Annotated in this window: 31 protein-coding genes, 2 tRNA genes, 5 pseudogenes and 1 riboswitch; of the genes and pseudogenes, 21 read left to right on the top strand and 17 right to left on the bottom strand. The window is 37.9% G+C overall.

Annotation, left to right across the window (positions count from 1 at the left end; translation table 11 throughout):
* Positions 1–81 precede the first annotated feature (81 nt).
* The 3 genes from gcvP to gcvT are packed head-to-tail and all read right to left on the bottom strand — an operon-like array spanning position 82 to position 4,370.
* Positions 82–2,877 carry an aminomethyl-transferring glycine dehydrogenase gene (gene gcvP, locus ACFINZ_RS06295; protein ID WP_375634792.1) on the bottom strand — a complete coding sequence of 932 codons (2,796 nt, stop codon included), beginning with the start codon at positions 2,875–2,877 and terminating at the stop codon, positions 82–84.
* Between the two features lie 5 nt (positions 2,878–2,882).
* On the bottom strand, positions 2,883–3,251 hold the full coding sequence (gcvH, locus tag ACFINZ_RS06290; RefSeq protein ID WP_375633818.1) for a glycine cleavage system protein GcvH: 369 nt from the start codon (positions 3,249–3,251) through the stop codon (positions 2,883–2,885).
* A gap of 6 nt (positions 3,252–3,257) precedes the next feature.
* Positions 3,258–4,370 (bottom strand): glycine cleavage system aminomethyltransferase GcvT, encoded by a 1,113-nt coding sequence (gcvT, locus tag ACFINZ_RS06285; RefSeq protein WP_375633819.1) that lies wholly within the window; start codon positions 4,368–4,370, stop codon positions 3,258–3,260.
* A 136-nt stretch (positions 4,371–4,506) separates the two neighbouring features.
* A riboswitch (glycine riboswitch) is annotated at positions 4,507–4,604 on the bottom strand.
* Between the two features lie 446 nt (positions 4,605–5,050).
* On the opposite strand from gcvT, the gene ACFINZ_RS06280 reads away from it, so the two are divergent.
* The 4 genes from ACFINZ_RS06280 (at position 5,051) to ACFINZ_RS06265 (ending at position 9,806) form a co-directional block, all read left to right on the top strand.
* Positions 5,051–5,713: an LON peptidase substrate-binding domain-containing protein gene (locus ACFINZ_RS06280; RefSeq protein ID WP_375610818.1), complete on the top strand. Its 663-nt coding sequence runs from the start codon at positions 5,051–5,053 to the stop codon at positions 5,711–5,713.
* 13 nt (positions 5,714–5,726) lie between these two features.
* Positions 5,727–5,933 carry a Trm112 family protein gene (locus tag ACFINZ_RS06275; protein ID WP_273791466.1) on the top strand — a complete coding sequence of 69 codons (207 nt, stop codon included), beginning with the start codon at positions 5,727–5,729 and terminating at the stop codon, positions 5,931–5,933.
* 1,197 nt (positions 5,934–7,130) lie between these two features.
* Positions 7,131–7,511 (top strand): helix-turn-helix domain-containing protein, encoded by a 381-nt coding sequence (locus ACFINZ_RS06270; protein WP_375633820.1) that lies wholly within the window; start codon positions 7,131–7,133, stop codon positions 7,509–7,511.
* Positions 7,512–8,774: 1,263 nt separating this feature from the next.
* Positions 8,775–9,806: an aspartate-semialdehyde dehydrogenase gene (locus ACFINZ_RS06265; protein ID WP_375684145.1), complete on the top strand. Its 1,032-nt coding sequence runs from the start codon at positions 8,775–8,777 to the stop codon at positions 9,804–9,806.
* A gap of 284 nt (positions 9,807–10,090) precedes the next feature.
* Here the strand turns inward: ACFINZ_RS06265 and ACFINZ_RS06260 are convergent, their stop codons facing one another.
* Positions 10,091–10,729 (bottom strand): SH3 domain-containing protein, encoded by a 639-nt coding sequence (locus ACFINZ_RS06260; protein WP_375636988.1) that lies wholly within the window; start codon positions 10,727–10,729, stop codon positions 10,091–10,093.
* 506 nt (positions 10,730–11,235) lie between these two features.
* Between ACFINZ_RS06260 and ACFINZ_RS06255 the strand changes: the two genes are divergently transcribed.
* From ACFINZ_RS06255 to ACFINZ_RS06240, 4 genes and pseudogenes are all read left to right on the top strand, one after another.
* Positions 11,236–12,054, top strand: a complete 819-nt coding sequence (locus ACFINZ_RS06255; RefSeq protein WP_375618539.1) for a MetQ/NlpA family ABC transporter substrate-binding protein — start codon at positions 11,236–11,238, stop codon at positions 12,052–12,054.
* Positions 12,055–12,081: 27 nt separating this feature from the next.
* On the top strand, positions 12,082–13,116 hold the full coding sequence (locus ACFINZ_RS06250; protein WP_375612288.1) for a methionine ABC transporter ATP-binding protein: 1,035 nt from the start codon (positions 12,082–12,084) through the stop codon (positions 13,114–13,116).
* Complete coding sequence (locus tag ACFINZ_RS06245; protein WP_375609233.1) at positions 13,109–13,768, top strand: methionine ABC transporter permease; 660 nt, start codon at positions 13,109–13,111, stop codon at positions 13,766–13,768. The genes ACFINZ_RS06250 and ACFINZ_RS06245 overlap by 8 nt, the downstream gene beginning before the upstream one ends.
* Before the next feature lie 441 nt (positions 13,769–14,209).
* Positions 14,210–14,508, top strand: a pseudogene (locus ACFINZ_RS06240) (integrase); the annotation flags it as partial.
* 171 nt (positions 14,509–14,679) lie between these two features.
* On the opposite strand, the gene ACFINZ_RS06235 reads toward ACFINZ_RS06240, so the two are convergent.
* Positions 14,680–15,159: a MaoC family dehydratase gene (locus tag ACFINZ_RS06235; RefSeq protein ID WP_375621600.1), complete on the bottom strand. Its 480-nt coding sequence runs from the start codon at positions 15,157–15,159 to the stop codon at positions 14,680–14,682.
* A 163-nt stretch (positions 15,160–15,322) separates the two neighbouring features.
* Between ACFINZ_RS06235 and ACFINZ_RS06230 the strand changes: the two genes are divergently transcribed.
* Positions 15,323–16,657: an NAD(P)H-dependent oxidoreductase gene (locus ACFINZ_RS06230; protein ID WP_375621599.1), complete on the top strand. Its 1,335-nt coding sequence runs from the start codon at positions 15,323–15,325 to the stop codon at positions 16,655–16,657.
* An 809-nt stretch (positions 16,658–17,466) separates the two neighbouring features.
* Here ACFINZ_RS06230 and ACFINZ_RS06225 read toward each other — a convergent pair.
* Positions 17,467–17,823, bottom strand: coding sequence for a hypothetical protein (locus tag ACFINZ_RS06225; protein WP_375633822.1), 357 nt, complete (start codon positions 17,821–17,823; stop codon positions 17,467–17,469).
* A gap of 1,465 nt (positions 17,824–19,288) precedes the next feature.
* Here ACFINZ_RS06225 and ACFINZ_RS06220 point away from each other — a divergent pair.
* The 5 genes and pseudogenes from ACFINZ_RS06220 (at position 19,289) to ACFINZ_RS06200 (ending at position 23,719) form a co-directional block, all read left to right on the top strand.
* A complete protein-coding gene (locus tag ACFINZ_RS06220; protein ID WP_375633823.1) occupies positions 19,289–20,032 on the top strand; it encodes a creatininase family protein in 744 nt (247 codons plus the stop codon).
* Positions 20,033–20,053: 21 nt separating this feature from the next.
* The gene (locus tag ACFINZ_RS06215; RefSeq protein WP_375633824.1) at positions 20,054–21,082 is read left to right on the top strand and encodes a CobW family GTP-binding protein; all 1,029 of its coding nucleotides are present in this window, start codon (positions 20,054–20,056) and stop codon (positions 21,080–21,082) included.
* Between the two features lie 10 nt (positions 21,083–21,092).
* Complete coding sequence (locus ACFINZ_RS06210; RefSeq protein ID WP_375633825.1) at positions 21,093–22,064, top strand: WD40 repeat domain-containing protein; 972 nt, start codon at positions 21,093–21,095, stop codon at positions 22,062–22,064.
* A gap of 533 nt (positions 22,065–22,597) precedes the next feature.
* Positions 22,598–23,392, top strand: a pseudogene (locus ACFINZ_RS06205) (autotransporter domain-containing protein); the annotation flags it as partial.
* A gap of 144 nt (positions 23,393–23,536) precedes the next feature.
* Positions 23,537–23,719, top strand: a complete 183-nt coding sequence (locus ACFINZ_RS06200) for a hypothetical protein (RefSeq protein ID WP_375701240.1) — start codon at positions 23,537–23,539, stop codon at positions 23,717–23,719.
* Positions 23,720–24,203: 484 nt separating this feature from the next.
* Here the strand turns inward: ACFINZ_RS06200 and ACFINZ_RS06195 are convergent, their stop codons facing one another.
* From ACFINZ_RS06195 to ACFINZ_RS06175, 5 genes and pseudogenes are all read right to left on the bottom strand, one after another.
* The gene (locus tag ACFINZ_RS06195; RefSeq protein WP_375701239.1) at positions 24,204–27,659 is read right to left on the bottom strand and encodes an autotransporter outer membrane beta-barrel domain-containing protein; all 3,456 of its coding nucleotides are present in this window, start codon (positions 27,657–27,659) and stop codon (positions 24,204–24,206) included.
* A 167-nt stretch (positions 27,660–27,826) separates the two neighbouring features.
* On the bottom strand, positions 27,827–31,165 hold the full coding sequence (locus tag ACFINZ_RS06190) for an autotransporter outer membrane beta-barrel domain-containing protein (RefSeq protein ID WP_375701238.1): 3,339 nt from the start codon (positions 31,163–31,165) through the stop codon (positions 27,827–27,829).
* A gap of 173 nt (positions 31,166–31,338) precedes the next feature.
* Positions 31,339–32,064, bottom strand: a pseudogene (locus tag ACFINZ_RS06185) (autotransporter outer membrane beta-barrel domain-containing protein); the annotation flags it as partial.
* A 28-nt stretch (positions 32,065–32,092) separates the two neighbouring features.
* Positions 32,093–32,221, bottom strand: a complete 129-nt coding sequence (locus ACFINZ_RS06180; RefSeq protein ID WP_375634810.1) for a hypothetical protein — start codon at positions 32,219–32,221, stop codon at positions 32,093–32,095.
* A 542-nt stretch (positions 32,222–32,763) separates the two neighbouring features.
* Positions 32,764–36,114, bottom strand: coding sequence for an autotransporter outer membrane beta-barrel domain-containing protein (locus ACFINZ_RS06175; RefSeq protein ID WP_375701237.1), 3,351 nt, complete (start codon positions 36,112–36,114; stop codon positions 32,764–32,766).
* Between the two features lie 220 nt (positions 36,115–36,334).
* Here ACFINZ_RS06175 and ACFINZ_RS06170 point away from each other — a divergent pair, with 220 nt between their 5' ends.
* Positions 36,335–36,535 carry a hypothetical protein gene (locus tag ACFINZ_RS06170; RefSeq protein WP_375701236.1) on the top strand — a complete coding sequence of 67 codons (201 nt, stop codon included), beginning with the start codon at positions 36,335–36,337 and terminating at the stop codon, positions 36,533–36,535.
* 24 nt (positions 36,536–36,559) lie between these two features.
* Here the strand turns inward: ACFINZ_RS06170 and ACFINZ_RS06165 are convergent, their stop codons facing one another.
* From ACFINZ_RS06165 to ACFINZ_RS06155, 3 genes are all read right to left on the bottom strand, one after another.
* Entirely contained in the window at positions 36,560–39,409 is a 2,850-nt protein-coding gene (locus tag ACFINZ_RS06165) for an autotransporter outer membrane beta-barrel domain-containing protein (RefSeq protein ID WP_375701235.1), read from the bottom strand.
* Between the two features lie 1,178 nt (positions 39,410–40,587).
* On the bottom strand, positions 40,588–43,713 hold the full coding sequence (locus tag ACFINZ_RS06160) for an autotransporter outer membrane beta-barrel domain-containing protein (RefSeq protein WP_375701234.1): 3,126 nt from the start codon (positions 43,711–43,713) through the stop codon (positions 40,588–40,590).
* Between the two features lie 676 nt (positions 43,714–44,389).
* Positions 44,390–50,782 carry an autotransporter outer membrane beta-barrel domain-containing protein gene (locus tag ACFINZ_RS06155; RefSeq protein WP_375701233.1) on the bottom strand — a complete coding sequence of 2,131 codons (6,393 nt, stop codon included), beginning with the start codon at positions 50,780–50,782 and terminating at the stop codon, positions 44,390–44,392.
* Between the two features lie 198 nt (positions 50,783–50,980).
* Here ACFINZ_RS06155 and ACFINZ_RS06150 point away from each other — a divergent pair, with 198 nt between their 5' ends.
* From ACFINZ_RS06150 to ACFINZ_RS06130, 5 genes are all read left to right on the top strand, one after another.
* Positions 50,981–51,931 carry a siderophore ABC transporter substrate-binding protein gene (locus ACFINZ_RS06150; protein WP_375636991.1) on the top strand — a complete coding sequence of 317 codons (951 nt, stop codon included), beginning with the start codon at positions 50,981–50,983 and terminating at the stop codon, positions 51,929–51,931.
* Positions 51,932–52,036: 105 nt separating this feature from the next.
* On the top strand, positions 52,037–52,993 hold the full coding sequence (locus ACFINZ_RS06145; RefSeq protein ID WP_375634191.1) for an ABC transporter permease: 957 nt from the start codon (positions 52,037–52,039) through the stop codon (positions 52,991–52,993).
* Complete coding sequence (locus ACFINZ_RS06140) at positions 52,986–53,936, top strand: iron chelate uptake ABC transporter family permease subunit (RefSeq protein ID WP_375634195.1); 951 nt, start codon at positions 52,986–52,988, stop codon at positions 53,934–53,936. Before ACFINZ_RS06145 ends, ACFINZ_RS06140 begins: the two co-directional genes overlap by 8 nt.
* Complete coding sequence (locus ACFINZ_RS06135) at positions 53,933–54,691, top strand: ABC transporter ATP-binding protein (RefSeq protein ID WP_375634197.1); 759 nt, start codon at positions 53,933–53,935, stop codon at positions 54,689–54,691. Before ACFINZ_RS06140 ends, ACFINZ_RS06135 begins: the two co-directional genes overlap by 4 nt.
* Before the next feature lie 64 nt (positions 54,692–54,755).
* A tRNA-Gln gene (locus tag ACFINZ_RS06130) sits at positions 54,756–54,829 on the top strand.
* A gap of 138 nt (positions 54,830–54,967) precedes the next feature.
* Here the strand turns inward: ACFINZ_RS06130 and ACFINZ_RS06125 are convergent.
* From ACFINZ_RS06125 to ACFINZ_RS06115, 3 genes and pseudogenes are all read right to left on the bottom strand, one after another.
* Positions 54,968–55,171: pseudogene (locus ACFINZ_RS06125) on the bottom strand (DNA adenine methylase); the annotation flags it as partial.
* A 1,231-nt stretch (positions 55,172–56,402) separates the two neighbouring features.
* Positions 56,403–56,492: pseudogene (locus tag ACFINZ_RS06120) on the bottom strand (DNA adenine methylase); the annotation flags it as partial.
* 232 nt (positions 56,493–56,724) lie between these two features.
* Complete coding sequence (locus ACFINZ_RS06115; RefSeq protein WP_375612407.1) at positions 56,725–57,114, bottom strand: VOC family protein; 390 nt, start codon at positions 57,112–57,114, stop codon at positions 56,725–56,727.
* A gap of 260 nt (positions 57,115–57,374) precedes the next feature.
* Between ACFINZ_RS06115 and ACFINZ_RS06110 the strand changes: the two genes are divergently transcribed.
* A tRNA-Gln gene (locus ACFINZ_RS06110) sits at positions 57,375–57,448 on the top strand.
* The last annotated feature ends 223 nt before the right edge of the window (positions 57,449–57,671 follow it).

The following is a 57,671-nucleotide window of genomic DNA, read 5'->3' as shown; positions in this document are numbered from 1 at the left end:
GATTAACAAGCATAAAACCCACACAAAATGTGTGGGCTTTTTTGTTTATGCAAATAAACAAATTAAATACATATTTGTTATTTAATAGGTATTTCCCAATGGCGGGCACGAACAAATGAGCATTCTGTCTCCCGCAACATTATCAATACGCGATACAGGAGGCCAATATTTATTGGCTGGATCAAGAAAACTGTTGGGAAAAGCAGCTTCTTGTCGCGAATAGGGTCGTGCCCAAGCATCATCTAAAGTATCTGCCACTGTATGAGGGGCATTCACCAATGGATTATTGTCTTTTGGCCAAACCCCGCTACCAACTTTCTTAGCTTCTTCAGCAATAGAGAGTAAAGCATCACAAAAACGATCAATCTCTGCTTTTGGTTCCGATTCCGTTGGCTCAATCATCAAAGTTCCCGGAACAGGAAACGACATCGTGGGCGCATGGAATCCATAATCAATGAGACGTTTTGCAATATCATCAACACTCACCCCATACTGCTCTTTCAACACGCGTGTATCCACAATACATTCGTGCGCAACACGTCCATGCTTGCCCCGATAAAGAATGGAATAAGCAGCTGAAAGACGTGCAGCAATATAATTGGCATTTAAAATGGCTATTTGTGTTGCATATTTTAAGCCATCAGCCCCCATCATTCGAATATACATCCATGTAATCGCAAGAATAGACGCACTTCCATAAGGAGCAGCCGAAACCGCATGTGTTGTCCCATCTTGTTCATGACCTGGTAAGAATGGTTTGAGATGCGCTGCAACTCCAATTGGTCCCATACCAGGACCACCACCACCATGAGGAATAGCAAATGTTTTATGAAGATTCATATGACAAACATCAGCGCCAATATCCGCAGGACGAGCAAGACCAACAAGGGCATTGAGATTAGCACCATCAAAATAAACTTGTCCGCCATTTTCATGAATAATAGAACAAATTTCCTTAATACTTTCTTCATAAACACCATGGGTTGAAGGATAAGTAATCATGAGAGCGGCCAATTTATCTTTATGCAATTGCGCTTTCATCTTGAGATCGTCTACATCAACATCACCATCGCTTAAACATTTTACCACAACGACTTCCATCCCTGCCATATGGGCCGAGGCTGGATTGGTACCATGCGCAGATGCAGGAATAAGACAAACTGTACGTTGATGTTCTCTCCGTGATTGGTAATATCGTCGGATAGCCAAAAGCCCAGCATATTCACCTTGAGCACCAGAATTTGGCTGAAAAGAAACTTGCGCAAATCCTGTAATTTCGCACAACCACGCATTTAACTGGTTTATCATCTCCAAATAACCCGCTGCATCCTCTTGTGAAACAAAGGGGTGTATATTGGCCATGCTAGCCCAACTTACAGGCATTAATTCAGCCGCGGCATTAAGCTTCATTGTACAAGAACCAAGAGGGATCATAGCGCGATCCAGCGCCAAATCCTTATCCGCCAAACGACGCAAAAAGCGCATCATATCTGTCTCTGAATGAACCGCATGAAAAAAAGGCTGAGAAAGAAAAGCAGCATCCCGTTTTTTTCCAAAGAGTCGTGGAGAAACCTGATCGCCTAATTTTGCCCCAAAAAGCTGCGCTAAAGCACCAGCATCTTCTTCTGTCGATAATTCATCAAAATTGATTGCAATAGTGTCATCATCGAGAACACGAATAAGGCGCCCACCTATTTTGGCTTGATGCGCAATTTCTCGCGCTTTTCCCTTAACAGAAATACTCACACAATCAAAAAAGCTTTTCCCTTCAACATGAACCCCTGCTGCTTCTAAACCAGCAACAAAACGACATGTTAAATGATGAATTCGCTGCGCAATTTCTTGTAAGCCTTTTGGCCCATGCCAAACAGCATAAGCGGTTGCCATATTAGCCAACAAAGCCTGCGCTGTACAAATATTTGACGTCGCTTTATCGCGCCGAATATGTTGTTCACGTGTTTGCAAAGCTAAACGAAAACCAACGCGTCCTTTGGTATCCACGGATTGACCAACAATACGCCCTGGAATAAGACGCGTTAACGCATCACTCACGGCAAGGTAACCAGCATGTGGACCACCAAATCCCATCGGAACGCCATAACGCTGCATAGAGCCAACAACGATATCTGCCCCCCATTGAGAAGGTGGCTCCTGAAGGGTAAGCGCTAAAGGATCAGCTACAACGATAACTAAAGCTCCCTTTTCCTTTGCTTCTTTTATGATCTCACTGTAATCATGAAAAGAACCTTTTGTATCTGGCCAAGATAAAACAATTGCCGCTGTATCAGAATCAATTTCGCCATTTTGGCTAATCTGAATCCCTTGTGTTTCAGCACGCGTTTGCGCAACACTCAAAGTCTGAGGGTGTAAAAGACTCTGAAGAGAAATTTTTGTTTTTTTCTCACGGAAAAAGCGAAAAGCAAGGGCATTGGCTTCAGCTAAAGCAGTTGCTTCATCAAGAAGGGAAGCAGCAGAAACAGGCAAACCTGTTAGTTCACTAACCAATGTCTGAAAATAAAATAAAAGCTCTAAACGACCCTGGCTAATTTCTGCTTGATAAGGCGTATAAGCAGTATACCAAGCAGGATTTTCAAACAGATTTCGTAAAATAACCGGAGGCACATAAGTTCCATGATATCCTTGCCCAATAAAACTTTTGTGCACATGGTTACGCTCCATCATCTTGGAGAGTTCTTCCAAGGCTTGTCCTTCACTAGCAGCCTCTGGAAGATTCAATGAACGTCCCAAATGGATAGAGTGTGGAACAGCTTGAGAAATGAGTGTATCAACACAATCAAGCTCTAAAACATCAAGCATTTTTTGTGTTTCATCAGGACGCAGCCCAATATGTCGAGAAGAAAAAGAACGCTCGATCATAGTACTCATCCAATCAAAGCCTTATAAGCATCTTTATCTAACAACCCCTCCAGTTGTGTCTCATCCTGCAATGTCATTTTCCATAACCAGCCTTCTGTTTCGGCTTTCTGATTTACCAATTCAGGATTATCAGCCAAGGCTTCATTTATTTCGACCACTTCACCATCAAGAGGAGCATAAACATCTGAAGCCGCCTTCACTGATTCTACAACAGCCGCCGCCTCTCCTTTGGAAAGTTTTGTTCCACTTTGTGGTAAATCAACAAAAACCAAATCCCCTAATTGCTCTTGCGCATAATGCGTAACCCCAACAATCACCACTTGCCCTTCAACGCTAAGCCATTCATGGTCATGTGTAAAATAAGTTTTAGACATAAAAAATCATCCTTTAAAATAACGTTGTTCAACAAAGGGAAGAGAATGAACTGATAATACAATCTTTTTGCCTCGCAGTTCTGTAAAGACTTGTGTCCCTTCAACTTTAAAATCAACAGGAACGTAACCCATCGCGACAGGACCATCAAAAGAAGGACCAAAACCACCTGATGTTACAATGCCAATCTCATTACCTTGATCATCAAGAAGCAGCGCACCGGCACGAATAGGTTGGCGCGTTTGCGGTTTTAATCCAACACGACAACGAGCCGGTCCTTTTTGCAGTGCTTCAAGAAAAGCCTTTGCACCATAAAATTGTGCTTTTTCTCGAACATTTTTAGGAACAGCCCATGTTAGAGCCGCATCAATAGGTGTCGTATCAGGGGTAATATCATTTCCATGCAAACACAGCCCCGCTTCCAACCGCAAGCTATCGCGTGCTGCAAGTCCAATCCACTCAACACGAGAATCACTCAGCAATTTTTCAGCCAACATATGCGCATGCCCTATAGGCAAAGCAATTTCAAAACCATCCTCTCCCGTATAACCAGAACGCGTTATAAACCAATCCTGTTGTGGTTCGAATCCTTGCATAAAGAACAATTCATTCCCTGGTAAATCGGCATCAGCAAGAACGGCTGCCGCTTCAGGACCTTGAAGCGCAAGCAATACCCTTTCAAGGGCAATCACTTGACATTCAAAATCAACCGCACGCTTTTCCAATTCTAAAAAATCAGCCTGTGCATTCCCAGCATTGGCGACCAACATAAAACGACCCTCTTCCAAACGGGTAATAATAAGATCATCAAGAATACCAGCCTGCTCATTAAGCAAATAATTATACCGTGAATGCCCAATCTTTAAAGCTGCTGCATCAATGGGAAAAGCATAGGACAAAAATTCCACAGCTTGTGCCCCTTCAACCGCAATCAATTTCATATGAGAAATATCAAAAAGTCCTGCATGTGCACGCGTATGAAGATGCTCTTTTAAAACGCCAAGAGGATAAGTTAAAGGCATGTTCCAACCCGCAAAAGAACCAAATTTTGCTCCTGCTTTTTCATGCAAATCATATAAAGGAAGTGTTTTTAAAAAAGATGTTTCTTGTGCTGTGCCCATAATAACTCCAAAGCTGCGCTAACGCCCATAGAATATGGTCGTCTCTGCCCCCTCTGTCATCAACCTGAGAGACTCGCGAAAAGATCTTTCGCTTACACCTTCGGCGCGGGTTTTCCCGACTTTCCAGATCTGCCTTCTTCCTTTTACGGTCCTTAAAGCCTGAGAGATTATGGGCTATTTCCCCTTCGGCGGCAATGCGAAAATTTGCAATCTGCACTCTCCCGCAAAAGAATGAAAGAAACGATAACGCTCTTTCCAGCATATTTAAACCTATAGCCTATCTTTATCACACTGTCATTAGTAAAGTGATGAAAATGTTCTCATTTTAAAACTTGCATAAGCTGCTTCAAAAGATTTATAATATTATCCTTTTGAACCTTACAAAAATTGCAAGGAACACATTTTAGGAAATTTAAGACAAAAATCAAAAGCTATAAACAAAAATACCTCTTGAAAATCATACAAAACGTCACACACTAAAAAGATCGCAAAGCAATATTCTTTCGCGCGCAGTTCAACCTTAAAAATAGGGTTTCATATTCTTTTTGAGAATAAGGACTTCAAATATTTTATAAGTATGATTTTAATGCACAAGAAGTAGGTTTTCTGCTTTCTCAATAGTGTCATAAATAGCGACTATTTACAGACTAAAACTACCGAACAAAGGTGACAAAATACTCATGAAAGCTGGTAATATCTCTTACAATTGCGAAAATGATCTTCCAAAACAAATTGCTCTTTTTCCTTTAGAAGGTGCACTCTTACTACCCGGTGGTTTTTTATCACTCAATATTTTTGAACCAGAATCACTTGAAATGATTGAAAATGTTATGGTAACTGATCGTCTATTGGGCATTATTCAACCACTTTCATCGGATACAGATCGCTTCTCTACACAACTTTATAAAACAGGCTGTATAGGGCGCATTACAAACTACAGTGAAACAGGAAATGGACAACTGTTCATTATCTTACAAGGTGTTTGCCGCTTCACTTTAGAACAAGAATTGAAAAACACAAAATCCTATCGAACAGCTCTCATCCAATCAAACATAAAAGACTTGCAAGAATTTGATATTGAAGAAAGCATTAACCGAGAGAACTTACTCGACGTTGTAGAAAAATATCTAACCATACATGAAATGGAATATAATTGGAGCAGCATCATAGAAGCCCCTACACCTATATTGGTTAATGCTTTTTCAGCTCTTATCCCCTTTACACCAGCAGAAAAACAAGCTCTCCTTGAAGCTCCAGATATCGAAAGCCGTGCCCAAACTCTTCTTGCATTAACAGAACGCTCGCTCATGAAACAAACAGGAACAGATTACCGCTTAAACTAATGAATGTCCAAACATGAAAAAAATGACCACAGATCCCAAAATGCTCGAATTGCTCGTCTGCCCAATGACGAAAGGCACGCTCTCTTTCAACCGAAAAACACAAGAGCTCATTTCTCTCAAAGCCAAACTTGCCTATCCTATTCGTGATGGCGTTCCCATTATGCTTGCCTCAGAAGCGCGCCCTTTGCAAAACAATGAAGAAATAACGCATAAAAAATAAAAAATCCTCATGCAATTTCCTTCTACAAGCCCACTGTTATCAAACCTCTATATCCATATGGTCTCTCAATATTCACGTATTCTGAGAAAAGGCATTTTACAATAGAGAAATACACTGATTTAAAAGATATTTATATCGCTTTACCCCTTGCAATCAAAGCCCCAAATAGCACAGCTTTTCTCGTTTCAGTCTATTCATTCTGAAGCAATAAAAAACATTCGCTTGCACAACACAAATATCTGAATAAAAATAACTGAAAAAAGGATTCAAACAGCCCTTGTTTTTACCCACACGGCCCACCCGCTTATGATGTACAAGCAAGCGATTTTAATTAATCCAACATGAAAAGATTTGTGATGAGAGGTTTTAAGATATTCCGCTTTGTATTTTTAGTTAAAAAGAATGATTTATCATAACAAATCAATTTGTTGATCTATCGCGAAAGTACAATATAAAAGCACTTACACTAAATCAGGAGGGGAACATAAGTACAACTGGACATTTATGTTTTTATGACATTCCTATAAGCTTTATAGGCTAAAAAATACGCTTTATTTGCTTGGAATAAGCAATTTGAATTTCAATTGACGATTGAAAATAATTTCCTTATGAATGAAACTTGTGTTTTGGTTATATACGCAACGATCAATAGGTCCTAGATGCCCGAAAAACTCAAACACGAAAAATGAACCCGCTTTGCAGACATCTCTGAGTTCCGGAGATTCTTGTTATGTCCAAGTACTTTAAGCACTAAAAGCAAGAGGCTGACTCGGTTTCAGCACTTCCAGCCCCCGGAATGCCAATGCGAGGGCGCTTGCGACCGGTGGGAGTAGCGGTGGGAGTAGTAAGTACAGACTGGATATCCACACTTTAAAGATATTTCTATAAACTCTATAGACTAAAAAATGCACTTTATTTGCTTGCAATAAGCAAATTGAATTTCGATTGACGATTGAAAATAATTCCCTTATGAATGAAACTTGCGTTTTTGGTCGTATACGCGACGATCAATAGGGTCTGGAAGCCCGAAAAACTCAAACTAGAAATAAAACCGCTTTTTGCGGATATCCCGGATTTTCCGGGGGCTCTTGTTATGTCCAAGTGCTCTCAGCACTAAAAGCAAGAGGCTGTTTTGAGTCAGCACTTCCAGACCCCGGATACTAATGCGAGGGCGCTCGCAACCGGAGGGGAAACAAAGTGCAAACTAAAAATCTACATTTTTACGATATTTCTTTAGGCAAAAAAATTCGCTTCAGAAGAAACGTCATGGGGTTTTCTCAAAAACAATTAGGAAGTCATTTAGGCGTAACATTCCAACAAATCCAAAAGTATGAAAAAGGCTTAAATCGCGTAAGTGCAAGACGTTTACAGGAAATTGCTCATATATTAGATGTTCCCGTTTCCTTCTTTTATGTTGATGGCGCAAAAAAAGAAGAGAACCTCTATCATTGTGATGACAGAATAGCAAGCAAAGCAGAATATTTACTTTTAAAAAATTTCAGAATACTGACCCGCAAAAAACAAAGAGCAATTTTGCAGTTGATTTCTGATGAAAAAAATAACCCCTTATTTTCATAAGTTCATTGCAAAGATAATCAAAGTCCTTAATAATCTTGACAAGAATTGTGACTGTCTCCCCACACTTCATGAGAATGAAAATGCTTAATCTAATCTGATTTGTAAATAATCCGAATTCTAACGAGTTTAACTTAGAAATAGTGCATTGATTTATAATGATAATCTAACGTTATTGATATTGAATAAGTGTTTCGAATATCGTAAAATTCTTTCATTTCAAATTTGTTCTATATTGAATCAATCAAAATCTCTTGTTTGCACATTACAAGCAAAGTTGGCGTGTGAGTAAAAATGTACAAAAAGGCATACCTCTTATTGAATCGTCTCACAAACCAAGAGCTGTAACGACATTGGGTGCTAAAAAATGTATGAGGTGCTAACTTGCTCTTTTATTAAACATAAATATGTGAGTGTTCAACGACTTTCCACTCATATGAGTCACTTAAACAAAAGGCTCTCCAAACAAGCCTAAGAATATTCCAACGCACTAAAAAAACACTTAAATATATCGAGAAAAATCAAAGATCTTATACTACCATACTCCAAATAATGATATTTTATAGCATAACAAGATTAAAGTAAAAATAAGAAATATAAAGTAAAAAATAGACACGAAAAAAAATATATATAACTTTCATAGGAATTTATCTATATATGGATACTTAAGTTTATCCTGTTGTGCCATAAATTCTATCATTTAAGATATGAGGATATGAAGCACGCATACCTCCTTGAAACATTCAAATGTTTTTTAGATGCCCAATATCTTTTTAAATATTTTTAGGCCTGCTTGTTGAGCCTTTAGTTTAAGTGAAAAATGGGAAGCCGCTAGAATCTAGCTGTTTACAGACTGTAATAGGAAGCTTCGCTTTTAAAGGTATAGGGAGAAAATTAAATAATTCAACAATTAACAGATAAAGTATTAAAAGATTCCACCAACGCGATACGTAATACCATCCTTAAAAAATTCAAAAGTGAGAAGGTAAACAATTGACAGAAGATAAGAAATTCACTTAATTAAAGTGTTTTCTAAAGAGATAATAGCTTAGCGTAAAATATTCAATTTTTTCAATTCTGAAAGATTAAAAGAGACGTATTATTTGAAATAAAACAATTTATTGTGCTAACAATGATGATTGGTGTGCACAAAATTGAGTTGTTGAAAATCAAAAATATAATTTAATGATGTTCCTTGACCAACTCACTCTCTCCTGAGTATAGCACGGGGAATAAACGTGGAGAGACATGAGGAGTATATAGAAAATGAGTTATAAAGTTGCAATTGTCGGCGCAACCGGAAATGTTGGTCGTGAAATGCTTACAATTTTAGAAGAACGTGGTTTTCCTGCGCATGAAATTGTCCCTCTAGCATCACGACGCTCATTAGGACAAGAAGTTTCTTATGGAGATAAAACTTTAAAAGTAAAAGCACTGGATACTTACGATTTTTCTGACACAGATTTTTGTCTTATGTCTGCGGGAGGGAGCATTTCCAAAGAATACGCCCCTAAAATTGCTGCTGCCGGCTGTGTCGTCATCGATAATTCCTCCACGTGGCGCTATGATGTCAATGTTCCGTTGATAGTCCCTGAAGTCAATGGCGAAGCTATAAATGCCTTTTCTAAGCGTAATATTATAGCAAATCCTAATTGTTCAACAATTCAACTGGTCTTAGCTTTAAAACCTCTCCATGATGCTGCAATCATTAAACGTGTTATTGTCTCTACATATCAGTCTGTTTCTGGAGCTGGTAAAGAAGGAATGGACGAACTTTTTGAACAATCACGCGCAGTTTTTGTTGCAGACCCAATTACATCAAAAAAATTCACTAAACGCATTGCCTTTAATGTCATTCCTCATATCGATGTTTTCATGGAAGATGGTTATACAAAAGAAGAATGGAAAATGACGGTTGAGACGAAGAAAATTCTCGATCCGAAAATTAAATTAACAGCCACTGCTGTTCGGGTCCCTGTCTTTATCGGTCACGCCGAAGCCGTCCATGTTGAATTTGAAAAACCACTAAGCGCATCTGAAGCACAAGCGCTCTTCCGCGATGCACCAGGCTGTCAGCTTATCGATAAACACGAAGATGGTGGTTATACCACACCTTATGAAGGTACCGGAGAAGATGATACCTTTATTAGCCGTGTTCGTGAAGATATCACCGTTGAAAATGGTTTAGCTTTCTGGGTTGTCGCCGATAATTTAAGAAAAGGAGCAGCATTGAATGCCGTTCAAATTGCTGAATTGCTCATTTCTCGTAATTTGATAAAGCCTAAGTCCGCAAATTAACGCCCTGTCCGAAGGACAAAGAGCCCCTAGCCGGTCCTGTCAAAAGTCCGGCTTCTCTTCAGTATAACCTTCCCCAGCTGAAGGTTCATATCACCATCCTAAAGAACTGTAATCCAAGGTATTGTCAAATTTGACTCTGAATATCCTTGAATGCCTCGCCACCTTAAGTTAAGCATTGCCGCCTTAATGACATTTTACGGTACAATAGGATCAGCAGCATAAGCATTGTTTGCTTCATGCTGCTGATCCTTTTTGTCATTCCGGTTATGAAATTAACTTTACCCTTATCGAGCAGGATAGGTCACGACACGGTAACGCGTTTCATTACGTTCAAAATTTTTGTAATTGACATTATCAGGAAAGGAGGGATTATAAGCACTCACGTGCTTTACAGAAACGCCTTGTGCTTTTTGCGACGGATTTAAAATTGTTCGTTCATCCCTTTTTTTAACACCTGTAGAATCGATAATCATATCTGTTCTGTATAGTTTTTGCATATTTTTCCGTGTTTTTTGAATCGCCGGAAGAGCTTTAAAGTCGGAAACAGCCTGTTTTACTTTTTCTTTTGGCGATTTTACCATGGATTTTGATTTTGCTGGCATCTTTTTAAAAGCAATGGTAGGAACATCGTTAACATTGACGTAACGTGCAGATGCCCAACCAACTTTTCCATGATAACTAAGAGAACACCAAGTTTTATTGGATAGGCAGCCATAAATTTGCACTTTTGCTCCCATTGGAACCATTGCGATAACTTTATAAGCTGTCGCAGGACCTGTGCGTAAAGATACCTGACCTGATGCAACACGAGCAACTGTTCCTGTAATGGTTCCAGCTTCCGCGTGAAAAGCAGTCACAGCCACCCCTGACGCTCCTAAAGCCCATAAAGTCATCATTGTTGATAAAAATTTCTTTCTTAACATTATTTTTCTTCCTCTCTTAAAACATATGAAGGACAAAAATTCGCCTTTGCAAAAATTTGCCGCATTTAAATCCAATGATCAGCAACCTTTATTCCCCCCCAAAAACCCCACAACATTGCAACAAAATCTCTCTTTATCGCCTACACGAACACGGCCTTTTGATCTTGATTGCGCAGTATGTTCTTCATGAATTTACGGCTAAAGCATCATCTGATTGTCTGGTTCTTCAACCAATTGTCCCTTACAAAAGTTTTTAAAGGGGCATTGGTTCCCTCAACAAATGATTGCAATAAAAGAATTAATTATTTGAATTTCAGAGAATTTCTATGAACAAATGATGATCAGCCCCCCAAACAACTAAAATAGAAGGAAAAATAATACTCTTAAAAAAATAAAAGTGATTGAATATTCTCTAAAGCTTGTATAACTTTAAATCTGCCTAAAAAGATACAGAGTATATTGAAACTTCCCTCAAAAAATTTCTCGAAAAAGAAAGTTAAAAGCATATGACATTAAAAAATTTTTCTCGTAGTCGGATTATAGGATTATTCCTCTCTCTCTTTGCACTTTTTTTGTCTACTGCTTTTTCCATGGCCGCAGACAAAACAAAAATCAAACTTGGTATTATGGAAGGGCGGGATGCGATTATTTGGAAAACTGCTGCTGAACAGGCTAAACAAGCCGGTTTAGATATTGAACTCGTTTATTTTTCTGATTACGCTTTGCCTAATGATGCTGTTAACGCAGGAGAGATCGATGCGAATGCTTTTCAGCACGCCCCTTATCTTAATGAACAAATGAAACAACGTGGCTATAAACTTTCAATTGTCGGCTATACATTTATTGCTCCAATCGGTGTTTATTCACACAAAATAAAAGACTTAAAAGATCTTCGTGATGGTGCACATGTTGGTATTCCGAACGACCCATCTAATGGTGGAAGAGCCTTACTTCTTCTCAATTCTTTAGGTCTCATTAAGTTAAAAGATCCTCATAATATTCTTGCATCTCCACTTGATATTATCGAAAATCCTAAAAACCTGCAAATTCGTGAGCTCGATGCTGGTATGTTAGGACGAGCTATTGACGATTTTGACCTTGCAATTATAAACACAAACTGGGCTATTGTTTCCGGATTAAACTTCGAAAAAGATGTAGTCGCATGGGAGAGCGCAAAAAATAATCCTTATGATAATATCATCGTTGTACGCACGAGCGAAAAAGATGAGCCATGGGTTAAAAAATTAGTTGCCGCTTACAACAACGATCTTATCCGTGCAAAAATCAAAGAGATTTTTGGCAATACCGCCCAAACATCTTGGTAATTGTGCCAAATATCCGAGTAATTGTGAATGGAAAAACCTACTCTTATCTCCTTAAAAAACATCAGCCGTTGTTTTAACAAAACGGCTGGTGTTCCGGTAATTAATAATCTCTCTTTAAATATCCATGCTGGTGAAATCCTTGGCATTATTGGGCGCAGTGGAGCAGGAAAATCAACACTTATTCGCTGTTTAAATGGGTTAGAGAAGATTGATGCAGGGTCCATTTTTTTTGAAGGTGTTGATATTTCCAATCTATCAGAGATAGAATGGGCGCCTTACCGTCAACGAATTGGGATGATTTTTCAACATTTCAATCTTCTCTCATCGCAGAATATTCTTGATAACATTGCATTGCCGCTTAAATTAAGTGGTGTAAGTAAAAAACAACGCCACAAACGTGCCCTTGAACTGATTGAATTGGTTGGGTTATCTGGGAAAGAATATTGCTATCCGGCACAATTGTCAGGAGGGCAAAAACAACGCGTTGGCATTGCACGCGCTCTTGCTGCTAATCCTAAAATATTGTTATCAGATGAAGCCACCTCTGCTCTTGACCCTGAAACAACACAATCTATTCTAGAGCTCCTTGCTGATATTAATAAACACCTCAATCTCACGATTGTGCTCATCACCCATGAAATGGAAGTTGTGCGCACCATAGCGCATCGCGTTGTTGTTCTTAATCAGGGAAACATTGTAGAGGAAGGACGTGTGAAAGACATCTTTACATCACCGCAAGACGATACAACCATAGCCATGCTCAAGCTTGTAACCCCGCAACTTCCTGAAAAATTTGCGAAAAATCTCAAACCAATCGGACGAGAAGCTGTCATTGAAATTAATATTGCCGGTGAAATTGCCCAGCAGCCTTTTCTTCATCTTCTAGAAAATGAGAGTGGTTTAAAAGCACGTATTTTGCATGGTGGCATTGATACAGTTCAAGATGAAACCATCGGGCGACTCTTCTTGGCTCTTCCTGGAGAAGATAAAGAAGCTTTAGAAAAAGCTGTTCAATGGTTAACGAAAAAAGGACGATATTGTGAGGTCTTAGGCTATGTTTAATGTTCTGTCTCATGAACTTCCCCAAGCTGTTATTGATACAATATTGATGACACTTAGTGCTTCTGTTATGGCATTTATTATAGGGCTTCCCCTTGGTCTTCTTCTTCACACAACAGCACGCGGAGGGATTTTTTCCTCATCTCTCATCAATCGCCCTTTAAGCATGATCATTGACAGTATTCGTGCCATTCCCTTTATTATTCTTGCATTTTATCTTCTTCCCGTTACGCGTATCGTTGTAGGAAGAGGGATAGGAATGCCTGCTGTAATTTTTATACTGACCATTTCAGCTATCCCTTTTTATGCTCGCATGGCGGAACTCTCTTTTAAAACCGTTGAAAACGGTCTCATTGAAGCGATCCGCTCTATGGGTGCAAGTCGTCTTCAAATTATCAGACATGTTCTTATTCCTGAAGCTCTCCCTAGCCTGATTACAGGTTTTACAGTCATGGTCATTTCTCTTATAGGAGCCACCTCACTTGCTGGATATCTTGGTGGAGGCGGTTTAGGGGATATGGCAATCCGCTATGGCTACCAACGCTACAATACCTTCATCATGACCATCGTCATCATCCTTTTGATCGTGCTCAATATTACAACCCAATGGACTTCTGATAAAATCGTACAAAAACTTGATAAAACAAAACATTAAAAGACTTAGAATTTCACATGCCAATACCATCATCCTCTTTGCCACTTTCCAAGTGCACCAACCCTTGCCTATCGAAAACACTCATAAGAGATTAGAAACTTTTTTCTTAAACAGTTTTTATCTCTCCCCATCCGTTTGTAACATGAAAGAAAATAGTTTTAATGGCTTTAATATAAAAGGGGATAAAATAAGAGATCTCACAGTATGTGAAACTCTCTTTAAATTAAGACATTGGTCACGACCTTTCCCAACCTTAGATAACACATTGAATTTATAATGATAATATGGCGTTATTCATATTGAATGAGAACTCTGAATACCGTAAGATCCTCTCATTCCCAATTTGTTCCATATAGAATCAACCAAAACCTCTTGCTTGCACGTTAAAAGCGGAAAGAGCCGTGTGAGTAAAACTATACAAGAAAGAAAGGCATGCCTCTTATGAATTATCTCAAGCGCCAAGACCTGTCTTAACATTGGCGGCTAGCATATAATATGATGGTGCCGATTTTCTTCTTCACAAGCATAAAGATAGGGGTGCTCAATGGCTTTATCGTTATACTATTCACAGGCGCCATTGCGAAATGGGTGTGACGAGCGTTGAGAGATGTTGCTTTAAAATAAACCCGTGAATTGGCAACGCAAGTATATTCCATTTGAAGCGTTCTGTTTTACGTGATGGGTATGATCCCATTAAAGAACGCTATAAACAAAAGCGTGAAGCAATGCACTATCTTCATTAGGAAACTCCTCTTCAAAACGATCTAGGAAAGATAGCAACCCGCTATGGCTATCAACGCTATGATAGCTCCACCATATCTATCATCCTATAGATTATTCTCAATATCATCATTGAAGAAACTTCTAATAGAATTGTATAAAAATTTTATAAAATAAAGCACTCAAATAATCTAGATATTGGAAGGTTTTTCTTCCACAACAGCAACAATAAGCCATTGAGCTGTAAGAGCTGGTTTTTTTAACTTTTCAATTTCCACCGTAACCCCATAATGGAAAACCACTCGACCAGAAGGACGAATTTCTGCGTCGTCTAACACAAAACGCGCACGTATCCGTACCCCTGTTTTCACAGGACTCATGAAGCGTACTTTATCGAAACCATAATTAATCCCCATTGTGCTCCCTTCTAACTCTGGAAGAGCTTCATAAGCGAGCCTAGACAAAAGCGATAATGTTAAAAAACCATGAGCAATCGTGCCGCCAAAAGGTGTTTTTTTAGCCTTTTCCTCATCAACGTGTATCCATTGATGATCATCTGTAGCACATGCAAACTGATTAATCATATCCTGTGTAACAAGACGCCACTCCGATAATCCCACTTCTTTCCCAATAAAACTGGTGACATCTTGTACTGTTATTTTTTGCTGCATAACGCTATTCCTATTTTATTTGATAAAAGAAACCACCCCTCTTGCTTTTATAAAATCCATTGATTAGAGCATCAAGAATAAAAGATTAATTGTCTTAAAAACAAATGCACCTTATGAATGAGAAAAGTTCTTTAGCAGAATAGTTTTCAAATAGGAAAAAAGAATGGCAAGCAATGTGAACCTAACAGGTTTAGCACATGATTTGAAACAACGTGCAGAAAACCATCCCCCCATCCGTATTGGACTGATTGGTTGTGGTGAAATGGGCACAGATTTATTATCAAGTATTGCGCATATGGATGGTATAACAGTCGCTGCTGTAGCCACGAGGACACCGTCACGTATTTTTGATGCCGCTACACTAGCCTATGGCGAAGATGGACATGTCTGTGAAGTTGAAAATACTTATGCTCTCACCCAAAGCATTGAAAAGGGTTTGATTGCAGCAACAGATGATATTAACCTTGTTTTGCGCCATGAACAAATTGATATTATCGTTGATGCAACAGGCTATCCCGAAGCAGGAGCAGAGATTGGTATCAAAGCGCTTGAGAATAACAAACATCTTGTCATGATGAATGTTGAAGCAGATGTTACAATTGGCGCTTATCTCAAACATGAAGCAGAAAAACGAGGGCTCATTTATACACTTGGTGCCGGCGATGAACCTACTTCTTGTATGGAACTCATAGAATTTGTTTCAGCCCTTGGACATAAGATTGTTGTAGCGGGTAAAGGAAAAAATAATCCTCTGCGCTTTGATGCTACACCTGACGCTTACGAAGAAGAAGCATTCCGGCGTAATATGAATGTGCGCATGTTGGTTGAATTTATTGATGGTTCCAAAACGATGGTTGAAATGGCAGCCATTGCCAATGCCACCGGACTTCTCCCCGATTGCCCAGGAATGCATGGACCACGAGCAGCGCTACAAGATTTAAACAAAGTGCTTATTCCAAAGCAAGATGGGGGCATTTTACAGCAATATGGTGTTGTAGATTATTCAATAGGTCAAGGTGTTTCACCTGGTGTCTTTGTCATTGCCGAAATAGCACACCCACGTTTACGCGAACGTATGGAAGATTTAAAAATTGGCCAGGGACCTTACTTCACCTTTCATCGCCCCTATCATTTAACAGCAATGGAAGTTCCCCTCACCTGCGCACGTATTATGCTTTATGGCAAAAAAGATATGGTCCCTCTTAGCCATCCCGTAGTAGAAGTCTGTGCTGTTGCTAAAAAAGATTTACATCCAGGTGATCAGCTAGACTTTATCGGTCTTTATACTTATCGTGCTTGGATAATGAACATCGCAGAAGCACGCGCTCACCACGCCATTCCTTGTGGCCTTTTAGAAAAAGCAACAGTAACAGCTGCAATTAAAAAAAACGAACTCATTACAGTACATAATACTGCTATTCGTGAAGATCAATGGATTGCACGTCTTCGTGCTAAACAAGACCTTTTACTTCATTGCCCTTCTTCCGCTAAGCTATAAATACTCCTGAATTACCTTACTTAACAGTATCCTTCCCTTAGGCAACAGAATAACCCAGAATACACTTCTATCGCAAATACAGGTTTATGTTTTAATAAAAGCATTTTCCAACGATGCACATCACCACTTCCCTCTCACAATATGTCCCGTAAATGCGACAGTATAAACCACCCTATGAGATGGCATAAGATTCATTGTGTATCACTATCTTTACTCTATGAAGATACAAACCAGCACCATCATTTATTTTCCAATACTACAACAGTCCTTGAACCTTAGAGATGATTCATGAGAAGAATTTTTACTCTTTTTTTTTAATAATTTTATCCATACACGAACGCAACTTGTTATACGTAAAAAATACTTCTGATGGATTTAACATAAACAAATTTAAAATGATAAATAATAATTTCTCATTTTTCTTATTGCATGAGAGCCATGGATATAGGGATATTCTTTATTTTATCCCCTTATGAAAGATAAAAAAATTTAAAAAGGATAAAATATACCTTTGATGAATAATCTTCATATGAGAAAAGGTAGACAATATTAAAAGACTGATAAAGATAGTAAGTATACTATCCTTATTACTAGAAAATAACCATAAACTGTAAAAAAATCAGGTTACACTAATTTGTAAAAAAAAACATAAATGTAGGATCTTGAACTTTAATAATGTTAATAAAAGCTACATTTAATATTAAGAGTAGTGATTTTATTATCTAGTATAGTATAAATAATAAAATATTTATTTTTTAAAAATAATGAAGTGAACAAAAAAATCCTCGACTCTGTCGATGAGCTTCCTACTAAAGTGTACTAAATATTCCCCAAAGAGATACAACAGCACCTAATACATCCCCAACACATAAAGAAGCAAGAAGTGATAAAATACCTATTCCCCCCCAAAAGGCTGCACCTGAAAAAGCAGCAGCTTTTTCAACTTTCCCCAAAGCAATGCCATCTTGTTCCTCAACGCCTTGAATAACAGCTCTATCCACAGCTTTAATAGCTACATTTTTTTCTAGTGTAGAAATAGTAACTGCCACTCTCTCTTGAAATTGATTTTTTACAAAACTTGCATTTCCCTCTATAGTTTGTACAAAAAAGAGAATAAATAGTGTAAAAGTAAATGAACATACACGATTTTTAAATATTTTAAACATAGCTTTCTTTGCTCCTCTTTTCTTCACTGAAAAAATGAAAGAATATTCACATATATAAAAACCAAAAATTATATTTAATCATTTATATAATTGCACATAATAAAATATTATATGTAATTTTGTTATTATAATATAACACATTATGTATTACATGTAAATATAAAAAACAATAAATGATAAAAATAATTTATTCCTTTTACGCAATAATAACTTAAGATACCAACAGTAATATTTTTTTATTTTTATTGCTATAATTAAAAATAATAATAATTTGTTAAATTTATTATTATAAGAAATATTACGAAACAAATTCATTTAAAAAATTATATAATAGAGCTTTTATAAATAATTTGAAATGTAATTAATTTTAAAGAACTATAAAATTTAAAACTTCCAATATAATGATATATGATTGTCTATTATTTCAATAAATATAAAAATGAAATAGTACTTAATGGATTTTTATTATATCACTCATCATTAATATTGAAAAATAAAATTAGTATCGAATAAAAACTTGATCTAAAACAAATCTATCCTAATAAAACAACTTTAAATAGTGTACTATTTTTCTATAAAACAGTTATAAAATGTAAAAAGAAATTAAGATCTCTATTTTCAAATAGAAAAGACATTAATAAAATGATTCTCAACTTTTACTGATATATAAAGAAAATAGTGCATAGCATCTTCAAAAAGGTAATTTAGCTCCTTTATCTCATACAGCATAAAAAACTCAAAATATTGACTTTCAAACCTAACAAAACAAACGCATAAAATAAATAAATCTATCAGATTTACAAAAATATTATAAGCAACACTAGAGCACCAAAAAACTACCTAAAATTACATAAAAAGAGAGTCATGAAAAATGAGATGATCCCCCAAAATACTGAAAAAACTTTCTTTCTTAATTTTCATAAAAGTTATTCCATATTTTTCGTCAATATTGTAGAGCGCAGCCTTATTTATATTTTGAGTAATTATATTTACTCTGTATTAGTAAAAAATAATTCTCTTTGAAAGAAATTTTTGGCAATATTCACATAACTGTCTGCAATTTGTGCAAAATAAATAATAATAAAGAATTGATCAAATGCTTTAAATAAAAGGAATAGATAAACTTACTAAAAAATTACATATTTCAATAAATAATGAAAATATTTTTCATTATTTGATGTATAAGAATTTAATATGTATGAATATTTACTTATTAAAAATTAGAATATACATCAGAAATAATTACAAAAGATAACTATCTTGAGAAATATTGCCTCATATTACAGAAAAATTGCGTTGGCTTTGCTCAATAAAAGCTTCTCTATTTTTAACAAAGCTCTCATTTTTATGCATCCATATGTGATGTAAAAAGACGCCTATTTGCGTTTCTCTTATAGATAGATTAAATAGTGACAGCACCTTCGATCACTTTGTCTATGTTAACTTCTCTTTTAGGCAATAATTTATGGTATCTAACAGGCCTTTTCTCGCTCTTTTACCTTTGGGCGCACACGAATATCACGGAGAGCACCTTCCTTTCGAAACCGACTGGATTATAGCTGAAGCTTTTGCAAAAGCTCTCACTTTACAAACAAAAGAGCAGTTTCATATCGCACTTTTACCGGTTGAAAAGATTGGCTATTCTATAGAACATATGGATGTTACAGGTACACAAACCCTTACCTTTTCTGATGCGATTAAGCGATGGATAAAGATTGGTGAAAACTGTTATCACAAAGGGATCAACCGTCTTCTTCTTCTCAATGCTCACGGAGGAAATTCACCTTTAATGAGCATTGTTATCACCGAATTACGAAGGCGCCTTTCCATGCTCGCTGTAGCAACAAGCTGGAGCCGTTTTGGTTTACCACAAGGTCTCATGGAGCCATCTCAACAACATCTTGATATCCATGGAGGCTTTATCGAAACCTCTCTCATGCTCTATTTAGCACCAGAAAAAGTCCATATGGAAAAGGCAGAAAATTTTCATAATAAACAAGCGGATATGATTGCCAATTATCGGTATTTACGTGCTTATGGTCCTCATGCCTTTGGTTGGACAATGCGAGATCTGAACACGCAAGGTGCAGCAGGAAATGCAAGCAAAGCAACACCACAAGCCGGTGAAGCAATCTTTTCTCATGTTCTGTCTCAGCTTCGTGATTTACTTGATGATATCAATCGATTTAACATAAACACATGGCAATAAAGAACAATAAAAGGTCTCTCCATGGAAACGATACACCCCAAAAAACTTCCCGTTACGGTTCTCACAGGCTATCTTGGTGCTGGGAAAACCACCCTTCTCAACCGCATTCTCAATGAAAATCATGGCAAACGTTATGCCGTCATTGTCAATGAATTTGGTGAAATTGGTATTGATAATGACCTGATCATTGAATCAGACGAAGAAATTTATGAAATGAATAATGGCTGTGTTTGCTGCACCGTGCGTGGTGATCTCATTCGCATTCTGGAAAGTCTGATGCAACGTTCTCATCGATTTGATGCGATCATTATAGAAACGACAGGGCTTGCTGATCCCGTTCCCGTAGCACAGACCTTTTTCATGGATGATACTATCCATGAAAAAACAGCTCTCGACAGTGTCATAGCAGTCGTTGATGCAAAGCATTTTCCCTCTCAATTAAAAACAAGTCGTGAAGCTGAAGACCAAATTGCTTTCGCGGATATTATTCTTTTAAATAAGATTGATCTTGTCACCCCACAAGAACGCAGCCATGCTGAATCCCTTATTCTGGCCATTAATCCTCGCGCTATACTCTATACAACACAGCGCACCAATATCCCTCTTGAGACACTCCTTAATCGTGGTTTTTTTGATCTCCAACGGACTCTCGATCATGAACCTCATTTTCTCGATCACGAACATGCACACCAACATGCCAACCATGTGTGCGGTCCCGATTGTCATCATGACCATCATCACGCATCCACCATTCATGATATTACCATCACTTCTGTAAGTTTAAAAACAGATGCTCTGCAACCAGAAAAGTTTTTCCCTTGGATCCAGCAGGTTACACAGCAACAAGGGCCTGATATCTTGCGTCTTAAAGGCATTATCGCCTTTCAAGGAGACGATGATCGTTACGTCATTCAAGGGATACATATGCTTCTTGAAGGACAACATCAACGCCCATGGCGTGAAGATGAAAAACGAGAAAGCCGCCTTGTCTTTATAGGACGCTCTCTTGATGCTGAAAAATTAAAAACTGGTTTTGAAAATTGCGCATAAGTGAGTGATAATGCCAAACATTACCCATTATGATCTCAAAAGTTACTGCCTTTCCTGCGGTTTTATAGGCAATAAACCAGCCTTTGTTTCCGTAGAAGGTTTCATTGTTTTTTTTAATCCAACCCCACAAATCGTTGAAGTTCACCAAGGAATAATTTCAAGCCATTTTTCCCATGACAATACCGCGATCATCACCGGTGGAGAAGATGGAAAAGTCTGTCAAACAACCGCAGCAGATCACACGGAATTGTTAAGCCAAAAAGAACGCAAATGGATAAACAACGTTGCTTTTGGTCCACAAAAAGCTTTTGCTTTTTCCTCTTCACGCCTCGCATTTGCGCATATTGGAAAAGAACGACAAGAGCTCACACATGAACGCAGTGTAGAAGGCCTTGCTTTTGCCCCAAAAGGTTTGCGACTTGCCGTTGCCCATTACAATGGAGTCACTCTTCATTGGTTATCAACGCAAATATCTCCCACCACATTGGTATGGAAAGGAGCTCATTGTAGTGTCACCTTTTCACCAGACAACCGCTATGTCATTTCCACCATGCAAGAAAACGCCTTGCATGGCTGGCGTCTCACTGATAATCAGCACCTCCGCATGAGTGGCTATCCAAGCAAAGTCAAAAGCTGGTCTTGGAGCGCAAAAGGAAAATGGCTAGCAACATCAGGTGCCTCTGCCGCAATTGTTTGGCCCTTTCATACAAAAGATGGCCCCATAGGAAAAACACCACTAGAACTAGGCACACGAGCAAATGCACTTGTTAGCACCGTTTCATGCCACCCAAACAAAGAAATTGTAGCAATAGGCTTCAATGATGGAATGATTTTAGCGGCACATTTTCATGATGGAAAAGAAGTCCTTCTAAAAGGTTGTGGGAAAAGCGCTATCTCAGCACTTAACTGGGATCAAGCAGGGCAAAACCTCTCCTTCGGTAGCGAAAATGGTGAATGTGGTATAATCAATATCGCGGATTAAATTACACCGACAAGCGCAATTATCGCCGATAAAAAATGCCCACACAATCCTCCAGAAATCTTATCCCCGTGCATCTCCAGAGCTCTCAGAAATCCTATCTCCCTAATCTCCCCCCCAAAATCTCCTAAAATCTTCGTAATCATTAAATCTTCCCTCTTCCTTTCCTCCCCCCCTTTAGACAAGAAAATACCTTAAACATGTTTTTTGACCTTTTAACATTGCTACCCCCATACAAGAATAAAAACATCACCCTCAAGACCGCCCCCCCATCTCCCTATAAACATCTATATAGGCTACATACTTCCACAAAAGCATTTTTCTTAAAAATTTGGCAAAAAATAGCTGATATCATCATTAAAACAACGATTTATTCCTACGATCAGAAGAAGGGAATGCAACACTATTTTCCTAAATAAAAAATTTTTTGATTTCCCCTTCTAAAGGGCAAAGTTTCCTACGAGCAGCCTTCTACACTTCAGTTTCTTGCCTAGAAAATTCCATCTAATAATCATTTCATGGAGCTTCTATTACCGCCCTCTGTTACGGTATCTCCTTCATCTCCGGATTCTGTTCCTTCTCCTTCTGCCCTTGTTAAACCAAAGCCTTCTGGGTCTTTTGCCCCTGTTAATCCTTCGTCTAATCTCTCTATACCGCTTGATGTTCAGTCTAATCTCCAAATTAGAGCGGTTGTTCCACAGGTTCCAACTTATCTTCTTTTGCCAAATGCCTTATTTCATGCTGGTTTAGTGGATATGACCACGCAAAATAAGTCGTTTGAGACAATACGGAATGCTTTTCATTCCTCTTGGAAAGATGATAAAAAGACAGCCTTTTTTCTGCGTGCTTATGGGGGGAGCCATCATTATGCTTCCAATTTATCTGCTTTTGAATATGGCTATGGTGCTGAGCTCGATTATAATGCATTTCAAGCAGGTGTTTTGTTAAACGAGATTGAGAGTTTATATGGTCGTACATTCTTTGAAGTTTTGGGGAACTATGGAAATCTTTCTCTACACCCTCAGGATGTTGAACAAAGCAAAAAAAGCGCATTTAATAAATGGTCTGTTGCTGCCTATGGAAATTTGCAGCATGATACCGGTTTTTATATAGATGGGGTGGTATCGTATGGTCTTTTTAAGGGTGACGTTTTGACCCTTTCACGGGGCAAGGTTGTGGCGTTAAAGGGTAAACAGTTTAGCAGTTCTTTAACGAGTGGTAGAACGTTTGCAACAGGGTATAAAGGTGTTGTTTTTGATCCGCAGATTCAGGTTGTTTATCAGCATCTTCAGTTTAATCAGGCGCGTGATATTGATTTAGGAAAATTTCATGCAATAATTCAGAATGCTCATTCATCATTTTACATATTGAATAAAAACTGAATATTATAAATTTCTTTCATTTCAAACCTGTTTATATTTAATCAATTAACCCCTTGTCCATCACAAACGAAGCTGGCATGCAAAGAAGGACTTTTGAAAAAAGGTGAATTAGCTTCTTATGAACATTCTCGAGTGCTAAAATCTGCGCAAATATTGAATGCTGAAAAAAGAATGGTGATATCCGCGCATGACCGCAATAAAAATAATATCCTGTATCTTATCGAAATTGCTCTGGTACCTATCATTTACAAAACAACAACCATAACAACACGATAAAACATACTTTACTTTTATTATAATTTGACCTCAAACTCCCTCTGTTTGTTCTAAAAATAAATATTTATCCAAAATTCTTAAGTAAATATCCTAAAAAAGGGAACAAATAATATGCGTATTAAATGATATAAACGTCAATAAAGTTTAAAACAAAATTCAAAACAATGCATAAAGCTCATAAAGACTAAACTTATGATCTATAAAAATTAATAAAGAAACGGACAAAAACAATCATCAATATCGTCTCTTTTGAAAGATTATACCGAAAGCATTTAGCGTTTAATCTTCTCACATTCACAATGAAATCTGTCCTCATATCTTAATATCAAAAATTTTAGAAAAATTCCTCATCGCATAGAAGAAGGCATCTATTGTAATCTTTTATATCAAAAAAATAACCATATTGATGAAGCAAAATAAATTTCAATACATTAAAAGGCCGAAAATCTTCTGCCTTTCAACTAAAAATACATATTGCAGCTCTTCAAAAAAGGTGGCGCAATCCAGCAGAGAAACTGGCTCCAGAAAAACCAATTTTCTTAAATCTATGCTGATAAGTGACATCTCCATGAAGAGAAAGTTTTGATGAGAGACGGGCATTAAACCCAACTCCTGCTTCCAAAGAAGAACCAAAGGAACCTAACTGAAAATCTTTTTTAAAAGAAACAAATTGCTTATCTTCAAAACTATGCAAATAAGAAAGCTTACTATAAAATGAAACGACACGTCCCTCTTCAGCAACATTAAACGTCTTGCTTAAACGCCCACCAACACGCCCCACCCATTGATGAAATTTGCCCAAATCAACATCAAGGTTATCAATATCACGCGCCTGATTAAACTGAAGATGCTGATAAACAACCTGAATCTGCGGATCAAAAACAACACCTTTATACCCTGTTGCAAACGTTCTACCACTCGTTAAAGAACCGCTAAACTGTTTACCCTTTAATGCAACAACTTTGCCTCGTGCAAGGGTCAAAACATCACCCTTAAAAAGGCCATACGATAACACCCCATCCATATAAAAACCGGTATCATGCTGCAAACTTCCATAAGCCCCAACAGACCATTTATTAAATGCGCTTTTTTTGCTTTGTTCAACATTCTCAGGGTGTAGAGAAAGGTTTCCATAATTCCCCAAAGCACCAAAGAATATACGAGTATATAAATTCTCAATCTCGTTCAATAAAACACCTGCTTCAAGTGCATTATAATCGAGCTCAGCGCCATAACCATATTCAAAAGCAGATAAATTGGAAGCATAATGGTGGCTCCCCCCATAAGCACGCAGAAAAAAGGCTGTGTTTTCATCCTCTTTCCAAGAAGAATGAAAAGCATTCCGTATTGTCTCAAACGACTTATTTTGCGTGGTCGTATCCATCAAACCAACATAGAACAAAGTATTTGGTAAAAGGAGATAAGTTGGCAATTGAGGAACAACAGCTCTAATACCTAGCTCAGGCGGAACATCAAGCGACATAGGAAGATTAGATGAAGGTTCCAAAGCCTCAGAGGACTCAGAAGGCTTTGGTTCAACAGGGGCAGAAGGAGAAGGAACAGAATCCGGAGATGAAGTGTCCTCCGGAGCAGAGGGCTCAGATGGCAACGACATAGAAAGTGGATTGGGGCGTGGAGGATCCACAGGATCAGAGGACGTAGAAGAAGGAGGGTCAGACATAAACGACGTAGAAAGTGGATCGAGAGGTGGAGGGTCAACAGGAGCAGAGAACGTAGAAGAAGGAGAGTCAGATATCAACGACGTAGAAAGTGGATCGGGAGATGGAGGGTCAACAGGACCAGAGGACGTAGAAGAAGGAGAGTCAGATATCAACGGTGTAGAAAGTGGATCGGAAGGAGGAGGATCGACAGGATCAGAGGACGTAAAAGAAGGAGGGTCAGACATAAACGACGTAGAAAGTGGATCGGGAGGGGGAGGATCAACAGGACCAGAGAACGTAGAAGAAGGAGAGTCAGATATCAACGACGTAGAAAGTGAATTGGGGGGAGAAGATGGAGGATTAACAGGATGAGATAATGAAAACGAAGAAGGTTTACCAAATGGACCATTATAAGAACCTATTCTAGAAGAAATATAAACCCCTTCGAGTCGGAAATCCCAAAAATCCCCCTCACCTTCCACTAATCTTTGCTTAGCATTCGCTTCTCCAAAAGGCGAACCTGGACCATAAGCACGAATACGATATTGATAAGGAAAACCTTTCACCGTAGTATAATCATCATAACCATTGGCGAGTCGAAAAGAACCTGCCTGCGCTGTTCCAGCAACTTGAATGAGTGAAATGCTTTGATCTTTTCCCTCATAGACTTCTTTACTTGCATATTTTGGAAAATTTTGCACATGAATGAATGTCGTTCCAGAAACATCCCCATAGATCAATATGCGATCCGTCTTTTGGGGATTAAACAAACCCTCATCATTCAAAAATGCATTCAACCTAATCTGAGCGTTTCCCTCAGCACTGTAGACTTTTTTATCTTTTGATGCGAGAATTTTATCTCCTGCACCTATATCTGCTTTTTTTCCAATGCGTAGCGTTTGATAACCACTATCTTCATCAAAGATCAATGTGCTATTGGAAAGACTTAGAGAAGAAAGCGATGAAACAGATTCCTGTAAACCGTTGTATTTACTTTTAGTAAGATACCATTTTGAATAACGAATTAATTCTAAATCAATAACCGATCTACCCTCAACACGCGTACCTCCTGTAAGAGAGGAAGCGTTTGCTTTCACCAATAGAGAAGCATTATTTTCAGCTTTTAGCAACAAATCACCAGAGATTTTTGTTTCATCCGATAATTCAAGAGTGCCTTTTACTTCATAGTCTTTATTCCCCTTCGCATAAATCGCAATCCCGTCTGGAACTGTCATATTTGTCTCTGATAAATAAACAAATGCCCTCCCCGTGATAACTTTTTTGGTTTCTAAAATTTTTTCATCATCTCGTTGCCTCAACATTTTAGCAAATTCTTCTGGAGCTAAAACATTAAAGCACAGTCCATATACTCCCTCACCCTGAACAGAAATATTGTTTTTTTCTATCTTAATATTTGTATTCTTAAATCCATCTGGTGAAATATATTTTTGAATTAACTTACCATTATCATTTACATAACCTGAAAAGTTTTTCATCAAGAATGCATGCATATGGTTCAGCTGAATAAAATTGTTTTTCAAATGAACGTCACCACCTTGAAAAACCTCAAAAGCTTCTGGCAATACCCCCATAGCTCCATCACCATCTGTTAAAGTTTCCTCCCTCCTTCCTTGCCCCGTAATCCCCATAGTATCAAGAAGATAGTGCCCCCCAAATCGAGTTGAAAATGAGCCAATCTGGTTAAAATTAACGGTACCGTCTGTCATTTTAACCATTGCATCAAAACCACTCATAATACCGATCCCTTTTACATTCAAATTATCTGGCTCAATATTGATATTCACACTCACTAAAGCAATATCCGTTCCTCTCCCCCATGCATAAATAGCATGTGAAGTCCCCTTAATTTCCCCTACTGTCATACTAATAACGGCATTTTGAGCACGAAGAGCAGGTATATTCTTAAAATCTGAAGCTATTAGATTAATTTTTCCACCATTTCTTACATACGCCCCATACGCAGATATTTTATCTGGATCATCGCCAAAAACTGTTATCTGAGAGGCATTAACAATAGTGCCTGCTTTTTCTACATATATAGCTGCAATAGGTGCAATATGAGCAGACGTCTCTTGAGAACTTTTTAAGTAATAGACTTTATCTGCAAGAAAGTGTGTTTTTCTATCATCGCATTTATAAAATGCCCCTCCTGCATCACTTGAAGATCCTGCAGCATTAACATACGTAACCTGCAAAAAATAAAGAATAGCTGTTGTAACGTTGCATAAAAATACATATTTATGAAATACATAAATCATAACTCTTGCCACCTCCTATTCCCCTACTTCTATTCATTGAAGAATAATATCTATATTTAAGATAATAAATTTCTCAAAATACAATAAATATAAAATGAAATATTTAATTTAATACTTAATATAACAATATATACTTATATATAAGTTACTATATAGTTTATGTATCGCTAAAAAAGGTGGCGCAATCCAGCAGAGAAACTCGTTCCAGAAAAACCAATTTTCTTAAATCTATGCTGATAAGTGACATCTCCACGAAGAGAAAGTTTTGATGAGAGACGGGCATTAAACCCAACCCCTGCTTCCAAAGAAGAACCAAAGGAACCTAACTGAAAATCGTTTTTAAAAGAAACGAATTGCTTATCTTCAAAACTATGCAAATAAGAAAGCTTACTATAAAAAGAAACTTCACGTCCCTCTTCAGAAGCATTAAGCGTCTTGCTTAAACGCCCACCAACACGCCCCACCCATTGATGAAATTTTCCTAAATCCACCTCAAGGTTATCAATATCACGCGCCTGATTAAACTGAAGATGCTGATAAACAACCTGAATCTGCGGATCAAAAACAACACCTTTATACCCTGTTGCAAACGTTCTACCACTCGTTAAAGAACCGCTAAACTGTTTACCCTTTAACGCCACAACCTTACCCCGTGCAAGGGTCAAAACATCACCCTTAAAAAGACCATACGATACCACCCCATCTATATAAAAACCGGTATCATGCTGCAAATTTCCATAAGCCCCAACAGACCATTTATTAAATGCGCTTTTTTTGCTTTGTTCAACATCCTGAGGGTGTAGAGAAAGGTTTCCATAGTTTCCCAAAACTCCAAAGAATGTACGACCATATAAACTCTCAATCTCGTTTAACAAAACACCTGCTTGAAATGCATTATAATCGAGCTCAGCACCATAGCCATATTCAAAAGCAGATAAATTGGAAGCATAATGATGGCTCCCCCCATAAGCACGCAGAAAAAAGGCTGTCTTTTTATCATCTTTCCAAGAGGAATGAAAAGCATTCCGTATTGTCTCAAACGACTTATTTTGCGTGGTCATATCCACTAAACCAGCATGAAATAAGGCATTTGGCAAAAGAAGATAAGTTGGAACCTGTGGAACAACCGCTCTAATTTGGAGATTAGACTGAACATCAAGCGGTATAGAGAGATTAGATGAAGGATCTAAAGGATCAGAGGACTCAGAAGGCTTTGGTTCGACAGGGACAGAAGGAGGAGAAACAGTATCCAGAGATGAAGTGTCCTCCGGAGCAGAGGGCTCAGATGGCAGAACATCATTAGTAGAATCTTCAACTGGAACAAACGGTACAGGCATAGGTTGCACAGCAGAAGGAGCCTCTGGAACTGTTGGTACAGAAGGAAGCTCAGGCGGAGCTGATGCAGAAGGAGTAAGCGTCGAATCCGTAGGGATTAATGTTTCAGACGGTTTAGAACCTTCAGGCAAAGAAGGTGTAGATGGTATAAGTGGAGGCTCAACAGAAGGGGGTTGTTCAGGTGAAATAGTCTCTGTTGGTCGTTTAGAAGGAACCGTCTCTTCTTCAGATTGAGGAGGTAAAACTGTAGACGTTGGCTTAGAAGCAGTTTCAGAAGAATCTAATTCAGGACCAATGTAAACACTTTCGAGACGAAAATCCCAAAAATCCCCTTCTCCAGCAACCAATCTATTCTTTGGGTCTGCATTTCCAGAAGAAGAGCTTGGACCATAGCCACGAAGTTTATACTGATAAGGAAATCCATTAACCGTAGTATAACTATTGTTTAACTTAAAAGAACTTTCCTCTGCCGTCCCAGCAACTTGAATAAGTGAAATACTTTGACTCCTTTTATTGCCTGCTTCTTTATCTGAAGTTTTTAAAAGTTCTTCTATCCCAATAAGCGTGGTTCCCAAGACATTCCCATAGATCAAAATACGATCCGTTTGTTCAGAATCAAATGAACCATCATTATTGAGAAACGTGCTCATCTTAATCTGAACATTACCATCTGCACCATATATGTACTCCTCCTCATCTAACTTGTTTACACCACTTTTTTTTCCAATGTACAGCGTTTGATAACCAGTAGATTGATAGTGATCAAAAACAATTGTACTATCCTCAAGATCCACACCTGAAAGCGATGAAACCGTAGCATCTGGTTCCTGCGGATTTTGATATTTGCTTTTGGTAAGATACCATTGAGAACCATTCTTTAAATGTAAATAAATATCAGAGGCATCCTTGGTACGAGAACCTCCTGTAAGTGTAGAGGAATTTGCTTCAACGAGAAGATAAGAATTATTTTCAGCTTTTAAAAACAAATCGCTGGAGATTTTTGTCTTTTCTAACCTAACCTTAGCTCGAGCTCCATAAACACGATCTCCAGCACTATATCCGGCACTATAAATGGCAATACCATCCGGAACCGCAAAATTTGTCTCTGACAAATGAACAGATGCTGTTCCTATAGTAATTCCTCGCGCGCTCGAAAGCGCTGAAGACGACATATTATACCTTACCAAATCAACCCATACATCTGGACTTAACCCATAAAAATACAGACCATATGCTCCTTTCCCCTGAACAGAAATTTTTGTCTTTTTAACCTTAATATTTGTCTTTTGAAACTCATACAAATGATTAAATTTATTAATTAATTTACCATTATCATCTGTATAACCTGTAAGATTTTTAATCAAAAAGCCATGCATGCCTGTAAGTTCTACAGAACCACCACTCAATTGAACATCACTACCTTGAGATACCTCAAAAGCTCCCAGTAATTTATCAACATTTTTCTCATCTACTATAACAGTCTCTTGTTTCCCTCTTCCCTTAATGACAGTATTATCAAAAGTATATTGTCCCCCAAACTGTGCTGAAAACCCACCAATCTCATTAAAAGTTACGGTACTGCCTGACATCCTAATCTTTGAACTAAAACTACTAACCAGCCCCATTTCTTGGGTACTATTTAATTCTTGTGTACTATTGAATTCATTTGGTTTAAGCTCAATATTTACACGCACTAAAGCAATATCCGTTCCTATTCCAAATGCATACATAACGCGAGAAGTCCCTGTAATCGCCCCATCTGTCATGCTAATAACTGAATTTTGCGCATGAAGCGCAAGTACATCCTTAAAATTTGCATTTTTTAAATTAAGACGCGCATTACGTTTTAGATATGCACCATATACAGTTCCTTGACGCGAATTATCGCCCGTAACAGTTATCTGAGATGCATCAACAACTGTACCTTGTTCTTCTATATATAAAGCAGCAATAGGAGCAGAATCAGAAGGAACTCTCGAAAAATTTTTTAAATGATAAGTTTTATTTTCAATTGTATGTTTTTTACCATCATTGCATTTATAAAACTGAGCGTTTGGATCACAGAGAGTTTCAAAATTATTAAAATCTGCATTCACACTCACGATTGGCAAAAAAGAAACAATAGCCGTTGTAATAAATAAAAATCTATAACCCCTTAATACATTAACCATAATTCTATTCCCAATTTTTCCTTCTCCCCCTGTTAGTTAAAAATAAAAAAATATTCCCCATAACATTAAGTTAAACACACTAACAATAGCAATTATAAAACTTAAATAATCACTTTATACTTCATAAAACACTCTATAACTTATGTAAAAATTACTCTATATTTCATAGGCACCTAAAAACGATAGTATAAACCGCCTGAAAAAATAATCCCTGAAAAACCACCTTTTCTAAGGCAATGCTGATAAGTTACATCTCCATGCAAAGCAAAGTTTGAAGACAACTGAGCCTTCAATCTCATTCCAGTTTCTAGAGAAGAGCCAAAAGCCCTTATTGGAATTCATCTCCAAACCGCACACGTTGTTTTCCTCTAAAACTAATGGCAAGCTAAAGCTCGCAATTGAAAGAAACAACAAGAGCCTCTTCAAAAGCAGCAAGCATCTTTCTTAAAGACCACCAACACGCATCACCCACAAATCAAGTTTTCCCATCTCAATATCAAAACCATCAATATCAGACGCCTTATCAAACCGCACATTTTGATAAATAACCTAAACCTGCGGATCAAAAATAACCCCTTTATGCCCTGTCATAAATGACTTGCCCGCAATCAATGAAGCACTCAAAGGCGTTTCCTTCAATGTTGCTGTCTTGCCTCTCGCTTGCGTCAGAACATCCCCTTTAAATAAACCATAGGAAAAAAGGACATCTATATAAAAGCCTGTATCATGCTGCATGCTGCCATATACTGTAATAGACTATTTATCAAATGTACTTTTTTGCTTTCTTTAACATCTTGAGGTTGTAGAGAATTTTTTTCCATATTCTCCCTTATTCCAAAGCTCAAAGTGTGATGTGTATCCTCAATCGCATTGAGCAAGACACTTGCCTCTATACCATGAACATTAGAAACCTGAATCTTACCTTCATCAAAGGAAAGAACCACCCTGCTTCACACCAAACACAGATTGAGATAACGTAGCATTTCTACCACTTTTCTTTTCGCCATTTCCTGTAATAGAACTCTTTTTAAAAGAAGCTTTATTATCTTTTGACACAACCACTGCTGATGTAATCTTCTCAGATCTCTTTAATTCTAAAATTCCATCAGTTCCTGAAAGCCTTTTTCCCCTTTACTTTTTTGCGGCTTAATAACTATGTTATGAGTTCGTATTGTAAAAATAACACCTGTAGCCCTCCTATCCAATCCACTCATATATAACTTATTACGACTTCCAAAAGTACGAGAAGCATCAACTGTATCACACGCATACGACTTAAAAAGAGAATTACACGAGGGGTTATAATCTTCTACACTCACATCTATATTGTGCACGAAGAAAGAAATAGAGGTCGTAAGAGAACACACACACATAGCGTTTTAGTACTTTAATCATAATTTAGTCTAAACTTCCTTTATTTTATCTTCATAAAAAACTGAAAAGACACACCTGGTTCATCTACGTATTATTCTTATTATGTGCCGTTACATATAATTTGTTTTGTATTATATGTAAAGTCAAAAATCAGAAAAATGACACAACAAAACCATGTTTTGTGCTTATGTCTTTCACAAAGGATGTATTAAAGAAAAATACAATTAAAAATGATACCTTAATCCACCAGAAAAATGCGTTCCGGAAAAGCCGTCACTCGTAAATTTATGCTGATAAATCAGATCGCTATGAAAAATAATTTTGGGAGATAATTGCGAAAAAACACCAAATCCAGCTTCTAAAGAAGTCCCAAAGGAACCAAGCTGGAAGGCATCTTTAAAATATACAAATTGTTTATCATCAAAACTACGAATGAAATGAAGCTTACCATAGAATGAAAGAACATGTGCATCTTTATCTTTAGTAAATGTAAGTGTCTTCGTTAAATACCCACCAATACGCATCCCCCAATGATCTGGGCTTCGCATATCAATATTAAAATTATTAATATCACGAGTCTTCTGAAACTGGAGATTTTGATAAACAAACTGAACCTGTGGTTCAAAAATAAAATATCGGCTGCCTATCATAAACGTTTTACCAGCAGTTAAAGAAACACTTAGGGGCTTCCCTCTCAATGCAGCCGTTTTACCTCGCTCAAGTGTGAGAACATTTCCATTAAACAAACCATAAGAGAAGAGACCATCCATATAGAGACCCGTATCATGCTGCATGCTTCCATATGCTGTGATTGTCCATTTATCAAATATACTTTCTTGACTTTGTTTAACCTTTCGAGGCTGCAACGAAAGTTTGCCATAATTTCCCATAATCCCAAAAGATGTCGTACTGTATGCACTTTCGATTTTCTTGAGTAAAATACCTGCCTCTAGTGCATTATAATCAAGCTCACCGCCATAATCACCATATTTAAATGCAGACAAATTTGAAGTATAATGATGATGTCCACCGTAACCGCGCAAAAACAAAGCGGGATTTTCATCATTTTTCAACAACCGACCAGAAACAGTTCGCAGCGCTTGCAACTGCTTGCTTTGATTACTGATATCCATCAATCCAGCATAAAATAAGGTATTTGGCACAAGAATATAAGTCAAAACCTGTGGAACAACGACTCTCACATTTGGCTCAAAATGAGAAGAAAGCTCAAAAACAGATGCCGAAACAGAAGAACCAGACGCAGGTGGAGTAACAACAAAAGGAGTGGGTGAAACAGATGACAGAACAGGTGAACCAGATGCAACTGGGGAAACAACAGAAGGAGTGGGTGAAACAGATGACGGAACAGGTGAAATAGATGCAACTGAGGAAACAACAGAAGGAGTGGGTGAAACAGACGGCGAAACAGGTGAACCAGACGCAACTGGGGCAACAACAGAAGGAGTGGGTGAAACATGCGGCGGAACAGGTGAACCAGATGCAACTGGGGCAACAACAGAAGGGGTGGGTGAAACAGATGGCGGAACAAGTGAACCAGATGCAGGTGGAGCAACTGGATTAGATTCAGCAATAGCGGGAACAACAGGTGCAAGAGAGGAAAGAGGATTGGGGATCTCAAGCACAAAAACATCAGATACATTAGGTGTGGTCGCAAGATGGGAATCCCTACCAGGAGAATCTACAGGAGAAGAAAGACTTGGCTCCTGAGGTTTTTGCTGAGAGTTAGAATCAATAGAACCATCCTCACCTCCAGTAATATTAGGATGAATTTTAGGAAAAGAAGGAATATCATCAGAAGAAGGGGGGACAACCAAATCAAGAACAGGAAAAACTTTAGTGGAATCAACAAATTTACTTTCAAGGCGGAAATCCCAAAATGTTCCAGAATTTTTAAGCACTCTTTGATTGGAATCTGCCGCCCCTAAAGAAGAGCTTGGACCATAACTCTTAAGATGATACAGATAGGGAGAGGCTTCAAGTGTGACATACCCCCCATTTAACTGAAAAGAATCTTCCATGGCTTTTCCATAAACCTGAATAATGGAAATCCCCTGATTATTACCGCCCTCTCCCGTCAATGCCCCTGAGCTTCCAGGAACACTATACACATGGACTGTCGTTTTTCCTTCAAGATCACCATTGATTAAAAGCCGGTCAGTTTTTTGCTTTTCAAGCTCTCCCCCTTGATCCAAATATGCATTAAGATAAAGATTCACATCACCATGCGCTTTATAGACAGTCCCAGATCCTTTTCCGATGAGAAGTGTCTGATAACCATCTGTTGTTTTAGATTTTAATTCTTCAAAAACAAGAGAACTATCCGTAAGATTGACCGATGAAATGAAGGAATAGTCCCCTAAATTAGAACCAGAAGCATCAGAATTTTGCAATTTGTCATATTTTGGTCGCGATAAAATCCACTTTGAACCATTTTTTAAATCTATCTTAGCTGTAGAACTTTCATCAACATGTGCGCCTCCTACAAGGGTAGAAGCATCAGCCTCAATCTTTACATTAGAACGCTCAACAGCTTTCAGGAGTGAATCTCCAGAAATTTTTGAATTTTGTAAGAGTTTAACAGAACTTTCGAATTCGCGGCTATAAATAGCCGTACTTTCTGGAGCCATAAAAGTTGTCTTTGTCAAATGGACAGTCCCTTTTCCAGGTATAATTGTTTTTTTATCATTTAAGACAGCTTCCCAAAAAAAGTGCATGCCATTAAATCCATTCCCTCTCACAAAAACATTGGAATATTTTATATGAGCAGCATTATGGTTATTCCCCTGCACTACAATGCCATGAACATTGTCGACATTAACGTTTCCCTTCTGGAAATTAAGAGAGCCTTTCCCCTGAAGCATACTAAAAGCAGAACCTTCACGATGATTATCTGTATTTGTTCCCTGTTTCCCCCTCCCAGTAATAGAAACGCCCTCTAAATTAATTTCTCCATCGCCTCCTGTTTGAACACCAATATCATCAGCAAAATCAATTTTTCCTCCTTTCATATAAATTTTTGCACCATTATGACTCAAAAGACCTATCGCATCAGAAGATGTCTTAATCTCTGTCTTGGTCAAAGAAACAAACGACCCTTTACCCCCAACACTGATCCCCATTCTGGTTGCTTTAATCACCCCATTCTGCATCTCAAAAGCTCCCTCATCATTAATATCGGCCCCTATCGACACATCATTTAACATGGAATCAAATAGAGCAATGCCTCCCCCATTTGAGGACTTTACAGCTGTTGTCCAAGCGTTTGTTTCTGAATGGCCATTTGCATTCGAAACACCGTTAATGATTATAGCCTCTCCCTCAATGACTGTATTTTTCCCTGATGCCTCTATGGCAGCATCAGAACTTTCACCCGTAAGTTGATAAGTTTTCTTGGCAATTTCATGCGTTTTACCATCATTACAGCGATAAAATGAGGCGCTTTCGTTACATGAATATTGCTTCTTCTCAGAAGAAATCTCACCTGCATCAGTATTGTATACAAAGAAAAAAATAACCGTTGTAAAATGACATAAAGAGAGATGATTTTTAAACATAATTTTCTACAAACTTTCTTCCCCTTCTCTAAAAACAAAAAACACGCGTTCTGTTTAATAACTTTGGTTACGCGTGATAATTTAAAATACGTTTTGTATTTTATATATCCACCTTATATTTTATGTAAAGCCAGAATCCCAAAATATCACAATTTAAAATTGTATTATTTATAAAAACGCGTAAAAATATAGATAGAAATAAAAATTCCACCCTAAAGCGGTGATTTCAAGAGAATTTAATAAAAATACACTAAAGGAAGAAAAACAGCATAAGAAGCAAAAACTGCAAACCAGAAAGCCTTATCTCGTTTCTAAAAAGAAAAAAACTTGCTCATGCAAAAAAAACATTTTTTTAAAAAACTTACTTAAAAAGTTGCAAACAAATAATAAAAAACCACAAGCTATGCTTGTGGTTTTTTAAACAACTTACCTCAAGATGATCATCCTAAAAACGATAGCGCAATCCACCAGAAAAACTGATCCCAGAAAAACCACCTTTGCTCAATTTATGCTGATAAACCCAATCACCATGAAACGCAACTTTTTGAGACAAGCGAGCATTAAGACCTAATCCAGCCTCTAGAGAAGAACCAAAAGCCCCTAACTGGAAAGAATCTTTAAAGCGCACAGCTCTTTCTTTGCCAAAATCATGGGCAAAATGAATCTTGCCATAGAAAGAAACATCACGATCTTTTTCAGACGCAGTCAGGGTCTTCATCAAACGACCACCCATACGCACCATCAATTGATCCAGTTTACCCATCTCAATATTAAAATTATCAATATCACGAGCCGCATTAAATTGAAGATGTTGATAAACAACCTGAACCTGTGGATCAAAAACAACACCTTCATATCCTGTGGCAATTTTCTGACCACCCATTAAGGAAACACTTAAAGGGTTACCCTTCAATGTTGCAGTCTTACCCCGAGCAGTTGTCAGAACATCTCCCTTAAGCAGACCATAGGATAAAAGACCATCAACATAGAATCCTGCATCATGCTGCATACTGCCATATACTGTAGCAGTCCATTTATCAAATGTACTTTTTTGGCTTTGTGCAACATCTCGAGGTTGTAGAGAAAGCTTTCCATAAGCCCCCATAACCCCAAAGGATATAGCACTGTCAACATTTTCAATTTTTTGTAGCAAAACACCTGTCTCTAGCGCATAGTACCCTAGATCCCCCCCATAACCATATTCAAGCGCAGATAAATCTGAAACATAACGATAACTCCCACCATAGCCACGCAAAAATGAAGCAGGATTTTCACGAATTTCCAACATTCCACTAGGATTAGTCCGTACTGTCTCCAGCTGCTTGTTTTGATTGCTAATATCTATCAAACCAGCGTGGAACAAACTATTCGGCAAAAGCAGATAAGTTGGTACCTGAGGAACAACAGATCTTACACCTCGTCGAGACGGAGAAACATTTTCAATTTTAGAAAGACTATCTGCAAAAGACACTGGAACAACCTCCTCAGAAGGCGCTGGAACAACCTCCTCAGAAGGCGCTGGAACAACCTCCTCAGAAGGCGCTGGAACAACCTCCTCAGAAGATGCTGGAACAATATCCTCAAAAGAAGCACGTGCAGGAGGTGTACGTTTAGAAACCATAGGAGTGCTTTTAGAAACAGCAGGTGTCTGAACATATTCATTTTCTAAACGAAAATTCCAAAATGCTCCTCCATTCAAAGCAAATCTCTGTTTAACATGCTCCTCCCCTCCAGTAGCTTTGGGTCCATAAGAACGAAGAACATATTTATAAGGCGCGCCATTTAATGCAACATACTGCCCATTCAGTTGAAAAGAGTCATACGATGCATCTCCATAAACTTGAATAATTGAAACACTATGCGCTTTTTTATTTTTTTCTTCTAAACCTCCCGCAACCCCTTGTATATGGACTATAGTTCTTCCCTTAACGTCACCATGAATGAGAAGCCGATCCGTTACTTGATGATCACTTGTATCACTAGGATTTAAACGTGCATTCAAATGAATCCAAGCATCACCAAAAGCCTGATAAACAATACCTGTTCCTTTTCCAATATAAAGCGTTTGATATGCATGATCAGTACTGGACTTTGGTTTTTCAAAAGTAATGGAACTATTAGAAAGGTGTACCGATGAAATAAACGAAACACCTCTATAATTAGGATCTTGTAATTTTTTCTGTCTTGGTTGCAATAAAGCCCACTGTGAATTATTTCCCAAGATAAGGTCGACTTTAGAACTGTTATCAACCTGAGTTTGACCGACAAGTGCAGAAGCATCAGCAACAACCTCTATAGAAGAGTTACGATCAGCCTTCAGCAACAAATCCCCAAAAAGCTTTGTTTCCTTTAAAAATATTTTAGATTTTCCAGATTTACTGCTATAAACAGCTATACTATCTGGAACGACAAAACGCGTCTTTTTCAAATCAACGCGCAATGATTTTCCCTCTGACGAACCTTCTGATGCTGCCACACCTTCAAAGTGTATACCATAAAATGCATTACCTTTCACTGTAATATTGGAATCTCCAATATTAATCTGAGGAGCTTTATCTCCCTGCAATAAAAGCCCATGAGCATCAGTAACATCAACAGAACCTTTCATAAACTGAACATAACCATCTTCAGATATATGAAAAGCTGCCTGACGACCTGCATCCAGCCCTTGATCATCCTTGCCGGTACTCCCCTTGCCGGTAATAGAGACACCCTCTAAAATAAGATATCCTTTTTCTTCTGCTTTAACCCCAACTCTCCCTAGGCTAATTTGCGTATTCGTTAAATCAACACCACTTTGAGATTTTCCTCCAGCAAAAGCCCCCACTTTGATTGCATCAATTGATCCACCAGACATTACGATGAATCCACCTTGAGCTTCCACCCCCACTAAAACCCCACTCAACGTGGAATCGCTCAGAAAGACGCCCGCTTCTTCTGATACCTTTACTCCATATTTCCAAAAATTGTTTTCCGAGTTATTCTTTTCATCCAAAATACCCTTAACAGTTATATTCTTGCCACGAATAATTGTACCTTCCTTAGACGCCTCCATGGCTCCATGAACACCATTAACATTTTTATCCATTAACGAATAAACTTTATTATTAATTTCGTGCGCTCCACCATCAGAACACTGATAAAATGCTGCATTCTGATCACATGAAGACTGCTTTCTTCCAGAGATAACCTGAGATTCAGCATTGCGTGCAAAAACACCAACATTGTGTGTCAAAAAAAGAAGTGCCGTTGTAAAAGTACATAAGGAGAAGCGATTTTTAAATAGATTGACCATAATTCCACCATAACCCCCCTCTTCTTACTAAGATCTATACATAACGTATCAAAAAACTTAACCAAAAGAAAAATATTTAATACGTTTAGGTTTTAATATCGTGAGTTTATTAATATTTTTTGTGTTTTATGTAAATATGGAATAAAAAAATTACTCGAAAATACAATCTAAATCTGTCGCTTTTACAAAGAATTTGCAAAAATATAACTGAAGAACGACAGAAAAATCACCTTTAACGTTGTTAGTCAAAAACACCCTTAGTCAGTTGACATGCATTAAGAACACCTACTTTAACTGCCGTCTAATCACCGCCAGAACGGATATAATCAACATCCTTACGATAATATTATATTGAAACAGTGTACACTCTGTAAGCAGACAAAACATATGCCAAAATTGAGAAACAAGAGTTCACATATGCCTTTTAGGCAATCTTCATGGTAAGACAGTCTAATAAAAAGTAGGAACGTGTAAAAATCAGTTCCGATTTTACCTTTTCCTTTTAATTCAACTTTACAATATTCAAAAACATTCAGAGCCATATTTTAAAAAGTGAAGATGACACATGACTTCATCTTTTTATTTATGCATTTAAAGAAAACACACTTTCAAAAAACAATACGTCATTATGTTTCTCATTCACCAATTTTCTCAGATATCTCTCATTTTTTCCATCCCCATTTCACAACGACAGCGGATATAATATCAAGTTCATCGGATACAGCCCTCATTGTGCCTGAGTAGCATCTTTGTCTTTGCTAATTTCTAATATTGTAAATCCTCTCCTCTTAATATAATTCCCCAAATTATATTGACTCCTTTCTTAAATGATTATCCACCTGCCAATTTTACATATAATAGACAAAGGAATGCTTTTTATGGATTCATCATAAAATCCTTGAAAATATTTCAGCACCCTAAATTAAAAAATATCTTTATAAATCAAAATATTATAAATAATATAATTATCACTCTGAGATACGCATTTTACAACAATAACATACAAACTCATTAAATTTCTCAAGAAGAACAAAAGAAGTCCAACCTAAAAGCATATTAAAGATATGCAAAGTCACACTCTCGTAAAAATGCTATAACACAAAATGAATAGATAATGAGAAAAAGCCACAAGTATAACTTGTAGCTTTTTGAAAGATTAATCAAAAACAGGAACAACACTAGAAATGATAACGCAATCCACCTGAAAAACTCGTTCCAGAAAAACCAGCTTTCGTTAGTTTGTGCTGATAAACCAAATCGCCGTAAAGCGCAAAATTTTGAGATAATTGGGCATTAAAACCTAATCCTGTTTCTAACGAAGAACCAAAAGCACCTAGCTGAAAAGCATCTTTAAAATGCACAAATTGTTTTCCTTCAAAACCATGAGCAAGATGAAGCTTGCCATAGAAAGAAACAACCTGAGCCTCATCAGTAGCAACCAGCCTCTTTGTTAAACGTCCTCCAACACGCCCTACCCACTGATGAAGTTTTCCTAAATCAATATCAAAGCCGTCCACATCACGCACCTTATTAAATTGAAGATATTGATAAACAACCTGAACTTGCGGATCAAAAACAAAACCGTCCTCCCCCACCATAAACGTTTTACCAGCAGTTAATGAAGCACTTAAAGGGAAACCCTTTAATGTTGCCGTCTTGCCCCGTGCAGTTGTTAGAACATCACCTTTAAACAAGCCGTAAGACACAAGACCATCAACGTAAAAACCTGCATCATGCTGCATACCACCATATGCCGTAACTGACCATTTATCAAATGTACTTTTTTGACTCTGCTCAACATTCAAAGGTTGCAAAGAAAATCTCTCGTAAGCCCCGATAATTCCAAAAGAAGTGGAACCATACATATTTTCGATTGCTTTCAGCAAAACGCCTGCCTCTATGGCATTATAATTAAACTCGCCGCCATAACCATATTCAAGCGCGGAAAGATTTGAAGTATAACGATGATTGCCGCCATAACCGCTCACAAAAAAGAGAGGGTTTTCACGACTTTCTAATAAGCCCCCAGAAGTAATTCGCAAAGCTTCTAACCGCTTATTTTGATTGTTAACATTCATCAAACCAATATGACGTAAAGCATTAGGCAAAAGGAGATAAGTCGGAACCTGCGGAACAACAGCCTTAACGCCCGGCTTAGGACGAGGATGGGGCTCCGGAGCTGGTTCTGGAGAAGGTTCTGGTCCCGGAATTGGCTTAGGAGCAGGATCTGGTTTAGGTTGAACATCAGAATCTATAGACCTACTTTCAAGGCGGAAATCCCAAAAATCTCCGCTCCCTTCAACTAATCTCTGATCCATGTTTGCTTTTCCAAACTCAGATCCTGGACCATAACTATAAAGCTTATACTGATAAGGTAATTTATCTAGTGCTATATAACCACCTTCCAACTGAAAAGAATCTTGCTTTGCTTCTCCAGAAACCTGAATGATTGAAATACCTTCAGCATTCCCCCCCTTTCCGGTATATCCTCCTGGACTTCCTGCAACTCCATGCACTTGGAGCTTTGTTTTTCCCGAAACATCACCATGAATTAAAACACGATCAGTCTTTTGATGATTAAGAGCACCACCACTATTCAGGTATGTATTAAGGGAAATAGAGGCACCTTCCCGTGCTCTATAAACCTCACCCTTTCCCTTTCCAATACGAAGATTTTGATAATCATCAGCAGAAGAAGATTCATGTCTTTTAAAATTAATAGAGCTATCACCCATAAGACTAACGAGTGAAATAGAAGAGATATTTGCAGGCTCATGTTGATCTTTTTGCACCTGTTGTGGTAAAATCCATGTAGAATGACCTCCTAAATAAAGCTCAGCATTAGAATTTTTATCAACGTGAGTACGACCTTCAAGGGTAGAACCATCAGCCAAAACCGTTATAGAAGCCCCTTTCTCAGCTCTTAATAAAAAATCCCCTGAACGAAGAGTACTTTTCATCAAACTCACCGCACCAGAAATAACGTTTTTACCATAAAGAGCCGTATCGTCTAAAACAGAAAACTCTGTTGTATCCAAATTAACAACTTCCAATCGTGGTGGAGCTTTTTCTTCCTCTAATGAAATCTCCTCTTTTTTATCCCCATCTTCGCTCCATGGCTTCTCTCCCTGAAAATAGATACCATAAGATCCCTCACCCTTTACTGTAACAGAAGAAGACTTAAAATTAGCCTCGGTCACATAAAAGTTATTCGATAAATCTTCAGTTTCATCTTTTGAGTCAGAACGTTCTGGTACAACACTAAAAGACTTGACGGGATTTTCTAATAATATACCATGTGCATCCTCAACCTTAATAGTCCCCCCTGTAAACTCAACACGTCCCCCTTCATCCATTAAAAAAGCTGCATCATTTTTGTCTTTGTGTCCCTTTCCAGTAAGAGTAACACCATCGAGAATCACCGTGCCTCCCAACATCGCAGAAATCCCATGACTGTTGGTATAGTTAACCTCCCCACCTTCCACCCAGATATCTGCACCGCTATAACTGGAAAGACTTACCTTCCCATCACGCGTATTAACTTTTGTATCCTTTAAAATAACCAATGAATTCCCCACGGCTTCAACAGCCCTATCACTGTCCTCTATAATCCCCTGCTTTATCTCAATTATCCCATTATGAGCGAAAAGAGCTAACTTTGTATTTTGAAGCGTCGGTTTTTTCAAAACAATCTTTCCATCATCTGATACAGCCACACCACGCAAAAAAGATTTATCAGAAACTTCACTGCTAACAGTTACATTCTCTCCATAAACTCTGGTCCCTATCCGTTTCACCGTTATAGCAGTAGGATCAACAGGATAGTTGGAAAAGTTCTCTTTCGTAATTGTATAAGATTTATTATCAATTTTAGGATCTATCCCACAATTATCACATACATAATACAACCCACTATGGTAATAAAACCCAGGATTCACTCCTCTTCCATCAGAGTCTGCATCTTTAACAGAGTTATTTACATTATCCTTATGTCCATTCCATCCCTCCACTCCACTAAGCTGACGATAATCATTTCCTCCACGAATACCCTCATCGTTATTGCCAACATTAATCATATTAGAAGGGTAATAATTATCCCCACTCTCTCCAGAAAGCTTATGCTTATTACTCCCGCTAAGATGAGAAGAAGAATTAGCAGAGACAACTGGAATAACCTTTATAACATAAGGTTTACTATCCTTCCCCTCTGCAGCCGCATACACTTCTCTTCCATTTTGAAGCAAAGAGAGGATAGCTGTTGTACAAGCACATAAACATACATGATTTCTAAAAACTTTAATCATAGTTCCCTCGAAACTTTCCTTCCCCTCTCATTAAAAACAAAAGCACTTACAAAACACCCCATTGCACACCTCAAAAATACGAAAAGTGTAACAAAAGAACATGCCTCATGCTCATCTGAACTGTGTAATGAATTATCCCAATAAATTTGGCAAAAGCTCTACGCCAAAACCACCTATAAGAGAACAATTACAAAAACACACTTTATGAGTGTATAATGCATTCTGTATTTCGTGTAAAGAAAAAATAAAACCAGTGCGTGCAATTAATTAAAAACACAATCAAACCTTGTGATTTTTAAAAATTAATCCACAAGGAGATGAATGAAACAATGACTTAAATCAGTAGAAAACAAACTCTCAAAAACGAGCTTTAGAAAACATCAAATATTATATTAGATAATATCAATACAGTACTAAAAAGGATAACGTAACGCATACCGGTCTGCTGAACGCTTAAAAAGCCGATAAAAGCGAGGCACTCTATCGCATCAGTAGCAGCATAAATTTTAAGAAAATTCGCTTTAGTGGAGAAAAGTGCTCTCATGCATAAAACAAACTATGTCTTTTTTGCTTAATAAAGAAGACGAGATTTTTTAAGAATAACACAAGTTGTTATAAAGAAAAAAGGCAGCACAATGTGCTGCCTTTTCTAAAAAGGTACATAGTGTACCTTATATTAAAACTGATAACGTACTCCTCCGGAAAAACTTGTTCCCGAAAAACCAGCCTTATTAAGCTTATGTTGATAGAGAATATCAGCATGCAGAGAGAACTGTGGCAACAATTTGGCATTAAAACCTAATCCAGCCTCTAGAGAAGAACCAAAAGCTCCTAACTTGAAAGCATCATTGAAATGCACAGACTGTTTTCCTTCAAAACCATGAGCAAGATAAAGCTTACCATAGAAAGCAATAGCATTCACGCCTTCAGAACCTGTAGGAATCTTGGTTAAGCGTCCACCAACACGTGCTACCCACTGATTAAGGTTACCCATTTCAATATCAAAATTGTCAATATCACGAGCTTTATTAAACTGGAGATGTTGATACACAACCTGAACCTGCGGATCAAAGACAAAGCCCTTATATCCTGTCGCAATTGTCTGACCACCAGCTAAAGAAACACTCAAAGGATTACCTTTTAATGTTGCTGTTTTACCCCGTGCAAGGGTGAGAACATCACCTTTGAACAGACCATAGGATAAAAGACCGTCGACATAGAAGCCAACATTATGCTGCATGCTACCATATACCGTAGCAGTCCATTTATCAAATGCACTCTTCTGACTGTACTCAACATTCACAGGCTGCAAAGAAAGTTTTCCATAAGTTCCCATAACGCCAAAGGATATAGCATTGTCGGTATTTTCAATAGTTTGCAGCAGAACACCCGCCTCTACACCATTATAACTAAGATCGCCGTCATAACCATATTCAAGTGCGGACAGATCTGAAGCATAACGGTAACTTCCACCATAGCCGCGCAAGTATAAAGCAGGATTTTCACGAACCTCTACCATTCCTGTAGAAGTCATCCGCAACGTCTCCAATTGCTTATTTTGATTGCTAATATCCATCAAACCAGCGTGGAATACACTATTAGGCAAGCTGAGATAAGTTGGAACCTGTGGAACAACAGACCTTACAAATTGTTCAGGAAGGGCAGCAGATCCAACAGACTTAACATACTGATTTTCTAAACGGAAATTCCAAAATTCTCCACCTTCCTTAACAAATTTCTGCTGAACATGCTCCTGTTTCGAAGTCGCTTCTGGAGCATAAGCACGAAGGGTGTATTTGTAAGGTGAGTTTCTCAGTGCAACATAATTGCCATCGAGTTGGAAAGAGTCTTTCTTCGCTTGACCATAGACCTGAATAATTGAAACAGTATGAGCAATCTTGGCATTCGCTTTACCATCTCCTACATTGCCCGCATCACCTCGTACATGTATTTTTGTTTTTCCAGAAACATCACCATGAATGACAAGCCGATCAGTGACTTGCTGATCACTCGGATCACGAGGATTTAAACGTGCATTGAGATGAATTACAGTATTACCCTGTGCCGCATAAATAGTTCCTTTCCCATTTCCAATATGGAGAGTCTGATATTTTCCTTCAGATTCCGAAGGTGCAAAATCAATAGCACTATTTACAAGACTTACAGAAGAAATGCATGAATCCACACATCCTGAATCTAGAGTCCCCAAATTCCTCTGTGCACTTCTTTTTAGAATCCACTGTGAACTATTAGCCAAGTCTAATTTTGCATAAGAATTTTTATCAACGCGAACACCGCCTGTAACAATAGAATTATCAACAGAAACCGATATATTGGAATCATTCTCGGCTTTTAATAACAAGTCACCAGCAAGGGTTGTTTTATTTTCTAATGAAACACGACCACCAGAATTATTACCATAGATAGCTATACCATTTGCAACTTCAAAATCAGTTTTTTTCAATGAAATTGCCCCCGTTACGCCTATAGTTGCATTCTCCTGTTTGGATACAGCGCTCCGCTTAACAACACTTGTTTGCTCAGTTGCTAAATCCTTACTTCGATTTTGTTGTCTCGCTTCCTTCTGTGTTCCCCCATCAAAATATATGCCGTAGACTCCGTCACCTTCCACTTTAACAGTAGAAGACTCGATATTTACGTGATTCATAGTAGGACGAATGTCAGAAGATCTCCTTCTCCTAGAAGAGCCGGTCTCAACAGCATCCCCACTCTTCATAACCCACACAGCATGGGCATCAGTAACAACATTTCCATTCTTAAAATCAACAGAAGCATTATCCCTCACCAGAAAAGCTGCACGCCCAAAGTTATCTACAGAATCTAACTTACCCTGTCCTTTTTTCGCAGTAATATTAACTTTGTCTAACTCAACGCTTCCCCCAGCTTCTGACCTCACAGCCACTCCCTTTTCCAAAGTAATAGCCCCAGAGTCCATAGACACCTTACCAGCCTGACTTACCAGACCAGCCATAGCTAAATCCCCCGTTACGTTAATCTTCATATCCTTCAAATTAACAGATGATCCAGAACCTGCCAAAGCACCCACATAAAGCGCATCTACTGTTCCACCAATCATCTTAACTTTTCCGCCACTTTTAGCTTCAAGCCCAATCATAGAAGAGGTAATTGTTGATTTATTATCCAAAACAACTTCTGCCCCCTCTTCTGCAAGCACAGCACTCACGAGTTTTGATGGAGTAACACCAAAATTATCTTTACTATCTGAAGAATCCGCACCACTAATAGTAGTACCCTCTAGCTTGATAACTGTATTTGGATTTACTGCATGCATAGAATGCTGAGTTTTCTCACTTGCCTTCAGTGTCTTCCCTGTTATTATCCGCGATTTACCATCTCTACACAAATAAATAGTCCGCGATCCCTTCTCTCCATTATTCATATCATCACATGTAGAAGAAATCATTTCCTTACCAATACTATTAGGCGGAACAATACGTCCAACAGATCCATTAGGAGGTGTAGAAGATTTCTCAGAAACCTCAGAAGAAGGCTTTATGGAAGCTTCTGATTTTATAGATGAAAGCTTATTCGATATAGTATGCCCAGATGATACAGAAATCCCATCTGTCGATATCACTGAAACCCTATCTGGATCAGATCTCCCAAGTGAATTAGCTCCTGAAGGTATTAAATTTAACGAACTTCTACCTCTAGATGAAGGAGATGAATTGGACGAAACAGTATATACGTTATGCCCAGATCTTGCAGGATTAGTAGATGTCCTCTCCTCAGATACAGTAGGAGTAACAGGAGACGTAGTAGAAGAAGGAAGAGACGTCACAGCTTCAGATGTTCTACCCACCCCCTGATCAGTAGATGCTCCCCCCTCAGATACAGCAGAAGTAACAGAAGACGTAGCAGAAGAAGGAAGAGACGTCACAGCTTCAGATGTTCTACCCACCCCCTGATCAGTAGATGTGCCCCCCTCAGATACAGCAGAAGTAACAGAAGACGTAGCAGAAGAAGGAAGAGACGTCACAGCTTCAGATGTTCTACCCACCCCCTGATCAGTAGATGCGCCCCCCTCAGATACAGTAGAAGCAACAGGAGACGGAGTAGGAATAGACATTACAGCTTCAGATGCTTCACTCTCTACATCATCGTATCCTTCATATCCACCGTCTATATGACCTTCATCACCTGTCTCAGTTCTATGAATCCCAGAATTCACACCAACTGTATCAGAATCACCGTAACCTACTATAGTATATCCTACTTCATTTGCATTCTGTCTAGGATCTTCACTTCCATCAACAGCAAGAAGATAAATACCTGTACTTCCATCACTTGTTACCAGTTCTTCATCATAACTGAAAGTTCCCCCCAAAATATAAGGATTCGGTTCCCTTCTTTCACTTCCATCAACAGTCTCTTCAGTTGTCAGGGTATGTAGAGAAGGAGATAAAGGATCTGATATTGTAGAGGGCTCATTTCCAGCCTCTTCATGACTTACATCACTTGTATCAGATCTCCCAAGTAATGCGGGGTTCCCATTCGTATTAGAAGTAATAACTTGATTAGGTGGTCTAGATTCAGAAGTTTCAGATGGAAGATTTGATCCTACAGAAGAATTATCTACCTCACTTCCCACAATTTCACGAGATGGCACGGAAGGAGTATTTACTCCCGCCCTCCCCCTATTGCCACCTGAGACAAAAAGAGAACTACGCTCATAGGGCAAATTTTTATCTTCTAAACGAAAATCCCAAACATCTTTACTGCCCGCAACTAAAGCCTTATCGAAATACTGCATTTTCGAAGGAATAGTTGGACCATAAGCACGAAGAACATACTGATAAGGAGTTCCGAGCGTAACATAATCATCATTTAAACTAAAAGAGCTTTCTTCTGCCCTTCCGAAAACTTGAATAAGTGAAATACTATATCCCTTATTGTTACTGCTACCACCCCAACCTACTCCTTGTGCCTTCACCTTTACCTTAGTTTGTCCAGAAACATCACCATGAATCAATAGTCTATCAGAATTTCGACCAACAACCTTACCAGATACATCTACGGCCTTACCAGATACATCTACATTGAACTGAATTGTAGAAGTCCCCTTAGCACTGTAAACAGTACCCTTTCCTTTTCCGATGCGAAGAATTTGATATTCAGTAACAGCCTTTCCACCATTAGAACCCGCACTATTTAAATTTTTTATTGAAGTAAAAAATTCAATAGCACTATCTTGAAGACTCACAGATGAAATACATGAATCTATACAATGCTGATCGGCATCTTCTGAATCTTCATAGGAACTTTTTTTTACCCGCCATTCTGCTCCATTGGATAAAAAAAGCTCAGCATGAGATTTATCATCAAAACGAGTAGCACCTGAAATGATAGATTTGTTAGCAAAAACGGATAAATCAGATTTTTTAGCTTTCAACAAAAGAGAACCCGAAACTTCCGATCCATCTTGTAAAAAAACGTAACCTTTCAAACCATCACCGTAAATAGCGACACCCTCTGGAACTGTGAGAGAAGTCTTTTCTAAAAGAACCCCATGTGGCACAGGGTCCTCAGACTGTATCCCATTAGCCCGACGATCAAAGTCTATACCATAAGACTTTTTACCTGGAACCTTAATAGATGAAGATTTTATAACAGCATTTAAATTCAAGAAATTAGAGAATGGATCAATGCCAAGAGCACTCTCTTTCTGTATTCTAGCCTTATAAACAGAAGAAAAAATATCACTAAAAGCTTTGGGAAAAATATTGGAAGAACGATGGGAAGAACGCAAATAAACAGGAAGATACTCCTCCCTATTTTCATCTTCATCTTCATCTTCAAACTCAAAATAAGTGTTTATATTTTCTTGCATATTTCGTACAATGTTGCTCGCAATATTTGGACCAATCTGCAAAAAAATACTATCAGAAACATCAAAATTCCCATCTTTAAACGAAATATAACCGTCACGTGATAGCAAAGCAATGCGCCCAACATCTTGAGAAGAATCATCTCTATCAGAATCTTCCGGCAGCACCAGCTCTCCGCTCCTCTCCTTCACCTGTGCCGCCCCATTTAATTCAGAAACATTTTTTTGAATGCTAACACCTTCCAATAGAACAATTCCCATTTCTGAAGCGATAACCCCTATCGTTGTATCTCCTAAAGAAAGTGTTCCTTTTTTCATCTCTATTACAGATTTATCATCACTCCACAGACCAACTATCTCTGCTGTAACACGTGCATTTTCCAAAAGAACCACACCTTCTTTTGAAGCCATAGCATTCACATAACGGCTGTGAAGGGAACCACTATTCATAGCAACCTTTCCATAACTAGAAGCTCCAAGCCCATAAGCAAATCCTTCAACCACTGTATCGTTCAAATTAATCGCAGCGCCAAGTTGAGACTTACCATCCGCAAATACAGAGCCCCTACCTTCACCCTGAAACAGAGTTTTATTTTCAACCACCTTAATATCTGTGCCTTCTTCAGCAACCACGGATATCTCAGATACATTAATAACTGTAGGCAAAGGACCTGTTACATATATAGCACGATCATACCTTCCTGCTTTAAGCGGAGTTTTACTACTACCTTCACCTTGTCCAAGTGTATGCGTAGCACCATCATCACAGAAAATAGACGCTCTAGACAGAGATTCTTTGGCCGAAGAACAAGGTGGTAACAATGCTGGAATTGATTCTACTAAAGAACCCTGTTGCACAGAACCAGGGACACCGCCAACGCCAACACTAGGGACACCACCAGGAACACCAGCGCCACCAAGTCCACCAGCGCTGCTAGAGACACCAGCGCCACCGCCAGGGACACCGCCAACGTCACCACTAGCGACTTGTGCTAAAGGAGCTGCAGGTAATTCTGCTACTTTAGGTGTAGGAGATTTTGATGAACTTCCCAAAGATGGTATTATAGATGACAATGAAGAAGTTAGGCCTGAGAATGACCAAAAACTACTCCCTATAGAAACATCTACACCTTGTAAAAAGAAGAAAGCACTTGTTGTCAGTGCGTACAAACGTGTACGCTTTTTAAATACATTGATCATATGTCAAACTTTCTAAATAATGTTGCAAAAACACTAGAATTAAGTGAAAATGAGGTAAGTGAACGGTTTGTAACATATGTCAGTCAACTTTACAACATAGTGTTATTTATTTACGCTTCATTTTGTGCATAAAAATACCAAAGTTAAGTTTTTAAGTGCGCAAACCTTTGTAATATTAGATAAAAGGATAAAATCACGATGATAAAATATATGAAATGGATGACTTCTGTTTTACTGGTTGCAATTAGTTTTGCAACGATTTTGTGGACGCATACGAGTATTGCAAATACGAGTACCCAGACAAATATAACAATTGATCATGTTTCAGGCACGACTTCTGTTCCCACTTCTCCGCAAAAGGTTGTTGTGTTTGATCTTGCCTCGCTAGATAATATGAATCGCCTTGGTATCCAAGCAGTTATCGGCCTTCCTGAAGGAAAAAAACCTTCCTATCTGCAACAATTTGACGATGCAAAATATGAAAGAATTGGAACCGTTTTTGAGCCAGATTATGAAAAAATTGCCACTCTTCAACCCGATTTGATTATTATTTCCTCCAGAACTCAAGCAAAATATAAAGACTTATCCAAAATAGCCCCAACAATTGATCTAACCGTAGAAAACGAAAATTCTCTTGAAGATATAAAACGAAATGTGTCTATCCTTGGAAAAATTTTTGGTAAAACACAAGAAGCAGAAAAGGAAATTGCAAAAATTAATGAAGCTTTTGCTGAAGTCCGTAAAAATACCCAAGGAAAAGGCACCGGGCTCATACTCATGACCTCTGGTGGAAAAATCAGTGCTTTCGGACCAAAATCACGTTTCGATATTTTTCACTCCGCTTTTGGAATTGCTCCTGCAACCGATAAACTTACCGTGCAAAAACATGGACAACTCATTTCTCCTGAATTCATTCTTGAAACCAATCCTGATTGGTTGTTAGTGATTGATCGCGATGCAGCCATTGGACGGGAAGGACAATCCGCAGCACAATTGCTCAACAATGAGCTTGTTCACCGCACAAAAGCGAGCAAACAAAACCAAATTATTTATTTGGACTCTTGGAGCTGGTATCGTGCAAGTGGTGGTTTAACAGCACTCATTGAAACCGCTAAGCAAATCAATGAAGCCTTTACAAAGAGCAAATAAGCGCACGAAAGAGCTTGATTGCTATATGAATAAAATTTAAAAGCAGGGGTTGTTTATGAAACAACCTTTGTTTTTTTATTAAGTTTTAAGAGAAAATGATTTAACGTGAAGAATTACTGGATAACCATAACACTTTTAATTTTCCTGTCTATCCTCAGCATTTTTGTTGGTTATTCTGATGTCACACCTTCTAACCTTTTCGCAGCCGATCCCCATGCGTGGCTTATTTTTTGGCAAACACGTCTTCCTCGTACCATTGCAATCCTTTTAGTAGGCGCAGCACTTGCACTTTCAGGCATGATTATGCAACTATTAACACGCAATCGCTTTGTCGAACCATCAACCACTGGAACCATTGAATCTGCTTCCCTTGGCATTCTTTTTATTATGATTTTTTGGCCCAATATTCCTGTTTTAGGAAAAATGGTCGTTGCGACAATTTTTGCCATGGTAGGCACTTTACTTTTTATGTTTTTATTGCAACGCATTCCTCTAAAATCTGCTCTCATTGTACCTCTTACAGGGATTATGCTAAGCTATATTATTGGCTCTTTAACCAATGCCATTGCAGATTATGAAATGTTACTTCCTTCTCTTCAAGCTTACTTATTTGGCAGTTTTTCGATGGTTCTTGAAGGAAAATATGAACTCTTATGGCTATCTCTTCCCCTTTGTATTCTGGCCTATTGTACTGCTGATCGCTTTACGGTTGCAAGTTTGGGAGAAGATTTAACCAATAACCTTGGATTGAATTATCGTGTTGTCATGTTTTTTGGTCTTTTTATTGTCGCCTCAATCACTGCTGTTGTTGTGTGTACCATTGGCCGTATTCCTTTTGTTGGGTTGATTATTCCAAATATTGTTTCAAGTTTCATGGGAGATAATATGCGCTATACCGCTCCTTGGGTGGCCATCAGCGGTGCAGGATTGGTCTTGATTTGTGATCTTTTAGGACGAATCATTCATCCCTCTCTTGAAATTCCCATCAGCACCATAATGGGTGTAATCGGTAGTTTTATTTTTATGATACTGCTTTTACGCTGGAGAAAGCGTCTTGGATAGAAGAAGAAAAACAATATGTGTACTAACAACACTTATCATCATAGCATGCACTGTCATTAGTCTTTACATGACGTGGAATATCAATGTTTATACATGGAAATTTCGTCTTACAAAACTTTCCTCTCTGCTTCTTATTGCCTATGCAATAAGCGTTTCCACGGTTTTATTTCAAACAATCGTTAATAACCGTCTTCTTACCCCTTCAATTATGGGATTTGATCAGCTTTATATTTTAATAAAGACTGTCCTAATGTATTTTGTAGGCTCTCTTTCTTTGCCCTTTTTGAATGAAGAAGGACAGCTTGTTCTTGAAGCCCTCATTCTTATCCTTTTTTCAATAAGCCTTTTTCGCTGGCTCTTTTCAGGAAGCCTAAAAGGGCTTCATTTGACGCTTTTAATCGGTGTTGTTTTAGGCGGATTTTTTTTCAGTTTACGGATGTTTATGCAATTGCAACTAAATCCAGACCAAATGATGAATTTAACCGATATTATGTTTGCAAATTTTAATAAATTCAATACACCGTTAATAAGCTTTGCCACAATCATTGTCCTCATTGTGAGTCTGATTGGATGGCATTCCCGTCATCTTCTTGATATCTTGGCTTTAGGACGTGAAAATGCCCTCAATCTTGGCGTTAATTACCACAAAAGTGCGACAGCTGTCCTTATTTTTGTTTCCATTCTCGTATCCATTTCCACCGCATTGGTAGGACCCGTCACCTTTTTTGGACTGTTAGTTGCCAACCTTTCCTATGAACTTTCTCCTAAAGCAAAACACAGTATTGTTGTTCCAATTGCAATATTATTGGCTATTATTTGTCTGGTGGGGGGACAATTTATTTTAGAACAAATTTTTCATATGGCAGGGCGTTTAAGTTTTATCATTGAGTTTTGTGGGGGAATTGTTTTCTTAATGTTACTGATGAAGGGAAAACTAAAATGATTGAGATCAATCATCTTTCCAAAGCTTACGGAGCACGATTGATTATCGATAATTTATGCCTTCATCTTCCAAAAGGGGGGATTATTTCTCTCATTGGGCCCAATGGTTCCGGAAAGTCCACTCTTTTAATGCTGATAAGACGTCTTTTGCCACACCATAATGGGACAATTCATATCGACGGCTTTGATATTGATAAAATGCCCCTCGATATTTTGGCTCAAAAACTCTCAATTCTGCGTCAAGAAAATCCTTTGTCTTTTCGCTTAACCGTGTACGATTTAGTGAGTTTCGGACGCTATCCTTATTCAAAAGGCTGGTATACACATGAAGATAAACAATTTATCGACAGTGCACTACGCTATCTCGGCTTACAAGATTTAAAAGACCGTTTTTTAGATGAGCTTTCTGGCGGTCAGCGTCAACGCGCTTTTATAGCAATGGTTATCTGCCAAGACACTGATTATCTTCTCTTAGATGAACCATTAAACAATCTGGATATGAAACATGCCGTTTCTATGATGAAGCAATTACGCCGCACAGCTGATGAACTGAAAAAAACCATTCTTATTGTTATGCACGATATTAATTTTGCCTCATCTTATTCAGATATGATCGTTGCATTGAAAAATGGGAAAGCGGCCTATTGTGGGACTCCAAAAGAAATTATGCAACCAAAAATTCTTAAAGACATTTATGATGTCGATATTCAAATCAAAACAATTAATGACATCCCTATCGCTCTTTATTATCGATAATCATAAAGATTTTTTGCGCTTGCATGCACTATAGAATCTGCTAGGGATAATAAAATTGGCTTATTGGGGAATAGTTTAATGGTAGAACAGCGGACTTTGACTTCGTCAATCTTGGTTCGAATCCAAGTTCCCCAGCCAGTCTTTAATGATTGTAGCTTGTCATCGGGTTTTGTATAATTTGAAAGCAGGTTTTGCATCAATTTATTTTTTTCAAAGGATCTGCAAAAACTTTCAAGGGTCATTTAAAATCCCTTTAATGCATATTTTTCTCTTCCTCTAAAAATCGCAATTTGAGATGATAAGCTCTTGAGCCGGTGCGGATTCTTTGAACCACATGTATAAGATGTACCAACCTCTTTTTTTAAATTGGCTAAAGATTTTTCGGATCTGAGGCACATCATTGAGAAAGAAGAATTTTTCTCTTGCGCAAGCAAAGCAAACATTGTCTGGTAATCCTCTCGCAAATAAATCCTTTCCATAGTAATACACGTATATCTGGCTCTGTTTATGGGAAAGCCTTATCTAATAGCTATAAACCTATCTAAAGAGAGAATTCAAAAAAGAAAGCCGAGCCAAATGATATGACGCGGCTTTCAGATATTGATTATAAGATTCAAATGAATCATCCACAATGGAGTAATAAATTCATATATACAAAACGTATCATATTGCAAGTGCTCTATTTAGAAATATGAAAACTTATCAAAAGAAACGTAAATGATCGCTATGATTTTGATATCATTCATTAGCATTATAGAATCTATAAACGCTTGGTAACTTTATCAATCCAATCAAAAGAAAATGCATCTTAAATGAATGTCTTCTCAATAAGGCTTTCATAAGCATTTTTTCATTTTGCACTCAAATGTAACTTCTTTGCAAATTAACCAGCTCAAATTTGAGTTGGCAAAATTAACCAATCCAATTTTGGAGGCATTATCTTTAGAATAGCCATCTTTAAACATTATAGCTTTTGACTCAAAATTGAATAAAATCCCATACCTTAGATGTTACAATGGTTTTGAATTTTGCTGCCTCATCTTTTTTTCAATAGGTGCCCCCCAAATTTGGGGGGAGCTCATTTGGTTTCGTATTTTTAATGTAACTTTTAAAACGTTTTTTTCTCGCTTGCTTGCATTATATCATTGAAATGCTTTCAATTTCATAAGACATAACATTGTGATTTTCATTCTATATTGTGATGATAGTATCTATATAATGCCTGCCTATCATTTACTAATTTTTAGTAAGTGTTTTTAAAAATGATCTTGTCTTTAAATCCTTTTATGCAATCTTTATGAACTAAATCTATAAGCTTATGATAGTTTCAAACGATTATTCCTTTTAAGGTTACACTCAAATAAAGAGCAAAACACATCCATTCTTAAACGTATGCAATTTATGTTATCGATAATTCCAAACGACTGAAATTTAAAACAATGTGATTTGTGCTGTGATAAAAACGTATCATAAAATTTATGATACGTTATGAATGATAACCGCTTTTCATTTCATTTGAATGCACCCATGCGTTATAGTATTTGCATCATGATTTGCTTTTTATAGTCTATACATCCATGGCAATTTTATATAAAAAATGATCAATTCAAACATGCATAAAAGTATGGATTCTTAAGTGGATTCATACAAAATAACTACACTTAATATATTGATTTTATTAGTTTTTATGTACAAAACCTTTTTAACTTCATAAAGATATCAATTTCCTTGTAAAAAATATTCCTCCCATTCCAATAAAAGGCTCAATATAAGTGCGATGAGGGATAGCTTCTATGATTTTACAAGTACTGATCACTGGCCATGCAATAACGCCGACTGATGTCCAAGCCAATTAGACCGCCTGTGGAAACAGGCAGGTTGTGGGGCTGAATATAGTGGAACAGCACCGAACGGATAAGCCACACGTCGTAAGTAAGCCTCTTAGCATACATAGCTTATAGGTTTTGGAAACAGACAATTATTATAATTCAGGTATTATAATTCAGACGATTAAAGATCGGATCTCAGGCTTTTTAATCCAGTGGACAAACACGAATAATGTGTCCGTCCGGATCTTTGATTAGAAAGGTACGTCCAAATACATCAGTATACGGTTCCTTCAAAACATTTATCTCAACAGTGGTTTGCTCTTTCCATTCCGCATAGAGCTTATCTACGTCCTCTCCAGTAGGCAACATAATGCCGATTTCTGAAAAACGAGGTGCATTTTCCTCAGGCGTATCGCCCCCAGACCAGAGAGCAAAGAGAGCGTCCCCCGAAGAAGCAAATGCAACATAGCGTGGCGAGGTAAACACAGGTTCTTTCTTGAAGATGAATTTGTAAAAAGCCGTAGAGTACTCTATGTTTGAAACGTATACCAACTGTAGGTTTGGGGTAACAGGATAAGTAGGAATATTACTCATAAATTCTCCATGATTTAGTAGCTGTTGCCTGACAGGCATATACCTATTAGAGAATATTTCAACAAGAGTTTGTGATGCCTCCATTCGCGGTGTGCTCTATTTACATGTTTTTATTCGCTTATTGCTATATGCTAAAATATTGAGACCGCCACTACGGGGATTATAATGATATCCCTATCGCTCTTTATTATCGATAATCTAAAGATTTTTTGCACTTGCCTACACTATAGAATCTGCTAGAAATGGTAAAATTGGCTTATTGGGGAATAGTTTAATGGTAGAACAGCGGACTCTGACTCCGTCAATCTTGGTTCGAATCCAAGTTCCCCAGCCAGTTGTATTGTAGCTTGTAGCTGTAGCTTGTCAGCGGTGTAGCTTGCCAGCGGGTTTTGTATATTTTGCCACTAGGTTTTGTACCAATTCATTTTTTTTCAAAGAGTTTTTAAGGGGTTCTCAAAGGATCTTCAAATGCCTTTCAAAGTGTAGCTTGCCAGCAGGTTTTGTATATTTTGACACTAGGTTTTGTACCAATTTATTTTTTCTCAAAGAGTTTTAAA

This window comes from Bartonella sp. AA81SXKL (genome assembly GCF_042196945.1).
Lineage (GTDB): Bacteria > Pseudomonadota > Alphaproteobacteria > Rhizobiales > Rhizobiaceae > Bartonella.
This window is presented reverse-complemented; position numbering and strand designations above follow the sequence as displayed.

Bases quoted from the DNA above. Each gene is read 5' to 3' on its own strand.
- ACFINZ_RS06190 (WP_375701238.1), bottom strand. From the start codon at position 31,165: ATGGTTAATGTATTAAGGGGTTATAGATTTTTATTTATTACAACGGCT.
- ACFINZ_RS06275 (WP_273791466.1), top strand. From the start codon at position 5,727: ATGAAAAAAATGACCACAGATCCCAAAATGCTCGAATTGCTCGTCTGC.
- ACFINZ_RS06265 (WP_375684145.1), top strand. From the start codon at position 8,775: ATGAGTTATAAAGTTGCAATTGTCGGCGCAACCGGAAATGTTGGTCGT.
- ACFINZ_RS06215 (WP_375633824.1), top strand. From the start codon at position 20,054: ATGGAAACGATACACCCCAAAAAACTTCCCGTTACGGTTCTCACAGGC.
- ACFINZ_RS06230 (WP_375621599.1), top strand. From the start codon at position 15,323: ATGGCAAGCAATGTGAACCTAACAGGTTTAGCACATGATTTGAAACAA.
- ACFINZ_RS06225 (WP_375633822.1), bottom strand. From the start codon at position 17,823: ATGTTTAAAATATTTAAAAATCGTGTATGTTCATTTACTTTTACACTA.
- ACFINZ_RS06150 (WP_375636991.1), top strand. From the start codon at position 50,981: ATGATAAAATATATGAAATGGATGACTTCTGTTTTACTGGTTGCAATT.
- ACFINZ_RS06135 (WP_375634197.1), top strand. From the start codon at position 53,933: ATGATTGAGATCAATCATCTTTCCAAAGCTTACGGAGCACGATTGATT.
- gcvP (WP_375634792.1), bottom strand. From the start codon at position 2,877: ATGATCGAGCGTTCTTTTTCTTCTCGACATATTGGGCTGCGTCCTGAT.
- ACFINZ_RS06260 (WP_375636988.1), bottom strand. From the start codon at position 10,729: ATGTTAAGAAAGAAATTTTTATCAACAATGATGACTTTATGGGCTTTA.
- ACFINZ_RS06115 (WP_375612407.1), bottom strand. From the start codon at position 57,114: ATGAGTAATATTCCTACTTATCCTGTTACCCCAAACCTACAGTTGGTA.
- ACFINZ_RS06235 (WP_375621600.1), bottom strand. From the start codon at position 15,159: ATGCAGCAAAAAATAACAGTACAAGATGTCACCAGTTTTATTGGGAAA.
- ACFINZ_RS06280 (WP_375610818.1), top strand. From the start codon at position 5,051: ATGAAAGCTGGTAATATCTCTTACAATTGCGAAAATGATCTTCCAAAA.
- ACFINZ_RS06255 (WP_375618539.1), top strand. From the start codon at position 11,236: ATGACATTAAAAAATTTTTCTCGTAGTCGGATTATAGGATTATTCCTC.
- ACFINZ_RS06250 (WP_375612288.1), top strand. From the start codon at position 12,082: ATGGAAAAACCTACTCTTATCTCCTTAAAAAACATCAGCCGTTGTTTT.
- ACFINZ_RS06175 (WP_375701237.1), bottom strand. From the start codon at position 36,114: ATGTTTAAAAATCATCTCTCTTTATGTCATTTTACAACGGTTATTTTT.
- ACFINZ_RS06165 (WP_375701235.1), bottom strand. From the start codon at position 39,409: ATGGTCAATCTATTTAAAAATCGCTTCTCCTTATGTACTTTTACAACG.
- ACFINZ_RS06245 (WP_375609233.1), top strand. From the start codon at position 13,109: ATGTTTAATGTTCTGTCTCATGAACTTCCCCAAGCTGTTATTGATACA.
- gcvT (WP_375633819.1), bottom strand. From the start codon at position 4,370: ATGGGCACAGCACAAGAAACATCTTTTTTAAAAACACTTCCTTTATAT.
- gcvH (WP_375633818.1), bottom strand. From the start codon at position 3,251: ATGTCTAAAACTTATTTTACACATGACCATGAATGGCTTAGCGTTGAA.
- ACFINZ_RS06210 (WP_375633825.1), top strand. From the start codon at position 21,093: ATGCCAAACATTACCCATTATGATCTCAAAAGTTACTGCCTTTCCTGC.
- ACFINZ_RS06195 (WP_375701239.1), bottom strand. From the start codon at position 27,659: ATGATTTATGTATTTCATAAATATGTATTTTTATGCAACGTTACAACA.
- ACFINZ_RS06155 (WP_375701233.1), bottom strand. From the start codon at position 50,782: ATGATCAATGTATTTAAAAAGCGTACACGTTTGTACGCACTGACAACA.
- ACFINZ_RS06160 (WP_375701234.1), bottom strand. From the start codon at position 43,713: ATGATTAAAGTTTTTAGAAATCATGTATGTTTATGTGCTTGTACAACA.
- ACFINZ_RS06220 (WP_375633823.1), top strand. From the start codon at position 19,289: ATGGTATCTAACAGGCCTTTTCTCGCTCTTTTACCTTTGGGCGCACAC.